The sequence below is a fragment of the Pseudomonas sp. C8002 genome (genome assembly GCF_013385765.1).
Taxonomy (GTDB): domain Bacteria; phylum Pseudomonadota; class Gammaproteobacteria; order Pseudomonadales; family Pseudomonadaceae; genus Aquipseudomonas.
The window spans coordinates 1-57,671 of sequence record NZ_JACAPJ010000040.1 but is presented as its reverse complement, the minus strand read 5'-3'; the positions used below and the strand labels follow the sequence as shown (position 1 = coordinate 57,671).

The 57,671-nt window shown below is 62.0% G+C and carries 48 protein-coding genes and 1 pseudogene (1 of these 49 running past the window's edge); 29 read left to right on the top strand and 20 right to left on the bottom strand.

Annotated elements, in window-relative coordinates; translation table 11 throughout:
• The 3 genes in view from HX814_RS29865 to HX814_RS29855 are tightly spaced (at most 2 nt apart) and all read left to right on the top strand, a layout consistent with a single transcriptional unit that may run on beyond the window.
• On the top strand, positions 1–1,305 hold the 3' portion of the coding sequence (locus HX814_RS29865) for a TonB-dependent receptor (RefSeq protein ID WP_177009914.1). 936 nt of this gene lie to the left of the window's left edge; the window shows 1,305 of its 2,241 coding nt (coding positions 937–2,241); its start codon lies off the left edge, out of view; its stop codon occupies positions 1,303–1,305.
• Between the two features lie 2 nt (positions 1,306–1,307).
• The gene (locus tag HX814_RS29860; RefSeq protein ID WP_177009913.1) at positions 1,308–2,639 is read left to right on the top strand and encodes an LLM class flavin-dependent oxidoreductase; all 1,332 of its coding nucleotides are present in this window, start codon (positions 1,308–1,310) and stop codon (positions 2,637–2,639) included.
• Positions 2,636–3,589 carry a sulfonate ABC transporter substrate-binding protein gene (locus HX814_RS29855; protein ID WP_102605828.1) on the top strand — a complete coding sequence of 318 codons (954 nt, stop codon included), beginning with the start codon at positions 2,636–2,638 and terminating at the stop codon, positions 3,587–3,589. The genes HX814_RS29860 and HX814_RS29855 overlap by 4 nt, the downstream gene beginning before the upstream one ends.
• Here HX814_RS29855 and HX814_RS29850 read toward each other — a convergent pair.
• Positions 3,559–5,949 carry a TonB-dependent receptor gene (locus HX814_RS29850; RefSeq protein ID WP_177009912.1) on the bottom strand — a complete coding sequence of 797 codons (2,391 nt, stop codon included), beginning with the start codon at positions 5,947–5,949 and terminating at the stop codon, positions 3,559–3,561. The two genes, HX814_RS29855 and HX814_RS29850, sit on opposite strands and share 31 nt — an antisense overlap.
• Positions 5,950–6,037: 88 nt before the next feature.
• Positions 6,038–6,460: a homoprotocatechuate degradation operon regulator HpaR gene (hpaR, locus tag HX814_RS29845; RefSeq protein ID WP_008437189.1), complete on the bottom strand. Its 423-nt coding sequence runs from the start codon at positions 6,458–6,460 to the stop codon at positions 6,038–6,040.
• A gap of 212 nt (positions 6,461–6,672) precedes the next feature.
• On the opposite strand from hpaR (HX814_RS29845), the gene HX814_RS29840 reads away from it, so the two are divergent.
• Complete coding sequence (locus HX814_RS29840; protein WP_177009911.1) at positions 6,673–7,929, top strand: OprD family porin; 1,257 nt, start codon at positions 6,673–6,675, stop codon at positions 7,927–7,929.
• A gap of 11 nt (positions 7,930–7,940) precedes the next feature.
• On the opposite strand, the gene hpaA is transcribed toward HX814_RS29840, so the two are convergent.
• Entirely contained in the window at positions 7,941–8,843 is a 903-nt protein-coding gene (hpaA, locus tag HX814_RS29835; RefSeq protein ID WP_177009910.1) for a 4-hydroxyphenylacetate catabolism regulatory protein HpaA, read from the bottom strand.
• A gap of 143 nt (positions 8,844–8,986) precedes the next feature.
• On the opposite strand from hpaA, the gene HX814_RS29830 reads away from it, so the two are divergent.
• The 8 genes from HX814_RS29830 to hpaI all read left to right on the top strand — a co-directional run bounded on the left by HX814_RS29830 (position 8,987) and on the right by hpaI (position 16,415).
• Positions 8,987–9,652: a fumarylacetoacetate hydrolase family protein gene (locus HX814_RS29830; RefSeq protein WP_003209889.1), complete on the top strand. Its 666-nt coding sequence runs from the start codon at positions 8,987–8,989 to the stop codon at positions 9,650–9,652.
• Positions 9,649–10,419, top strand: coding sequence for a fumarylacetoacetate hydrolase family protein (locus HX814_RS29825; RefSeq protein ID WP_003209888.1), 771 nt, complete (start codon positions 9,649–9,651; stop codon positions 10,417–10,419). The genes HX814_RS29830 and HX814_RS29825 overlap by 4 nt, the downstream gene beginning before the upstream one ends.
• A gap of 5 nt (positions 10,420–10,424) precedes the next feature.
• The gene (gene hpaE, locus HX814_RS29820; RefSeq protein WP_087694946.1) at positions 10,425–11,885 is read left to right on the top strand and encodes a 5-carboxymethyl-2-hydroxymuconate semialdehyde dehydrogenase; all 1,461 of its coding nucleotides are present in this window, start codon (positions 10,425–10,427) and stop codon (positions 11,883–11,885) included.
• Positions 11,886–12,033: 148 nt separating this feature from the next.
• The gene (gene hpaD, locus HX814_RS29815) at positions 12,034–12,891 is read left to right on the top strand and encodes a 3,4-dihydroxyphenylacetate 2,3-dioxygenase (RefSeq protein ID WP_003209884.1); all 858 of its coding nucleotides are present in this window, start codon (positions 12,034–12,036) and stop codon (positions 12,889–12,891) included.
• Between the two features lie 142 nt (positions 12,892–13,033).
• Entirely contained in the window at positions 13,034–13,426 is a 393-nt protein-coding gene (locus HX814_RS29810) for a 5-carboxymethyl-2-hydroxymuconate Delta-isomerase (protein ID WP_087694947.1), read from the top strand.
• Positions 13,427–13,477: 51 nt separating this feature from the next.
• Positions 13,478–14,782, top strand: a complete 1,305-nt coding sequence (locus tag HX814_RS29805) for an MFS transporter (RefSeq protein WP_008437183.1) — start codon at positions 13,478–13,480, stop codon at positions 14,780–14,782.
• Between the two features lie 10 nt (positions 14,783–14,792).
• Positions 14,793–15,596, top strand: a complete 804-nt coding sequence (hpaH, locus tag HX814_RS29800; protein ID WP_177009909.1) for a 2-oxo-hept-4-ene-1,7-dioate hydratase — start codon at positions 14,793–14,795, stop codon at positions 15,594–15,596.
• 18 nt (positions 15,597–15,614) lie between these two features.
• Entirely contained in the window at positions 15,615–16,415 is an 801-nt protein-coding gene (gene hpaI, locus HX814_RS29795) for a 4-hydroxy-2-oxoheptanedioate aldolase (RefSeq protein WP_177009908.1), read from the top strand.
• 132 nt (positions 16,416–16,547) lie between these two features.
• Here hpaI and hpaR (HX814_RS29790) read toward each other — a convergent pair whose 3' ends face one another.
• Positions 16,548–16,970: a homoprotocatechuate degradation operon regulator HpaR gene (hpaR, locus tag HX814_RS29790; protein WP_003209875.1), complete on the bottom strand. Its 423-nt coding sequence runs from the start codon at positions 16,968–16,970 to the stop codon at positions 16,548–16,550.
• A gap of 195 nt (positions 16,971–17,165) precedes the next feature.
• Here hpaR (HX814_RS29790) and HX814_RS29785 point away from each other — a divergent pair, with 195 nt between their 5' ends.
• The 9 genes from HX814_RS29785 to HX814_RS29745 all read left to right on the top strand — a co-directional run bounded on the left by HX814_RS29785 (position 17,166) and on the right by HX814_RS29745 (position 27,980).
• Positions 17,166–18,464 (top strand): FAD-binding oxidoreductase, encoded by a 1,299-nt coding sequence (locus HX814_RS29785; protein ID WP_008437180.1) that lies wholly within the window; start codon positions 17,166–17,168, stop codon positions 18,462–18,464.
• A gap of 154 nt (positions 18,465–18,618) precedes the next feature.
• On the top strand, positions 18,619–18,984 hold the full coding sequence (locus HX814_RS29780) for a cupin domain-containing protein (RefSeq protein WP_003209872.1): 366 nt from the start codon (positions 18,619–18,621) through the stop codon (positions 18,982–18,984).
• Positions 18,985–19,036: 52 nt separating this feature from the next.
• On the top strand, positions 19,037–19,696 hold the full coding sequence (locus HX814_RS29775; protein WP_177009907.1) for a LuxR C-terminal-related transcriptional regulator: 660 nt from the start codon (positions 19,037–19,039) through the stop codon (positions 19,694–19,696).
• An 86-nt stretch (positions 19,697–19,782) separates the two neighbouring features.
• The gene (locus HX814_RS29770) at positions 19,783–20,604 is read left to right on the top strand and encodes a molybdenum cofactor biosynthesis F family protein (RefSeq protein ID WP_177009906.1); all 822 of its coding nucleotides are present in this window, start codon (positions 19,783–19,785) and stop codon (positions 20,602–20,604) included.
• Positions 20,597–21,397: an SDR family NAD(P)-dependent oxidoreductase gene (locus tag HX814_RS29765; protein WP_003209867.1), complete on the top strand. Its 801-nt coding sequence runs from the start codon at positions 20,597–20,599 to the stop codon at positions 21,395–21,397. The genes HX814_RS29770 and HX814_RS29765 overlap by 8 nt, the downstream gene beginning before the upstream one ends.
• Positions 21,390–22,151, top strand: coding sequence for an SDR family oxidoreductase (locus tag HX814_RS29760; RefSeq protein WP_177009905.1), 762 nt, complete (start codon positions 21,390–21,392; stop codon positions 22,149–22,151). Before HX814_RS29765 ends, HX814_RS29760 begins: the two co-directional genes overlap by 8 nt.
• 174 nt (positions 22,152–22,325) lie before the next feature.
• Entirely contained in the window at positions 22,326–27,056 is a 4,731-nt protein-coding gene (locus tag HX814_RS29755) for an RHS repeat-associated core domain-containing protein (protein ID WP_177009923.1), read from the top strand.
• The gene (locus HX814_RS29750; RefSeq protein ID WP_102606198.1) at positions 27,053–27,433 is read left to right on the top strand and encodes a hypothetical protein; all 381 of its coding nucleotides are present in this window, start codon (positions 27,053–27,055) and stop codon (positions 27,431–27,433) included. The genes HX814_RS29755 and HX814_RS29750 overlap by 4 nt, the downstream gene beginning before the upstream one ends.
• Positions 27,434–27,566: 133 nt before the next feature.
• Positions 27,567–27,980: a hypothetical protein gene (locus HX814_RS29745; protein WP_177009904.1), complete on the top strand. Its 414-nt coding sequence runs from the start codon at positions 27,567–27,569 to the stop codon at positions 27,978–27,980.
• Positions 27,981–28,145: 165 nt separating this feature from the next.
• Here HX814_RS29745 and feaR read toward each other — a convergent pair whose 3' ends face one another.
• The 3 genes from feaR to HX814_RS29730 all read right to left on the bottom strand — a co-directional run bounded on the left by feaR (position 28,146) and on the right by HX814_RS29730 (position 31,281).
• On the bottom strand, positions 28,146–29,099 hold the full coding sequence (gene feaR, locus HX814_RS29740) for a transcriptional regulator FeaR (protein ID WP_177009903.1): 954 nt from the start codon (positions 29,097–29,099) through the stop codon (positions 28,146–28,148).
• Between the two features lie 117 nt (positions 29,100–29,216).
• Positions 29,217–29,801, bottom strand: coding sequence for a DUF3156 family protein (locus HX814_RS29735; protein ID WP_003219899.1), 585 nt, complete (start codon positions 29,799–29,801; stop codon positions 29,217–29,219).
• Positions 29,782–31,281: an APC family permease gene (locus tag HX814_RS29730; protein WP_102606196.1), complete on the bottom strand. Its 1,500-nt coding sequence runs from the start codon at positions 31,279–31,281 to the stop codon at positions 29,782–29,784. Before HX814_RS29730 ends, HX814_RS29735 begins: the two co-directional genes overlap by 20 nt.
• A gap of 216 nt (positions 31,282–31,497) precedes the next feature.
• Here HX814_RS29730 and HX814_RS29725 point away from each other — a divergent pair, with 216 nt between their 5' ends.
• A complete protein-coding gene (locus HX814_RS29725) occupies positions 31,498–32,826 on the top strand; it encodes a hypothetical protein (RefSeq protein WP_177009902.1) in 1,329 nt (442 codons plus the stop codon).
• A 173-nt stretch (positions 32,827–32,999) separates the two neighbouring features.
• On the opposite strand, the pseudogene HX814_RS29720 reads toward HX814_RS29725, so the two are convergent.
• Both HX814_RS29720 and HX814_RS29715 read right to left on the bottom strand, forming a co-directional pair.
• Positions 33,000–33,476, bottom strand: a pseudogene (locus HX814_RS29720) (flavin reductase family protein); the annotation flags it as partial.
• Between the two features lie 59 nt (positions 33,477–33,535).
• Complete coding sequence (locus HX814_RS29715) at positions 33,536–34,705, bottom strand: p-hydroxyphenylacetate 3-hydroxylase oxygenase component (RefSeq protein ID WP_177009901.1); 1,170 nt, start codon at positions 34,703–34,705, stop codon at positions 33,536–33,538.
• 228 nt (positions 34,706–34,933) lie between these two features.
• Between HX814_RS29715 and HX814_RS29710 the strand changes: the two genes are divergently transcribed.
• Complete coding sequence (locus HX814_RS29710; protein ID WP_177009900.1) at positions 34,934–36,421, top strand: aldehyde dehydrogenase family protein; 1,488 nt, start codon at positions 34,934–34,936, stop codon at positions 36,419–36,421.
• Between the two features lie 244 nt (positions 36,422–36,665).
• On the opposite strand, the gene HX814_RS29705 is transcribed toward HX814_RS29710, so the two are convergent.
• Positions 36,666–37,001, bottom strand: coding sequence for a DUF6124 family protein (locus HX814_RS29705; RefSeq protein ID WP_003219885.1), 336 nt, complete (start codon positions 36,999–37,001; stop codon positions 36,666–36,668).
• Between the two features lie 606 nt (positions 37,002–37,607).
• On the opposite strand from HX814_RS29705, the gene HX814_RS29700 reads away from it, so the two are divergent.
• From HX814_RS29700 to HX814_RS29690, 3 genes are read left to right on the top strand one after another with little or no spacing between them, the layout of a single operon-like run.
• A complete protein-coding gene (locus HX814_RS29700; RefSeq protein ID WP_177009899.1) occupies positions 37,608–38,144 on the top strand; it encodes a DUF3833 domain-containing protein in 537 nt (178 codons plus the stop codon).
• Between the two features lie 17 nt (positions 38,145–38,161).
• Positions 38,162–38,467 carry a DUF6482 family protein gene (locus tag HX814_RS29695; protein WP_134326164.1) on the top strand — a complete coding sequence of 102 codons (306 nt, stop codon included), beginning with the start codon at positions 38,162–38,164 and terminating at the stop codon, positions 38,465–38,467.
• A complete protein-coding gene (locus HX814_RS29690; protein WP_177009898.1) occupies positions 38,464–40,005 on the top strand; it encodes a cryptochrome/photolyase family protein in 1,542 nt (513 codons plus the stop codon). Before HX814_RS29695 ends, HX814_RS29690 begins: the two co-directional genes overlap by 4 nt.
• Here the strand turns inward: HX814_RS29690 and HX814_RS29685 are convergent.
• Positions 39,997–41,277 (bottom strand): MFS transporter, encoded by a 1,281-nt coding sequence (locus HX814_RS29685; protein WP_173406087.1) that lies wholly within the window; start codon positions 41,275–41,277, stop codon positions 39,997–39,999. The genes HX814_RS29690 and HX814_RS29685 overlap by 9 nt on opposite strands.
• Positions 41,278–41,410: 133 nt before the next feature.
• Here HX814_RS29685 and HX814_RS29680 point away from each other — a divergent pair, with 133 nt between their 5' ends.
• Positions 41,411–41,875: a hypothetical protein gene (locus HX814_RS29680; protein WP_008431185.1), complete on the top strand. Its 465-nt coding sequence runs from the start codon at positions 41,411–41,413 to the stop codon at positions 41,873–41,875.
• A 158-nt stretch (positions 41,876–42,033) separates the two neighbouring features.
• Here the strand turns inward: HX814_RS29680 and HX814_RS29675 are convergent, their stop codons facing one another.
• Complete coding sequence (locus tag HX814_RS29675; protein WP_003219873.1) at positions 42,034–44,139, bottom strand: TonB-dependent receptor domain-containing protein; 2,106 nt, start codon at positions 44,137–44,139, stop codon at positions 42,034–42,036.
• Positions 44,140–44,578: 439 nt separating this feature from the next.
• Here HX814_RS29675 and HX814_RS29670 point away from each other — a divergent pair, with 439 nt between their 5' ends.
• Both HX814_RS29670 and HX814_RS29665 read left to right on the top strand, forming a co-directional pair.
• Positions 44,579–45,766, top strand: a complete 1,188-nt coding sequence (locus HX814_RS29670; protein WP_003219870.1) for an acyl-CoA dehydrogenase family protein — start codon at positions 44,579–44,581, stop codon at positions 45,764–45,766.
• A 22-nt stretch (positions 45,767–45,788) separates the two neighbouring features.
• On the top strand, positions 45,789–46,877 hold the full coding sequence (locus HX814_RS29665) for a sigma-54-dependent Fis family transcriptional regulator (RefSeq protein ID WP_003219869.1): 1,089 nt from the start codon (positions 45,789–45,791) through the stop codon (positions 46,875–46,877).
• 34 nt (positions 46,878–46,911) lie between these two features.
• Here the strand turns inward: HX814_RS29665 and HX814_RS29660 are convergent, their stop codons facing one another.
• The 8 genes from HX814_RS29660 to HX814_RS29625 form a co-directional block, all read right to left on the bottom strand.
• A complete protein-coding gene (locus tag HX814_RS29660; protein WP_177009897.1) occupies positions 46,912–48,717 on the bottom strand; it encodes an ABC transporter ATP-binding protein in 1,806 nt (601 codons plus the stop codon).
• A 324-nt stretch (positions 48,718–49,041) separates the two neighbouring features.
• Positions 49,042–49,554: a GNAT family N-acetyltransferase gene (locus HX814_RS29655; RefSeq protein WP_134326161.1), complete on the bottom strand. Its 513-nt coding sequence runs from the start codon at positions 49,552–49,554 to the stop codon at positions 49,042–49,044.
• Positions 49,551–50,993 (bottom strand): MFS transporter, encoded by a 1,443-nt coding sequence (locus HX814_RS29650; RefSeq protein ID WP_087694965.1) that lies wholly within the window; start codon positions 50,991–50,993, stop codon positions 49,551–49,553. Before HX814_RS29650 ends, HX814_RS29655 begins: the two co-directional genes overlap by 4 nt.
• Positions 50,990–52,198: an acyl-CoA dehydrogenase family protein gene (locus HX814_RS29645; protein ID WP_177009896.1), complete on the bottom strand. Its 1,209-nt coding sequence runs from the start codon at positions 52,196–52,198 to the stop codon at positions 50,990–50,992. The genes HX814_RS29650 and HX814_RS29645 overlap by 4 nt, the downstream gene beginning before the upstream one ends.
• Before the next feature lie 20 nt (positions 52,199–52,218).
• On the bottom strand, positions 52,219–53,934 hold the full coding sequence (locus HX814_RS29640; protein WP_177009895.1) for an ABC transporter ATP-binding protein: 1,716 nt from the start codon (positions 53,932–53,934) through the stop codon (positions 52,219–52,221).
• Positions 53,931–54,794 carry an ABC transporter permease gene (locus HX814_RS29635; protein WP_087694968.1) on the bottom strand — a complete coding sequence of 288 codons (864 nt, stop codon included), beginning with the start codon at positions 54,792–54,794 and terminating at the stop codon, positions 53,931–53,933. Before HX814_RS29635 ends, HX814_RS29640 begins: the two co-directional genes overlap by 4 nt.
• Positions 54,791–55,771, bottom strand: a complete 981-nt coding sequence (locus HX814_RS29630) for an ABC transporter permease (RefSeq protein WP_177009894.1) — start codon at positions 55,769–55,771, stop codon at positions 54,791–54,793. The genes HX814_RS29635 and HX814_RS29630 overlap by 4 nt, the downstream gene beginning before the upstream one ends.
• The gene (locus tag HX814_RS29625) at positions 55,768–57,429 is read right to left on the bottom strand and encodes an ABC transporter substrate-binding protein (RefSeq protein WP_023659005.1); all 1,662 of its coding nucleotides are present in this window, start codon (positions 57,427–57,429) and stop codon (positions 55,768–55,770) included. Before HX814_RS29625 ends, HX814_RS29630 begins: the two co-directional genes overlap by 4 nt.
• Positions 57,430–57,671 lie beyond the last annotated feature (242 nt).

Sequence of the window (57,671 nt, the reverse complement as noted above, 5' to 3'; positions counted from 1 at the left end):
AACAAAGGCCTGTCTGCCCAACTGGACTGGAACCTCGGCGACTACACCCTGACCTCGATCACTGCCTGGCGCGGCTGGGACAACACCCAGTACCAGGACGGCGACCGCCTGGGCACCGTGACCGCCGCTTTCCCCGGCACCGCCGACAAAGGCCAACTGGCGTTCGACCAATACTCCCAGGAGCTGCGCCTGGCCTCGCCCAAAGGCGAATTCCTCGAATACGTCGGCGGCCTGTTCTACATGCACGGCAAGGATCAGGAAACCTACCAGCGCACCCTGACCACCACCACGCGCACCGACCGCGGCATCGCCGACTACGGCACCACCAGCGACAGCTACGCGGTGTTCGGCGAGACCACGCTGAATTTCACCTCGGCCTTTCGTGGCATCGCCGGCCTGCGCTACACCCACGACGACCTGGAATACGATCACCGCCGTGTCTCCACCTCGGCCACCACTGTCAGCGGCATTCAACCGGCCACCAGCAGTTCCGGCTCGGTGGACGAAGACGGCTGGTCCGGCCGGCTGGGGGTGCAATACGACCTGAGCGACACCGTCACCAGCTACCTGACCTACTCGCGCGGCTACAAGGGCCCGGCCTACAACGTGTTCTTCAACATGCAGCCACGGGACACCGACGCGCTGAAACCGGAAACCTCCAACACCTGGGAAGTCGGGATCAAGGCCACCAGCTGGAACAATCGCCTGACCACCAACCTGGCGATCTTCCACAGCGACTACGACAACTACCAGGCGAACTTCTTCGACACCGTCGCCGGGCAAGTGGTGACGCGCTTGATCAACGCCGGCAGCGTCAGCACCGAAGGCGTCGAACTCGACTACGCGTTGCAGGCCACTCAACAACTGAAGCTCTCCGGCGCGCTGGCCTACACCCGGGCCCGCATCGATGAGTTCGCCTGCCCGCCTGGCGCGGCGGCGTCCTGCAACGTCAACGGCAAGCCGCTGCCCTTCAGCCCGGACTGGAAAAGCTACGTGCGCGCCGACTACAGCATCCCACTGGATAACGGCCTGGATATCGAACTGGGTACCGACTACAGCTGGCAGAGCGAAGTGCAGTACGACATCAGCCAGAACGTCGACACCAAGCAAGGCGCCTACGGCATCTGGAACGCCAGCGTCGCCCTGGCCGACTACAGCAACGGCTGGCGCGTGGCCCTGCTGGCGAAGAACCTCACCGACAAGTCCTATTCACCGCTGCTGGCCAGTGGCGGCAGCTACATCTACCGCGCCGTACCCCGTGACGATGAACGTTACTTCGGCGTGCAACTGCGCAAGGATTTTTGAGCATGCCCCGTGAACTGAAACTCGGCGCTTTCCTGATGGCCACCGGGCACCACGTCGCCGCATGGCGCCATCCCGATGTGCCGGCCAATGCCGGGCTGGATTTCGCCCACTACAAACGCCTGGCGCAAATTGCCGAAGCGGCGAAATTCGACGCGCTGTTCGTGGCCGACAGCATTGCCGCCGCCACCGGCGAAATTTCCAGCCGCATGGCGCGCTCGGATCACTTCGAGCCACTGACGCTGCTGTCGGCATTGAGCGTGGTGACCGAACACATCGGCCTGATCGCCACGGCCACCACCAGCTACAACGAGCCGTACCATGTGGCGCGCAAGTTCGCCTCACTGGATCATCTGTCCGGCGGGCGCGCCGGCTGGAACCTGGTGACCTCGGACAACGCCGCCGAAGCACAGAATTTTGGCCGCGACGAGCACCTCGGCCACGGCGAACGCTACAGCCGTGCCCGGGAGTTTCACCAGGTGGTGACGGGGCTGTGGGACAGCTGGGAAGACGATGCCTTTGTGCGCGACAAGGCGAGTGGCAGTTACTACGACCCGGCGAAACTACATGTACTCGGGCATGTCGGCGAACACTTTCGTGTGAAGGGCCCGCTGAACGTGGCGCGCTCGCCCCAGGGCCAGCCGGTGATTGTCCAGGCGGGTTCGTCCGAGGCAGGCCGCGAATTGGCGGCACAAACTGCCGAAGTGGTGTTCACCGCCCAGACATCATTGGCCAATGCCCAGGCGTTCTATGCCGACCTCAAGGGGCGCCTGGCTCGATATGGGCGGGAACCGGATGCGCTGAAGATCATGCCGGGGGTGTTTGTGGTGGTCGGGCAGACAGAAACTGAAGCCCGGGACAAATTCGAGGCCTTCCAGCAGTTGGTCGAACCGCAGGTTGGCGTCGCGTTACTGGGGCGCATGCTGGGTAACTTCGACTTGTCCGGCTACCCGCTGGACGGCCCGCTGCCGGACCTGCCATTGACCGACAGCGGCCAGCGCAGTCGCCAGCAACTGCTGACCGAACTGGCGGGCCGCGAACAGCTGAGCCTGGCGCAACTGGGCCGGCGCATCGCCGGTGGCCGCGGGCACTACAGCCTGATCGGCACACCCGCGCAGATCGCCGATGAACTGCAGCACTGGTTCGAGAATGGCGCCGCCGATGGCGTCAATGTGCTGGTGCCGCACCTGCCGGGCGGGCTGGAAGATTTCGCCCAATGGGTGGTGCCGGAACTGCAACGGCGTGGCCTGTTCCGCACCGAATACGCCGGCACCACCCTGCGTGAAAACCTTGGATTGGCGCGACCGGCCAATCGCTTTGCGGAGAAACCGGCATGAGAATTCCTGCACTGTTGTTTGCGCTGTTTGCCCTGACTCAAACCGCAATGGCCGCCGAGCCGGCCACCCTGAGGATCGGCTACCAGAAAGGCTCGATCGCCCTGGTACTCGCCAAGGAACATGGCCTGCTGGAAAAACGCTTCGACCAGACCAAGGTGCAATGGATCGAATTCCCCGCTGGCCCGCAGATGCTCGAAGCCTTGAACGTGGGCGCGCTGGACGTGGCGTCCACCGGTGATATCCCGCCATTGTTCGCCCAGGCGGCGGGCGCCGACCTCGTCTACATCGGCGCTGAACCGCCCAAGCCGACGGCAGAAACCATCCTGGTGCAGGCCGACAGCCCACTGCACGGCATCGCCGACCTCAAGGGCAAGAAAGTCGCCTTCCAGAAAGGCTCCAGCTCCCACAACCTGATCCTGCGGGCCTTGAACAAAGCCGGCCTGAGCTACAAGGATATCCAGCCGGTTTACCTGCCACCGGCCGATGCCCGCGCCGCCTTCGAGCAAGGCAGTGTCGACGCCTGGGCAATCTGGGAGCCCTACTCGTCACTCGCCCTGAGCCAAAGCCCGAGCCGCGTCCTGGCCAACGGCGAAGGCTTGAACCTGTCTGGGCCGATCTATACCGCGCGCCGTGCATACGCCGAGGCCAATGGTCCGTTCATCCACGCCCTGCTCGATGAACTGAGCGCCGCCGAAGCCCTGACCCGCAGCCAGCGCGAAGACAGCCTGCAGGTGCTGACCCGTTTCATGGGTTTGCCGGCCGGGGTGATTGCACGTTACGTCGACAACCGGCCGCCATCGCCGATCCTGCCGATTGATAAGCACATCATTGGGGCGCAGCAAGAGACGGCGGACCTGTTTTACCAGAACCGCCTGCTGCCCAAGCCCATCGATGTACAGAAGGCTATATGGCAGGCTCCTCAGAAGTCGACGGTGGCCGACAGCAAGTAAGTGCGCGGCGTCGACAAGGTCAACCCCGGCTCGCTGTCATCCGAGGCACCGGCCGAACTCCAGTAGCGCCGGTTGGCCACGTTCTCGACATTGGCCCGCAGGGTGATGTGCTTGTCGTCGACCTTGAAGGCGTAGCGTGCGCCGACATCAAGCCGCGTCCAGGCGTCGATTTCCTTGACGTTGGACTGGTCCAGGTACTGCGAGCTGGAATAGATCCCGCGGCTGGTCAGGGTCAGGCCTTCAACAGTCGGCACGTCCCACTCCGCGCCCAGGTTGACGTTGTACTTGGGCGTGGCCGGCGCGCGGTTGCCGTCGTAGGTGCCGTTGGTGGTGTGGGTCAGTTCGCTGTCGATGTACATCACCCCGCCCAGCAGGCGGAAACCCTTGAGCGGCTCGCCGAACACGCTGAGTTCCACACCATCGTTCTGGCGCTTGCCATTGGGGCCGAAGACCAGCGTGGTGGCGTTGGTCTCGTAGGCCGGCTGCTTGATCCTGAATACAGCGGCCGTCACCGCGAACGCACCGGCGTCGTACTTGGCGCCGACTTCGACCTGACGGCTGATGAACGGTGGGAAGATTTCGTCATCGTTGACCGACGCCGACGGCGCGACCTTGCCCTGGCTCAGGCCTTCCATGTAGTTGGCGTACAACGAGAGCTTGTCGGTGGCCTTGAACAGGATGCCGCCGGACGGTGAAATTTTTTCCTCGTCGTAGGCGGTGTCGCCTTTGACGTCATCGGTCCAGTCGTCGACCTTGACCCGCTGCCAGCGCGCACCGAGGGTCAGCAGCAACCGGTCGTCGAAAAAACCCAGGGTGTCGGACAACGCCACACCGCTGAAACGGTTTTCGGTGTAGACCTTCGAGTCAAATCGCGTTGGCCGGCCAGGCGCCGGGGTTTCCACAGGGTTGTAGATATTGCTTGAACCCTGCGCATATCGCGCGCCGCCGTTTTCGAAGTCCATGTAGAAGTAGCTGGCCGCCAGGTTGACCTCATGGCTCACCGGGCCGGTATGGAACCAGTTGCGCACGCCCGCCGTGGCGGTGCGCACGTTTTCATCGCGGGTGAAGTCGCGGGGCTGCACGCTGAAATCACCGGCGTTGTTGGCCACCGACACTGCATGGCGCAGGAAGTCATGGTTGCTTTTGCGCGCACCGACGCCGCCGTAGAGCATTACGTTGTCGCTGAGATCAAACTCGCCGTTGACCGTGCCGAAGGTGTCGTTGGTGCTTGCCTTGCTCCAGGGCTGCGCGTAGTTGTGGCGTACGTCGTTGGCACTCGGCACCCTGGCGTTGGGCCCGACTTGCACACGTTCCTGGGGGGCGTCGGTGTCGCGCTCGGTACGACCGATGTCGGTGGAGAGTCGCAGGCGTTCACCGCGAAAATCCAGGCCCAGCACGGCCATTTCGCGGTCGACACTCTGGTGATCCCAGGCGGTGTCGCCGGACTGTTTCACGCCGTTGAAACGCAGGCCGAACTGGTTGTCTTCACCAAAACGCCGGCCGATATCCACGGCTCCGCCCGCCTGGCTGTCGGAGGCCCAACTGCCGGTGAGCGAGGTGATGGGTGTGTCGGTGGCACGCTTGGGCACCACGTTGATCCCGCCGCCCACGCTGCCCCGTGGCGAGATGCCGTTGATCAACTGGCTGGGGCCTTTGATGATGTCGACGCGCTCGGCCATTTCCATGTCGATGGTGTAGGTCGGCAATACGCCATAGAGGCCGTTGTAGGCGACATCACTGTTGAACAGGCTGAAGCCGCGAATGGTGAATTGCTCATAGCGCCCGCCGGCCGGGTTGGTGGCGCGCACCGAGGGGTCGCTGGCAATCAGGTCGCCAAGGGTACGCGCCTGTTGGTTCTTGACCGCCGCGCTGGTGTAGGTGGTCATGCTGAACGGAGTATCCATGAAGTCCTTCGAGCCCAGCAGGCCCTGGGAGCCACGGCGCGCCACCTGGCCACCGGCGAAAGACTCGCTGTCGGCATCGCCGGTGGTGCCGAGAATCGAGGTGGGCGCCAGTTGCAGGCTGCCGCCTTCGGGAACCGGGGTCAGCCTATAGGCCTGCTCGCCCATGGGCTGCAGTTGCAGGCCGGAGCCCTGGAGCAGGCGCGCGAAACCTTCTTCGACGCCGTATTCGCCGGACAACCCGCTGCTGTTGCGGCCGCTGACCAGCGCCGGGTCCACCGAGAGGTTGACCCCGGCCAGCCCGGCGAAACGGGTCAGCGCGGCGCTCAGGCTGCCGGCCGGCACCTGGTAGCTGCGCCGGGACGCACCGTCTTCGGCATAGCTGATGGGAACGAACAACGGGCTGGCACTCAGGCTCAGCATGAGGCTGAGGTTCAGCAACGGGCGTATTGCGGGCATTGGAAGAAGCTCTCGATTTTGTTCACTTACCTGGAATGACCAGTCACGTGAAAAAAAGGGACAGGCTTCAGCCACTATTTTTTGATTATTACGGTTTGATGCCTTTGAGCTTCTGGAGCAGCTCCATCAATTGCTCCAGGGATTCCTCGCCGAACTGCTCCTGAATCTTCAGGTAATTGCTTTCCATCCCGGCGCTCATGTCGACGAAACACTGCTGGCCCTGTTCGGTCAGGGCGACGAACACCCGGCGCTGGTCTTCGGCGGATTTGCGCCGGCGCACGATGCCGTCACGCTCCAGCCGCCCCAGTACGCCGGTCATGCTCGGCTTGAGGATGCAGGCGAGGTGCGCCAGTTGGTGGCTTTCGAGTTCGCCTTGCTGGCGCAGGATGCGGATCACCCGCCACTGCTGTTCGGTCAGGTCATGTTCATTGAGCAACGGCCGGAAGAACGCCATGGTCGCTTCGCGGGCCTGGAGCAAGGTGAGCGTAAGGGACGGTCTGGGGGTGGGCATGGTTCACGCGCAATAGAGGTCGAAGCGACGAAGCTTAGAGTCGGTGTCCCGCGTGCGCAACCCGACGCACGCAGCAAGTCGTTAATTTCGAAACGAATTCATAAAAACCTGTTAATCCAGCTATTCAGCTTAAAGATAACATGTTAACAATATGCCCGCCCCTGCCCTGGTGGCGGGCTCTACCAACAAAAACAACAAAAGGAACGCCCCTCATGCATTCGTGCCTCTTTCGCACGGCGGCAAGCGCTGGCCTGTGCGCCGCGTTTAGCCCTCTGGTCGCCCACGCCGACTTCATCCAGGACAGCAAGGCCAGCCTGGACCTGCGCAATTTCTACATGAACCGCGACTTTCGCCAGGCCAACGCGCCGCAGAACAAGGCAGACGAATGGGCGCAAGGTTTTGTGCTGCGCCTGGAGTCGGGCTATACCGAAGGCGTGGTCGGGTTTGGCGTGGACGCCCTGGGTGAAATGGGCCTGAAGCTCGACTCCAGCCGCGACCGCCGGGGCACCGGGCTGTTGCCGTCTGGCGCCAGCGGCGAGCCGGCCGACAGCTACAGCGAACTCGGCCTGACCGCCAAATTGCGCGTGTCGAAAACCGTGCTCAAGCTCGGCACCCTGCAACCGCTGTTGCCGGTGGCCGCCTATAACGACACGCGGCTGTTGCCGTCGACCTACAACGGTGGACTGGTGACCTCCCAGGACATCGACGGCCTGACCCTGAACGTCGGCCGCCTGGAAAAACAGAACCTGCGGGACTCCTCCAACAACGAGTCCATGAGCTACGGCGGCGTCAACAGCAGCCACCTGGACCTTGCCGGCGGCACCTACGCGATCAACCCGCACCTGGCCGCGACCTATTACTACGCGCAGATGCAGGACATCTACCGCCAGAATTTCATCGGCCTGGTGCATGACCTGCCGCTGGCCCAAGGCGTGAACCTGCGCACCGACCTGCGCTACTTCGACACCCGCGAGCAAGGCAGCGCCCTGCTGCGCAGCGCTTCGCGGGTCGACGGCGGGCGGATCGACAACCGCTTTTTCAACGGCATGTTCAGTTTGTCGGTGGGCGCACACAAATTCGGCCTGGGCTTTCAGAGCCTTTCCGGTGACGGCGACTTTGCCTTCCCGGGGCAAGACCCGTACTCGGTCAACCTGGTGACCATCAATATCTTCACCAAGGCCAACACCGACGCGTGGCAGGCGCGCTACGACTACAACTTCGCCGCCCTCGGCCTGCCGGGCCTGACCTTCATGACCCGCTACGTCGACGGCAGCCATGCGCAAACCGCCACGGTGCGCAACGGCCGCGAATGGGAGCGCGACACCGACCTGGTCTACACCGTGCAGAGCGGCCCACTGAAGAACGTCAACGTGCGCCTGCGCAATGCGACCCTGCGCTCAAGCAACGGCCTGACCAGCGACATCGACGAAAGCCGGGTGATCATCGGCTACACCGTAGCCCTGTGGTAACGCCGGGCGCCTCAACGCAACCCCGATTGACGCTGGCGGTATTCCCCCGGCGTCATCTGCGCGTAGCGCTGGAAGAACCGGCTGAAATACGCCGGGTCCTTGAACCCCAACTGGTAGCAGATTTCATTCGCCGAACTGCCGGTGAACAGCAGCAGGCGCCGGGCCTCCTGCATCAGCCGCTCCAGAATCAGGCGCTTGGACGGCAGGTCGGCGATGCGTCGGCACACCTCGTTGAGCCGCGCTTCAGTGACGCCGATACCGTCGGCGTAGCGCGACAGCGGCCAGTGTTGCAGGTAGTGGTCTTCGATCAGTTCGTTGAAGCGGTGAAAGATCCGCAGGTCTTCGTGACGTGCAGGGCGGGCTTCCAGGGAATTGGCGCAGAGCCGCAGCAGGCTGATCATGATCAGCCGCGTCAGGCTGTCCAGGGCCGAACCGCGTCCGCTGGCCTGGGCGTTGATCTCGCTGCACAGCTCATCAAGCAGGAATTCCAGGCGGCGCACCTCGGGCTGAAACTCCGGTGCCAGCCGCGCCAACGCCACGCAGGCCGCCGGCAATTGTGCGCCGGGGGCCAGGCTGGGGTCGGCGTCAATCAAGGCCCACACCAGTTGCTGGCGCACGGTCAGCACATGGCCGTCGGCGTCGGCTTCGGTGACGAAGGAATGCGCCACCGTCGGCGGCGTGAGGAAAAACATCGGCCCGGATTCGAGGTACTGCTGGTCGTCCAGGTAGACCCGCACCGCGCCGGTCTTGACGTAATGCACCTGGAAAAACCGGTCATGGCGATGCACCGGCATGTTGCGGCCAAAAAATCCCGCCAGGTTGCCGAGCCGGTCGTAGTGCACCTCGGCATCGCTGTAACGCTGGTCGTAGACCTGCCCGATGTTGATGTTGGGGATCGGCTGACGATCGCTCATCACTGCATTCTCTTTGTTGTTTTGACTGCCCTGAAATATTGCCACGCTTGACGATAGTTAACATCTTAATTATAACGTTAACAGGTTAACGAATTTCCCACGGTGCAGGTCCGAATCTGCCCCGCCACTGCCAGGAGAAAAGCATGAGCCGTGCCCTGCATGATGTTGCGAACGGCACCCTGTTCGGCGTTGCGCTGAACTACCAGGGGTTGCTGAACCAACGTCTCGCCGAATTCGAACAAGCGCCTTACCAGAAACCACCGGTGAAGCCGGTGCTGTTCATCAAGACGCCCAATACCCGCAACGGCCACGACGGCGTGGTGCTGCACCCGCAAGGTGAACGCCTGCAACCGGGCCCGGCACTCGGGGTGGTGATTGGCAAGAGCGCCAGCCGGGTCAGCGTCGAAAATGCCCTGGAGCATGTGGCGGGCTACACCATCGTCAATGAGTTCAGCCTGCCGGAAGACAGCTACTACCGCCCGGCGGTGAAAGCCAAGTGCCGGGACGGTTTCTGCGCATTGGGCCCGGAACTGGTGGCCCGCGACCAGGTCGCCAATCCGCATCAATTGAGCGTGAAGCTGTTCGTCAACGGTGAACTGCGCCAGCAAAACTCCACCGTCAACTTCGTGCGCAGCCTGCCGCAGTTGATCGCCGAGATCAGCGAGTTCATGACCCTGCACGAAGGCGATGTGCTGATCACCGGCACCCCCGAAGGCCGGGTGGATGTGCAACCCGGCGACACGGTTGAAGTCGAGATCAGCGGCCTGGGCCGCCTGGTCAACCACATCAAGGCAGAGGAGCTGTCATGAAACACGCCCGTATTCGCTTTGAAGGTGAAGCCCACCAGGTGCTGGTAGAAGCTGAAAACGCCGTGCGCCTGGCCGACGGTCGCCTGCTGGCTGAAGACCAGGTCGAATGGCTGCCACCGGCCACCGGCAGCATGTTTGCCCTCGGCCTGAACTACGCCGACCACGCCGCCGAACTGGCCTTCAAGCCACCGACTGAACCGCTGGCGTTCATCAAGTCCCCCGGCACCTACACCGGCCACAACCAGGTGACCTGGCGCCCGGACAACGTCGCCTACATGCACTACGAGTGCGAACTGGTGGCAGTCATCGGCAAGCCTGCGCGCAACGTCAAGCGCGAGAACGCCCTGGAGTATCTGGCCGGCTACACGGTGTGCAACGACTACGCGATCCGCGACTACCTGGAAAACTACTACCGCCCCAACCTGCGGGTGAAAAACCGCGACGCCACCACGCCCGTGGGCCCATGGATCGTGGATGTCGCCGACGTGCCGGACCCGAGCAACCTGAAGCTGCGCACCTGGATCAACGGTGAACTGCGCCAGGAAGGCAGTACGAAAGACATGATTTTCGACATCCCGTATTTGATCGAGTACCTGTCCAGCTTCATGACCCTGCAGCCCGGCGACATGATCGCCACCGGCACCCCGGAAGGCCTGGCGGATGTGGTGCCGGGGGATGAAGTGGTCGTGGAAGTGGAAGGCGTAGGCCGCCTGGTCAATCGAATTGTCAGCGAGGCGGACTTTTTCGCCGCCCGTAAAGAGGCTTGAGCAATATGATCAAACACTGGATCAACGGCCGTGAGGTCGAGAGCAAAGACACCTTCATCAACTACAACCCGGCCACCGGCGAAGCCATCGGTGAAGTGGCCAGCGGCGGTGCCGAGGAAGTGGCGCAGGCCGTTGCAGCAGCCAAGGAAGCCTTTCCGAAGTGGGCAGGCACACCGGCCAAGGAACGTGCCCGCTTGATGCGCAAGCTCGGTGAGCTGATCGAACAGAACGTGCCGCACCTGGCCGAACTGGAAACCCTCGACACCGGCCTGCCGATCCACCAGACCAGGAACGTGCTGATTCCCCGGGCGTCCCACAACTTCGATTTCTTCGCCGAAGTCTGCACCCGCATGGACGGCCACAGCTACCCGGTGGACGACCAGATGCTCAACTACACCCTTTACCAGCCGGTGGGTGTGTGCGCGTTGGTGTCGCCATGGAACGTGCCGTTCATGACCGCCACCTGGAAGACTGCGCCGTGCCTGGCGCTGGGCAATACTGCGGTGCTGAAAATGTCCGAGCTGTCGCCGCTGACGGCCAATGAACTGGGGCGCCTGGCGGTCGAAGCCGGGATTCCCAAAGGCGTGCTGAACGTAATCCAGGGCTACGGCGCCACCGCCGGTGATGCGCTGGTGCGCCACCCGGACGTGCGGGCGATTTCCTTCACCGGCGGTACCGCCACCGGCAAGAAAATCATGCAGACCGCCGGGCTGAAAAAGTACTCCATGGAACTGGGTGGCAAGTCGCCGGTGCTGATCTTTGAAGACGCCGACCTGGACCGCGCCCTCGACGCGGCACTGTTCACCATCTTCTCGCTCAACGGTGAACGCTGCACCGCCGGCAGCCGGATCTTCATTCAGGAGAGCGTGTACCCGCAGTTCGTCGCCGAATTTGCCGCCCGCGCCAAACGCCTGATCGTCGGCGACCCACAGGACTCGAAGACCCAGGTCGGCTCGATGATCACCCAGGCCCACTACGACAAGGTCACCGGCTACATCAGGATTGGCCTCGAAGAAGGCGCCACCCTGCTGGCCGGCGGCCTGGAACGCCCGGCCAACCTGCCGGCGCACTTGAGCCGTGGGCAGTTTATCCAGCCGACGGTGTTTGCCGATGTGAACAACAACATGCGCATCGCCCAGGAAGAAATCTTTGGCCCGGTGGTGTGCCTGATCCCGTTCAAGGACGAAGCCGAGGCGCTGCAACTGGCCAACGATACCGAGTACGGCCTGGCGTCCTATATCTGGACCCAGGACATCGGCAAGGCGCATCGTCTGGCCTACGGCATCGAAGCCGGCATGGTGTTCATCAACAGCCAGAACGTGCGGGACTTGCGCCAGCCGTTTGGTGGGGTAAAAGGTTCCGGCACCGGCCGTGAAGGCGGCCAGTACAGCTTCGAAGTGTTTGCCGAGATCAAGAACGTGTGCATTTCCATGGGCAGTCATCACATCCCGCGCTGGGGTGTGTAACCCGGATATAACAACGCTACCTGTAGGAGCGAGCTTGCTCGCGAAGAACCCGCAGGCGCCGCGGGCTAACAGAAGTGCTGCGTTATCGTTGACGTTTTTCGCGAGCAAGCTCGCTCCTACAAAAGAATAAATACTCAGGAGAATGATCATGGGCGAAGTGGTTCTGGCAGCGAAGATCTGCCACGTTCCCTCGATGTACCTGTCGGAACTGCCCGGCAAGCACCACGGTTGCCGCGAAGCAGCCATCGCCGGGCACAAGGAAATCGGGCGGCGCGCCCGTGAACTGGGGGCCGACACCGCGGTGGTGTTCGACGTGCACTGGCTGGTCAACAGCGGCTATCACGTCAATTGCGGCGAGCATTTCAAGGGCACCTACACCAGCAACGAGCTGCCGCACTTCATCAAGAACATGGAGTACGAGTACCCGGGCTGCCCCGAGCTGGGCGAGTTGATCGCCGCCGAGGCCAACCTGGCCGGCGTGCGCACCATGGCCCACAACATCCCGAGCCTGGAGCTGGAATACGGCACCCTGGTGCCGATGCGCTACATGCACATGGGCGTTCCGGACGCGCAGAAGTTCGACGTGATCTCCATCGCCGCATGGTGCGCCTGGCACCGCCTGGAAGACAGCTTCGCGTTTGGCGCCGCCGTGCGCCGAGCCATCGAGAAAAGCGACCGCAAAGTCCTGGTGCTGGCCTCGGGCTCCCTCTCCCACCGCTTCTCGGACGACCGCGAAGCCGAAGCCAATATCCACAACTGGACCCGTGAATTCGACAAACAGATGGACCTACACGTGGTGGAGATGTGGAAGCAAGGCCGCTTCAAGGAGTTCTGCGCGATGCTGCCGGACTACGCCGAGCACTGCTTCGGCGAAGGCAAGATGCACGACACCGCGATGCTCCTGGGACTGCTGGGCGGGCCGGACTACAACCAGCCGGCCGAGATCATCACCCAGCCGTTCGGCAGTTCGGGCACCGGGCAGATCAATGCCATTTTCCCTTTATGAGCCTTGGTGAAGATCACCTGTAGGCGCTGGCTTGCCTGCGATGCAGGCACCTCGGTGTATCTGTCGCACCGAGTTGATGCCATCGCAGGCAAGCCAGCTCCTACAAGGAATTCGCTGCACCTCACCCCAAGAGGAGATACACATGCCGCACTTCATCGCCGAATACACCGACAACATCGAGCAGCAGGCCAACCTGCCGGCCCTGTTCGAGCAGGTTCACGCCGTGCTGGGGGACAGCGGCGTGTTTCCCCTGGGGGGCATCCGCAGTCGCGGAGTGCGCCTGGACACCTGGCGCATGGCCGACGGCAAGCATGACTACGCCTTCGTCCACATGACCCTCAAGGTCGGCCACGGGCGCGACCTGGAAACCCGCAAGGCGGTGGCCGAAGCCCTGTTCAAGGTCATCACCGAACACTTCGCCGAGCTGCAATCCCAGCGGCTGCTGGCGTTGTCGTTCGAGATGATCGAGCTGCACCCCGAGCTGAATTTCAAGCAGAACAACGTGCACGCATTCCTGAAAAACCAGGCGGGCTGAGCACAGCCCACCTTTCCGCCCATGGCCACTCAAACAAAAAAGAACAACATCATGAGCACAGCCAATACCGCCGACAGCACCACCCTGATCGAACATCAGCGCACCCACAGCATCGTCACCTGGCGACTGATGCCGTTGCTGCTGATCTGCTACCTGTTTGCCCACCTGGACCGCATCAACATCGGCTTCGCCAAGATGCAGATGAGCACCGACCTGCACTTCAGCGACACGGTGTATGGCCTCGGTGCCGGCCTGTTTTTCATCGCCTACGCGCTGTTCGGCGTACCCAGCAACATGGCCCTGGACCGGGTCGGCCCACGGCGCTGGATCGCCTGCCTGATGGTGGTGTGGGGCGTGCTCTCCACCAGCATGCTGTGGATCGAAAGCTCCACGGGCTTCTACGTGCTGCGCTTTCTGCTGGGGGTGGCCGAAGCCGGCTTCTTCCCGGGGATCCTGGTGTTCCTCAACCGCTGGTACCCGGCCCGCCGCCGGGCGCAAGTCACCGCCCTGTTTGCGATTGCCGTGCCCATGGCCGGTGTGATTGGTGGCCCGTTGTCCGGTGCGATCCTGGAGAACTTCCATGATTTCGGCGGGCTGCGGGGCTGGCAGTGGATGTTCCTGATCGAAGGCGCCCCGGTGGTGCTGCTCGGCCTGGTCGTCCTGAAATACCTGCCCGACAGCTTCGAAACCGTGAAGTGGCTGGAGCCCGCGCAAAAGCAACAACTGCGCGAGCAACTGAGCACTGAAGAACAGCGCAAATCCATCACCTCCTTCGGCGGCATCCTGCGTGACCCGCAGGTGTGGCTGCTGGTGGCGGTGTACTTCGCGGTGATGCTGGCGGTGAACACCCTGGCGTTCTGGATGCCCACCCTGATCCACGGCGCCGGCATCGGCCGCGACAGCCAGGTCGGCTTGCTGAGCGCCGTACCGTATCTGGCCGGGTGCTTCTTCATGATCGGCTGCGGGCGCTCGTCCGACCGCAACCGCGAACGCCGCTGGCACCTGTGCGTGCCGTTGCTGATGTCGGCCATCGGTATTGCGGTGGCCGGGCTCTCGCCCACCAACCCGACCCTGGTGCTGGGCGGCCTGATCCTCGCCGGCATGGGCGCCAGCGCTGCGCTGCCGATGTTCTGGCAATTGCCGCCGGCGTTCCTGTCCAACAGCACCCAGGCGGCCGGCATCGCGCTGATCAGCTCGTTCGGCAGCATCGCTTCGTTCCTCGCGCCCTACCTGATCGGCTGGATGCGCGACACCACCCAAAGCGCGAGCCTGGCCCTGTACGTGCTGGCGCTGCTTATCGCCCTCGGCGGCCTGCTGGTGCTGCGCACCCATGCGGCCATCGTCAATCCCCAGTAGAGATTTTGTCATGCTTGATCAAGCCCTTATTCAGCAAGCCGCCGCCCGCCTCGACCAGGCCGAGCGTTCCCGTGAACAGGTGCGCCAGTTTTCCCTGGAGCACCCGAACATCACGATTGAAGACGCCTACGCCATCCAGCGCGCCTGGGTGGCCCGGAAAATCAAGGACGGGCGCAAGCTGGTCGGGCACAAGATCGGCCTGACATCGCGGGCGATGCAGGTGTCGTCGAACATCACCGAGCCGGATTACGGCGCCCTGCTCGATGACATGTTCTTCGACGAAGGCACCGACATCCCCTTCGAGCGCTTCATCGTGCCGAGGGTGGAAGTGGAACTGGCGTTCATCCTCGGCAAGCCGCTCAAGGGCCCGAACTGCACGATTTTCGATGTGCTCGATGCCACGGAATGGGTGATCCCGGCGCTGGAAATCATCGACGCCCGCATCCAGCAGATCGACCCCCACACCAACGCCACCCGCAAGGTGTTCGACACCATTTCCGACAACGCCGCCAATGCCGGCGTGGTGATGGGCGGCCGCGCCGTGCGCCCCACCGAGATTGACCTGCGCAAGGTGCCGGCGGTGCTATACCGCAACGGGGTGATCGAAGAGTCCGGGGTGTCGGCTGCGGTACTTAACCATCCGGCCAAGGGCGTGGCCTGGCTGGCGAACAAACTGGCGCCGTACGACGTCACCCTGCAACCCGGCCAGATCATACTCGGCGGCTCCTTCACCCGCCCGGTGACGGCGAATCCGGGTGACACCTTCCATGTCGACTACGACATGCTGGGTTCCATCTCCTGCCGCTTTGTCTGAATACTGGAGGACTGTTTCATGGACATGCCCATCAACCGTTTCAAGCAGCGCCTGCAACGTGGCGAGACCCAGATCGGCCTGTGGCTCGGTTTGGCGGACGCTTATTGCGCCGAACTGGCGGCGAATGCCGGGTTCGACTGGCTGCTGATCGACGGCGAGCACGCGCCCAATGACCTGCGCGGCATGCTCGGCCAACTGCAGGCTGTCGCGCCTTATGACAGCCAACCGGTGGTTCGCCCGGTGATCGGCGATACGGCGTTGATCAAGCAGGTGCTGGATATCGGCGTGCAGACGCTGTTGGTGCCGATGGTGGAGACGGCTGACCAGGCACGGCAGCTGGTGCGGGCGATGCGTTATCCACCGGGTGGTGTACGGGGCGTGGGCAGCGCGCTGGCGCGGGCGTCGCGCTGGAACAGTATTCCCGGTTACCTGGATGAGGCCGATGCGCAGATGTGCCTGCTGGTGCAGATCGAGAACCGTGAAGGCCTGGACAACCTCGATGCGATTGCGGCGGTTGACGGAGTGGACGGGGTGTTTATCGGCCCGGCGGACCTGAGCGCGGCCATGGGGCACCGGGGGAATCCCGGGCACCCCGAGGTGCAGGCGGCGATTGAGGACGCCATCGTACGGATTCAAAAAGCCGGCAAGGCGGCGGGGATCTTGAGTGCGGATGAGAAACTGGCGCGGCGGTATATCGAGCTGGGGGCGGCGTTTGTGGCGGTGGGGGTGGATACGACCGTGTTGATGCGCGGGTTGCAGGGGTTGGCGGCGAAATTCAAAGACACCGCAACACCGGCCATTACCGGCGGCGTGTACTGACGCTCTGAAACCACAAAGATCCAAAATGTGGGAGCGGGCTTGCTCGCGAAAGCGGTGTATCAGTGCCAGGTTTGTTGGCTGACCCACCGCATTCGCGAGCAAGCCCGCTCCCACATTTGGATCGGCGGTGTGTCAGCGCTTGATGGTTTTCAACTCATCCAGCAACCCCAACAACACCTGCAACTTCTCCTCCCCGAACTGCTCCTGCAACCGCTGGTAATTCTCCTCCATGCACTGGCTCATCGACTCGAAACTGGCCTTGCCCTTCTCCGCCAGCGTCACCAGCACCCGCCGCTGATCCTGCTCGGCCTTGCGCCGGTGCACCATCCCCGCCGCCTCCATGCGCACCAGCACGCCGGTCATGCTCGGCTTGAGAATGCACGCCAGTTCCGCCAGTTGGTAAATCTCCAGCTCATCATGCTGGCTGAGAATTCGAATAACCCGCCATTGCTGCTCGGTCAGCCCATGCTCATTCAGCGAGGGCCGGAAAAAACTCATGGCCGCTTCACGGGCCTGAAGCAAGGTCAAGGTCAGGGATTGTCTGGGTTTCAACATAGGCTCAGGGTCACGATAGATTTAGTTAATGTTTTAACGAAACTCTAACACTCTCCTCCCCACCTCACGCTATAACTTGTGAAGCCGGCGAAGGCTCTGGCGCGCAGGATCAAAACCGGCGGCACACAGAATCAAGACATCCAGCGCGCCAACGGCCTTAATACACTCATTAGCTCTTCACTGTCAGGCAGCGCAATGATCAATATCGAAACGCCGACCTATTACACGGCGACCAAGAAATACAACCTCAGCTTCCCCACCCTGGAGCAGGACGTGGAAGCCGACGTGGTGATCATCGGTGGCGGCTTTTCCGGGATCAACACCGCCCTGGAGCTCGCCGAAAAAGGCATCACCAACATCGTCGTGCTGGAAGCGCGTTACCTGGGTTTTGGCGGTACCGGGCGTAACGGTGGGCAGATCATGGCCGGCATCGGCCACGACCTGGAAAAGATCAAGAAGGACGTGGGTGAAGACGGCCTGCGCCAGATCTTCGAGATCAGCGACCTGGGCGCCGACATCATCAAGAACCGCATCGCCAAGTACGACATCGATGCCGACTTCTGCCACGGCTATGGCTACATGGGCTTCAACGCCCGCCAGGAAAAGACCCTGCGCGCCTGGGAGAAAGACTTCAAATCCATCAACACCCAACACGAGATCCGCTTTCTTGGCGGCTCCGACGTCAGGCAGATCATCGGCTCCGACGCCTACAGCAGCGCCCTGCTGCACATGGGCGGCGGGCATGTGCACTCGTTGAACCTGCTGCTGGGCGAAGCCAAGGCCCTGGCCGGCCACGGCGTGCGGATTTTCGAGAACAGCCCGGCGCTGGAAGTCAGTTATGGCGAACGCATCACCGTGCGCACCGGGCGCGGTTCGGTCAAGGCCAGCAAGCTGCTGTGGGCCTGCGACAGTTTCCTCAACAAGCTGGAGCCGGAACTGCACCGCTCGACCATCAACACCTACGCGTTCCAGATGATGACCGAGCCGTTGCCAGAAGAGCTGATCAACCGTATCAGCCCGATTCGCGGGGCCTACAGCGACATTCGCCCGGTGATCGACTACTACCGCGTCACCAACGAAAACCGCCTGCTGTTCGGCGCCGCCACGCCTTTGGTGGAGCACATTCCCGGCGATTTGAAAGCCTGGAACCGCAACCTGATGCTGAAGATTTTCCCGTACCTCAAGGACGTGAAGATCGACCTGGCCTGGGGCGGCCCGATGGCCTGCAGCCCGAACCTGTTCCCGCAGGTCGGCACCTTGCCCGGGCGCAGCAACGCGTTCTACGTGCAGGGCTATTCGGGCTTCGGCGTGACCCCAAGCCACATCATCTGCAAGGTGCTGGCCGAAGGCATGAGCGAAGGCTCGGCGCGGTATGACCTGGTCAGCTCGATCCATCGCCCGACCATCATCGGCAAGGACGCGATCCGCCCGCTGCTGCTTACCGCCGGCAAATCCTGGCATCAGCTCTCCGGTTACTGGAACGGCCGCCGCTAAATCCCACGCCTGACACCTGTAGGAGCGAGCTTGCTCGCGAAAAACCCAAGGGCGCCGCGTTAATCCAGGACGCCAACGTCATCGTTGACGACCTTCGCGAGCAAGCTCGCTCCTACAGTTGGTCACTAATTTTTTCTCATCAGGAGCAACTGCCATGACCCTCGTTACCCTCAAGAAAGACATCCAGCTATCCGAACTCGACGCCTGGGGCACCGTCGCCGACCTCGGCTCGACCATCCTCGAAGGCGAAGTCCGGGCCTTCGGCAAAATGACTTTCGGTGCCCCCACCGACCCGGTCAGCAGCGCCTATTTCGGCACCACCCAGGGCAAGTTCCGCATGGTCTACCCGTTTGCCGAACAGGCCACCGTGGTCACCGGCGAAGTGGTGCTCACCGACGAGTCCACCGGCCAGAGCACCCGCTACAAGGCCGGTGACAGCTGGTTCGTGACCAAGGGCACCCCGGTGCTGTGGGAAGTGGTCAGCGAAAGTTTCGTCAAACACTATTTCGCCGTGGTGTGATAGCCCCGGCTGCCGGCACCCGTCGGCAGCCTTTTGGCGCAGGTGCCCACCCATGCACGCTCTCCCCGCCCACGAAGTCGCCGGCCAGTGCCTGCAGGCTTTCACCCGCTTGATTCCGGTCAGCCAGGCCGCGTTCTATTGCGTCGACCGCCAGCTGCAAGCCCGGGATTTCCAGTTGCACGGCATGAGCGGCGAAATGCACCGCGACTACCTCGACAACTACCGCCAATTCGACCCGTTGCAACCGCGCAACTGCCTGTCCAGTGGCCTGGCGGTGGTAACGCTGGACGTTGCCATGGCCCGCCAGCCGGCGCGGGATACCCGGCGCTATGGGGATTTTCTGCGGCGCTATGGCGTGGTCGATGTGGTGGAGATTTTCGCCCAGCGCGCCGGCCAGCCCCAGGCGGCGATTTCGCTGTTGCGCACCGCCGACCAGGGCGCTTTCACCGGCGAGCAACTGGCCCAACTGAACGCCCTGCAAACCTTGCTGCAACTGGCGGTGGCCAACATGCAGCCCACTGAAGATGCATTGGCCGGTCTCACACCCAAGGAGCGCCAGATCGCCCTGCTGTTGCGCCAGGGCGCCAGCAATAAACAGCTGGCCCAGGAGCTGGATGTCGGCCTGCCCACCATCAAGACCCACCTGATCAACCTGTTTCGCAAGGCCGGCGTCAGCAGTCGCACAGAACTGGTGGGAAGTCTTTTCCTGTAGTTCGCCTCAACCATCCGGTTGATACCCGCGCCTGCTCCCGGGCGCGATGATTCGTGGTGTTCACCCACCCAACCGGAGCTTCGCAAATGACCACCCCTTCTGACTGGATCACCGTGGGCGCCCTGGCCGACGGCTTCGCCCCAGAGGCATTTATCCTGCCGAACCTGGCCGACCTGAGCGGCAAGGCCTTCACCCTGCACTTCGCCAATGGCTGGCAGATCGAGCACCGTTTCGAGCGCGACAGCCTCTCCTGGGTTGCAGCCGACGGTCACTCCAGCGGCAGCGCCATCTACCGTGCGACCTCGGTGCGCCCCGGCCTGTACCTGGTGGATTTCATCAAGCGCGAAGGCACGCAGGCCTGGTCAGTCAGCCTGGTGCTCGACACCGCCAGCGCTTCGTTCACCGCTGTGCTCGGGCGCATGCCCACCCAGGAACAAACCCGCGAAGGCCTCTACAGCCGCGCCCTGGCCGGTAAGCCGCTGACGTCGGTGGAAGTGGAGTTCCTCCACGGCAGCCTCGACCGCCCGTGGCAAGCCGGCCAATGCCCCCACGCGCCCACCACCGACCTGATCGGCCTGCGCAACCAGTACCGCTACAGCCCGAGCGAGGTCTACGAGCACATCTACCTCAACCACCAGTTCTACGCCTGGCAATGCCTCAAGGGTGTCGAGCAGGGCCTGTGCGACACCGACCGCTGCGATTACTACAAGATCGCCGACCAGCTCTACCTGTTCGTCTGGCGCGAAAAAATCATCCCCACCCTCGGCCTGGTGCTGATCGACCTGCAGCAACACCGCAGCGACGGCAAGATCTTTGGCTATGCCGACGCCTCCTTCGATGAGCTATCGAACTTTCCCATCAGTTCCTACTGCCAGGTGCTCAATCGCACGGAGCATCCTGATGACTGAGCCGCGCACGATTGTGATCACCGGGGCCGGCACGGGCATCGGTGCTGCGTGCGCCCGGCTGTATGCTGCCGAGGGTGCGCAGTTGATACTGATCGGCCGTCGTCGCGAACCGCTGGAGCAGGTCGCGCGGGAAACCGGGGGGTTGGTGTTGGTGGGTGATGCGGCCTGCCCGCAGACCTGGGAGGGTTTTATTGCGCAGATTCGCCAGCACTATGGGCGGATCGACGTGCTGCTGGCCTGTGCGGGCGGCCATGGCGTGGGCAGCGCCACCGACACCAGCCCGCAGACCTGGGAAGCGGCGCTGCGCAGCAACCTCGACAGCGCCTTCTACAGTGCGCGGGCGTGTTTGCCGCTGCTGCTGGAAAGCGCCGGCAACATCGTGTTGATGGGCTCGATTGCCTCCCTGGCCGCAGGGCCTGAAGTATGCGGCTACACCACGGCCAAGCATGCCTTGCTCGGGCTCAATCGCTCGCTGGCGCGGGATTACGGCCCGCGCGGGGTGCGGGTGAACGCGGTGTGCCCCGGCTGGGTGCGCACGCCGATGGCGGATGAGGAGATGCAGCCGTTGATGGACTTTTATGGCGAGACGCTGCAGCACGCCTATGACCGGGTGTGCGCCGATGTGCCGTTGCGCCGGCCGGCCAGCGCTGAAGAAATCGCCAGGGTGTGCCGCTTCCTGGCCTCCAGTGACGCGTCGATCATTACGGGTGCGACGCTGGTGGCGGACGGGGGCTCAAGCATCGTCGATGTGCCGACGCTGGCCTATGCGCGTATGGAGCAGCGTCATGAATGAAGACCTGGATTTCACTGGTCGCAACGTATTGGTAACGGGTGGCGCCCAGGGTATTGGTCGGGCCATCGTCGAAGCGTTTGCCCTGCGGGGCGCGCGGGTGATGATCGCCGACCTGCAACTGGCAGAGGCGCTCGCGCTGGAGCTGTGCGGGCGCGGCTGCCAGGTGGAAGCGGTGACGGTGGATCTGGCGGATGCGGCTGCGGTTTTCGAGCTGATTGCGGGGGTGGAACACGACTGGGGGCGGCTGGATATTCTGGTGCATAACGCCGGGTATTTTCCGCTGACGCCCTTTGCCGAGATCACTCCGGCGATGCTCGGCCGTACCTTGGCGGTCAACCTCTCGGCGTTGTTCTGGCTGACCCAGGCGGCGCTGCCGATGTTCCGCCGTCAGGGTCGGGGCTGCGTGCTGGTTACGTCGTCTGTCACGGGGCCGCGGGTTGCGTTTCCGGGGTTGAGTCACTATGCGGCGTCGAAGGCCGGGGTCAACGGGTTCATTCGCAATGCGGCGCTGGAAATGGCCGGTTTGAATGTGCGAGTCAACGGTGTGGAGCCCGGCATGATCGCAACCCCGGCCATGGGTAACCTGGGGGATGACCAGGTAAATGCACAGATCGCCAGCCAGGTACCGCTGGGACGGCTGGGCGCACCGTCGGATATTGCCGGGGCAATGCTGTTCCTGGCATCGGACCTGGCGGGCTATATCACTGGGCAGACGCTGGTGGTGGAGGGCGGCTCGACCTTGCCGGAGGTTTAACGAAACGTCCTACCGAACTGCCGGATAACCTCTACTCCCCTGCCCTGAGAACCTCTGCAAAGTCCCTCGCCTGATCACACAGCGCGAGGGAACGCCGATGTTTTTTTCGATTAATGCCCTGCCCGATGGGGCTGCCTCTTGAATCCCGCCATAGGCTTTCTGGTCGTGGCGGCGATGGACCCGAAGACGCGCGACGTCGATGGGGTTCTCAACGACTTCACACATTGCCTGAACACCTACGACGCGTGGGCCGAGAGCTTCTGGAGCTTTTCGGCGCTGGATGTCGAGCAGGTGTTCAAGGTGGGGGATGAAGTTGCGCTGGTTGCTCCCATCACCCGTTCTCTTTATCCCAGCAGCACCGTCGCGACCTGCAAAGCCAACGCGTCGTTGACCCTGGTGCATATGTTCCAGAGCACGCGGTTCGTGCCCATCGGTAATACGCCGGTGATGCTGCAGGAAGTCGCGCAAGACGGTGGTCCCCTCGGCGATCCCATCCATAAGACCATCGGCCCCAGCGGCATTCTCGAAGTCACCGAGTGCACGGTCGACCGGCAGTATCGAGTCAGCTTTTATCCCAACGTTTCCAGGGATCACGTCAAGGCACTGTATGCCTCCTATCAGTCCGAGATCAGCTCGCTGGAAGGCAACTTGCGCGGTCAGTGGACGAGCACGTTCAAGCCGATATGGGAGAGCTATGCCAAGGCGGGTTATGGCGAGCGCTACACCTCGCTGCAACTGGCTTATGCGCGGGGCTTTGAAAACGTGCTTTACGGCCTCTGGGACGGTATTGCGCAGCTGTACCAGTGGTTGGCAGACATCAAGCCCAACAGCGAAAAGCTCCTGCAGTACCTCTCACAAGCCGAGCTTGGAGCGCTGCTGCAGCTCAGTAATGAGGCAATTGCCAAGGGATTGTCGATTCTCAGCGACGAGCCACTGCTGTTCATCTACCTGTCCGCGATGGTCAGTTGGATGCGCATGCTGCCGCCGCATTACATGTTTGAGTTGCTCGGGGAAATCACCACCGAGGTGTTGCTCAACCTGCTGTTGCTGTGGGCTACCGGCGGTATGGGTGTGGCGGTACGGCTGGGCGCGCAGGTGCTGGGCAAGGTCAAGTCCGAGCGGGCACGGGAGTGGTTGGAACAGATTGCCAAGCTGGGCGGTACGGCCCCGCTGGATAGGCATGCGGAGGTGCTTAAGCCGTTATCGCTTCAGAGTCAGGCAGTACCGGTGAAGGCTGCGGCGGTGCCGTTGAAGGCTGGCGTGGATGAGATTTCCAACCCGGCACCGATGGTGCGGGAGCCGAAGACGGCGCGCACGGCGTTGGTGAAGCAAGAACATGTGGATGATGCCCCGGCTTCGGCGAAAAACCCCAATGGGGATGCTTCGGTCTGTTCGGCGAATACCTGTACCAATGGCTGTCCGGTTTCGATGGTTACTGGTGAGGAACTGCTGACCCTCACAGACGGCTCGTTGGAGGGTGTCCTGCCATTTGCCTGGACGCGGTTGTATCGCAGCAGTGCCGTGGAAGTGGATTGCGGGTTGGGGTTTGGCTGGAGTCATGCGCTGGCGCAGCGCTTGGTGGTGAGTGGCGAATCGGTGGTGTGGACCGATCACGAAAACCGCAGCACCACCTTTCCCCTGCCCTCTGCTGCACGGCCGGCCATCACCAATAGCCTGGCGGAAGCGGCGATTTATCTGGGTGCTTTGCCGGATGAATGGGTGCTGGCTCAGGCGTCGTTTTTCTACCACTTCCGTGACGGTGTGCTGACGGCGATCAGCGATGCTTACGACAACCGGCTGCGCATTGCCCGCGATTATTCCGGGCGGATTCAGCGGATCGATAACCATGTTGGCCAGGGATTGCTGCTGCGTTATGAGCGCGGCCATATCGTTGCCGTCGACTATCAGGTGCACCGGGAACTCGGCTGGGTCACCGAACAGAACGTTGTTTCCTACAGGTATGACGACGCTTGGCGATTGATTGAAGCGACCAACGCTGTCGGCGAAAGCGAGCGTTATCGGTACGACGATCAGCAGGTGATCCTGGAGCGCGAGCTGGCCGGTGGGGCGAGTTTCTTCTGGGAGTGGGAACGGTCTGGCAAGGCAGCGCGATGTGTCCGGCACTGGGCCAGCTTTTCGCAGATGGACACGCGGTATGTGTGGGACGACAACGGCACGGTCACCGTGCACAACGCCGATGGCAGCCAGGAAGTCTACGTCCACGACCAGCGCGCACGGCTGGTGCAGCGGATCGATCCGGACGGCGCGCAGCACTTCAAATCCTACGACGAAAAAGGCCGGCTGACGGTCGAGCAGAATCCACTGGGAGCGGTGACGGCCTATCAGTACGACGAAGCCGGTCGGTTGATTGCGCTGTTTCCCGGGGACGATACGCCGACGTCCTACGAGCATGACAACGGGTTCGTACGGGTTGTGCGCCGTGGTGACGCGGTGTGGAAATACCAGCGTAACGATCAAGGCGATATCACTCGCAAGACTGATCCGGACGGCAATTACACCGAATACACGTACACCCCACACGGAAAGCTTACGGGTGTTTGGTATCCGGACAACAGCAGCCAACGCTTTATCTGGAACGAACGCGGCCAGCTCATTGAGGAAAAACTGGCGAATGGCGGTGTGCGGCGTTATCGCTATGACGAGCTGGGGCGGCAGGTTGCTTGCGAGGATGAGCATGGTGCACTGACCCAGTATCAGTGGGACGCCGTGGGTCGTTTGCTGAAGGTGATTCAGCCTGAAGGTGCCACACGCGAATTCAGCTACAACCCGTACGGAAAAATCACTGCTGCGCGCGACGAGTTGGGCCGCGTCACCCGCTACGAATACGCCGATGGTTTGCACCTGATCAGCCGTCGGATTAATCCGGACGGCACGCAGCTTAAATACCGTTATGACAATGTTCGGTTGTTACTCACCGAGATCGAAAATGAGGTTGGGGAAACCTACCGGCTTGAGTACCACGCCAACGGCCTGATACAGCAGGAAATCGGGTTTGATGGGCGCCGCACCGCCTATGCCTACGACCTCGCCGGGCATCTGCTGGAAAAGACCGAATACGGCGATGACGGCAGTCAGTTGGTTACCGGTTATGCGCGCGATGCTGCCGGTCGCCTGGTAAGAAAAACCCTGCCCGACCGCAGCATTGTCGATTACACCTACGACCGTCTCGGCAACCTTCTCAGCGTCGACGACGGTCATTGGCCGCTGCATTACGAATACGACCTGCAAAACCGCCTCACCGCCGAACACCAGGGCTGGGGCACGTTGCGCTACCGCTACGACGAATGCGGGCAACTCAACTACCTGCGGCTGCCAGACAACAACCGCCTCGCCTTCCACCACGACAAAGGTGGCGACCTCGCCACCGTCGAACTGAATGGCAGCCTGCTCACCTCGCACCTGTTCAAATCCGGCCGCGAACACCAACGCCAGCAGGGCCAACTCCTCAGCCACTACCACTATGACGACCAGGGCCGCCTGCACGCCCACGCCATCACCCAACAGGAACAACGCTACCAGCGCCGCCAATACAACTACGACAAACGCGGCAACCTGACCCGCATCCTCGACACCCGCAAAGGCCAGCACGACTACCACTACGACCCACTCGACCGCCTGACCCGCGCCAACCACTCGCACGACCTGCAGGAACGCTTCGTCCACGACCCGGCGGGCAACCTGCTGATGCAAGACCGCGTAGGGCCCAGCGTCGTCAAAGGCAATCGCCTGTTGATGCAAGGTGACCGCCATTACGACTACGACGCTTTCGGCAACCTCCTGCGGGAACGCCGGGGTCGGGCGCAGCAGTTAGTTACCGAATACAGTTACGACTGTCAGCATCGCCTGATCAGCGTCACCCAACCGGACGGAATACAGGCCAGCTACCGCTACGATCCATTTGGTCGGCGTATCGCCAAAACGATAAAAAGCCAAACCACCGAGTTCTTCTGGCAAGGCGACACTCTGATTGCCGAACACAGTGCTGATCACCACCAAAGCTATATCTACGAACCCAACAGCTTTCGCCCATTAGCGCTGCTGAAAGGCTACGGCCCGGAAGACGCAAAACCCTTCCACTACCAACTCGACCACCTGGGCACCCCACAAGAACTCACCGCGCCGGACGGCGAAATTGTCTGGTCAGCGCACTACCGCGCCTACGGCCAAATCGCGAAGCTGGACGTCAACACCGTTACCAACCCGCTGCGCTTCCAGGGCCAGTACTTCGACCCGGAAAGCGGGCTGCACTACAACCGACATCGCTACTACAATCCGGATATTGGCCGCTACCTGACGCCCGATCCCGTGAAGCTCGCGGGTGGGCTGAACGGATATCAATACGTGCCCAACCCGACGGGGTGGGTGGATCCGTTAGGCTTGAGTACCTGTCCGGGTGGGGATGGATGCAAGCCTGAAACCAAAGCTGAAGATCCATCAGGAATATCTAAGGTTGATGAGGGTACGCCCTCAACTCCCGCGCCAGAAAAAAAGCAGGAATATCTGTATCGAGGTGATTTGAGACATCCAGATGAAATTTTCAGAGACGGGTTTGAAAGTAGAGGAGAGAGCACAAATCTCTATTTACACTCTTTGAATAACGCCAGCCCTCCTAGCAATTTCGTGCCTACTTCCACATCAAGGAAAAGAGCACTGGTCTTTGCCTCGGGACATGGATTTGATGAGGGATTCCTTTATACCCTCAAAAAGATTCCTGGGAGGGATGTCAATAAGGAACTAGGCGACCGCTCCAAATACAAATATGAATTAGAAATCGCCATTCCCAAACGTATCGACACTAAAGATATTTTGGGTGCTTCACCGGTAAACGATGACGGCACTTACAAAGGATACACACTACTAAATCCGAACAGAGGTTACCCATGAAATCACGTGAAATCACCATAATCAGAGATAACGTTCGTGAAAGTGCAACAGTTGAATACGACGGGGGGAAGCCGACCCTTACTCTATCATTAAACAACGGGGTCAGAAAATCCTACAGCGCCATAGATCTATACGAAAGCTTCGGTCTGGCAAGAATGGACTTCAAGGATATAAAGTTCTTGTGTAAGGGCGCAAAAATTAACGTACACACATCTGGAATGTCATCACACATGTCAAATGGATTGGTAGCTTACGAACTCACCATGGGCAAACCTGAAGGCGAGCTAGTTCACATTTTTTCTCCCGAAGAAAACGACTTAACCAATGACATACAAGAACAGCATGATTTTTGCGAGCGCTGGGCAACTTCATGTTAGTCGCAAAATAAAGCGGCGCTGGTCAAGGTTGCGGGGAGTTCACACGCAGATTCGGTCTGATCAAACTCTGAAAGCTCAGGACTGGTCTATTTTTTCAATACGACATCATGGATCCCAATTAGAAATCGTCATAATGAAAACCCAAAAAATCTGCGCACTAATAGAAAATAAAAAAGTCGAAATCTCCGTAAGATATGATGCAGCCAAATGCCTGATGAAACTCTCAGAATCTGAAACCCCACAGAGAATCTATGGTGGAAGAGATCTCTATGTCTGCCTTGCAAAAATCAGAGCCGATCACCCCCGCATCGCATTTCTTTGCAAGGGCGCGAGATTAAACGTGATGCCTTCAAGGATGGCATCCCAAATGAGTGCAGGGCTTGTCGCTTATCAAATGACGATGGGCAAACCCGCCCTCCCAGAGGATATAGTTCACATTTTTGATTACGAAGAGGAAAACCTCACAAATGACCCACAAGAGCAAATTACTTTTTTTAAAACCTGGCTTGCATCGTTAAGCGCTGAAAGATACGAAGATTTCAACTAAGCGATTAGTACATTCTCACCTTTCGAATAACGGAAGAACAGCCAGTTGGAATGTTCAGCATATTCGGAACATTCCAGCATGTAGGGTGCCTAAAAAATCGACATCGCAGGCAAGCCAGCTCCCACAGTTGAGCTGTGTACGACAATGAAATGCCTGCCAACCCCCCTATCCCACCTGCTGCAACCGCCCAGCCCGAAAATCCTTCGGCGACACTTCAAACTGCTTCTTGAACGAGCGACTAAAGTGCGCCGAATCCGTAAACCCCCACTTATACGCAATCGACGTAATCGACTCACTGCGCAAAAACGGGTTGGTCAGATCATCCGCACTGCGCTTCAACCGCGCCCGCTGGATATACCGGCACACGCTGTCATCCTGTTCCTCAAACAACCGGTACAAATGCCGCACCGAGATATTCAACCGACTCGCCAACCCCACCGGGCTAAGCCCTGGCTGGGTCAATGACTCATCAATCACCTTCTGCACATAGCTGCGCAGATTGCTGCCCTGCAACCCGCCACAATCATCGCGCTCATCGTCTTCCTGCTCAAACGCCGACCCCAGCAGCGAGACAAACGCCGACTGCAACGCCTGCCCCTCCCCGACCGCGCCTTCGCCGTTCAGTGCGTCTTTGCACAGTTGGTCCATCAACACATGCAACATGCGCCCGCAGGCTTTGCTCGAGGAGATTTTGCCGAAGGTCTTGGGCTGGTTGCTGAACTGTTTGCACACCTCTGCCCGGGACAAGGACAGGGACGCGTGTTCGATGAGCCCGAACGGGGTGATGTCGATGGAGCCCACCGAGTCCATCAATAACAGTTCGCCGGGGGCAAGCTGGAAGCTCTGGCCGTTTTGGGTGATCTGGCAGTAGCCGCTGCGCTGGCTGACGAGGAAGCAGTGTTGGTCGTCATCGTGATCGGCGCGGGCCTTGGGGCGCTTGATCAGGCCGGCGTTGGTGCGCAGGCTGGCCAGGGGCAAACCGCCGCGGGAAAAGGTGCTGATGCTGCCGATGAACAGCGAGCGGTTGAAGGCCAGTTCTGTGTCGAAGTGACCGCAAACCGCGCGCAGATCCCGGGTCCAGAGGTCCAGCCCGTCTTGCCCAATCTGTTGCATGCTCATGGTTGTTTCCACCTTGGCTTTTTGTTTTTGTCGGGCAATAGTTAACATGTTATCTATATGCGCGCAACAAGTACGTGTCTGCCAAGGTGGTTGCACTATTGATGCCAAATCCGGTGGTCAGTGGGCCTGCAAGGCGCGCTGGAAACCGTTCAAGGCGTCCAGCAGCCAGGCGCGTTGCACACTGCTCAAGGCGATGTAGCGACGGAACGCCGGCATGCGGTTGACCACCTCGCTGCCGCCCATATGCTCAAGCCGCACACACCACTGGTGATCCACCAGGTCGATGCGCAGGCGCTTGAAGTCCAGCGGCATCAAGGCGCGATGCAAGGCGCTGCCCTCCTGCAATTGCGTGTGCAAAATGCCTGAAACCTCCTTGTCTCCCGACCGCTGTCGACAGCGGATTCCGGTGCGTCGAACGGCCCCGGTGTGGTGCAGTTCGAAGCTCGCCGTGCCCTGCTGCGAGGCAGGGATGCGCAGTACGAATTCGGTCATCACCAGGTGCATCAACAGCTGCGACTCGGTGCGTTCGACGATCTCCAGTTGCAGCCCGAGATTGTCCAGGGAAACCCGGGCCGTCGTCGGTCCACACACCTCATAACCGGCCAGGCCGAGGTTACGCCGCAGGTGTTCCAGCGTAACGCCGGGTCGATACCCGGCAGGCGCGCGCCGGGCGCTGAACAGCTCAGACAGTTTTTGCAGCATGGCTGATATACCCGTTGTGCGGCTGACCCGGCTCATGGGCGAACTCCTTGGCCAACACCTCTTCCACCGAGGCGGGCCTGAATGGATTGACCTTCTGCACAACCAGCGTCCAGAACAGCGCGTACGCCGCCGTGCACCCGAGCATCACGCCAAAGGGAATGTAGATGTCGGCGGGGTTCATGCCCGGCGGGGTGATAAACCACATGCCCAGCAGGATGCCGATGCTCGACAGAATCTGCGGCAGCGGAAAGAACGGCGAACGGTAGGCGCGAGGCAGATCCGGACGGCGAATCCGCAGGATCACCACCGATAGCGTCACCAGCAGATAAGCAAAGCTCCAGGCACACACGGCCGCCAGCACCAGGTGCATGATGTTGTCGGTGTTGCCGCCCAAGTACAGCGCGTGCAGGCACGGAATCAGCATCGCCACCAGGATGCACAGCAACGGTGTCTTGAAGCGCGGGTGCAGGTAGGTGAAGACCTTGGGCAACGCGCCGTCGACCGCCATGCCGTACAGGATCCGTGGCACACCGGCCATCAAGGTGTTGATGGTCGCAGCACCGGCAAACAGGAAGCCGATGCCCAGCCACATCGGGCCGATGCTGCCCATCACCTGCTCGGCGAATTTCGGGATGGCCATCGGCGTATCCAGCAGGTGCACGCCGCCCGCCGCGTCGATCAATACGTTTTCCACCTGGCGTTTCATGGCCGCGCCATAGATGAACATGCACGTGGCCACCCCCAGCAGCCCCAGCACCATCGCCTTGGGCATCACCTTGGCCGAGTTGCGCAGGTCCGGCGCCAGCGGCGTGACGAATTCGCAGCCGACGAACATGAACATCGCCATGCCCACCAGCGACAGGATGGTGATCAGGTCGGTGCCCACCAGGGATTCACCGAACCAGCCGTCCAGCTGCACCGCTGGGGCTGCGATCAGGCCCAGCACGCCAAACACCATCAAGGTGGTCCACATGCCGAAAGTGAGGATGATCTCGGCCCGGCCGAACGCGCTGACGCCAAACGCATTGAGCACCCCGAACACAATCACGAAGCCCACTCCCAGCAACCACGAACCGCCGGCGGATTCCGCCAGGGTGTTGAGGTGCTCGAAATTCACCAGCGCCATCACGCCGGAGAGGATGGTTTCGGCGGTGCCGGCAAACACATGCACGATCAGGTACGCCGACAAGGTGCCGGTGATCGCAAAGAACCGGCCCATGCCGCAATTGATGTAGTCGTAGACCGAGCCGGTGGTGGGCAGGATCGAGGCGGCTTCGGCGAAGGTGGTCGCCTGGGCCAGCATCATCACCACCGCGATCAACATCGCCACCGCAAAGGCGCTGCCGCCGATGCCAAACCCCATGGTCGCGGTGAGGATCACCGGGCTGGCCATGATCAAGCCAATGGTGCTCGCCAGCGCGGTTGGAAAGCCCACCGTGCCGCGTTTCAAATGTTCGGTGAGCCGGTCGTTGATCGACATGGTGCAGATCCTCAAGAAGCGGATTTTTAGAAGTATTGGCACTCTGCGCCCGCCCTGGCTGATCGTCTTGCTCCTGGCTGCCGCCGGTTTTGTTGCTGCCTGCCACTGCTGCGCCACTGGCGGCCTGGGACAATTTCCTGGCACGCAGGGGAAAGACTTGGCCCGGTGGCGCTCGCCCTAATGCTCCCTCAATTCACCTTGTTGGGGACTATAACAATGCAGCACACACAACAAACCCGTCACCTGTACAGGGCCATCAGCCTGGGCGTCGCGCTGATGATCATCGACTCATCGGCCCAGGCGTTCGAGCTGTATGCCGATGACGACACTCAGGTCACCGGCAACTTCCTGGCGGTGTACGGGATGTTCAACAGCCGCAAGAACTACGACGGCACCACCGGCGGTTCCACCTGGCGCGAAGGTTTTATCAAGTATGGCTTGAGCGTCGACCAGCGCTTCGGCGCCCTGGGCAGCGTGTATGGCACGGCCAACCTGGTCAGCTCGGGCACCTGGGGTGATGGCGATGCGTCGGGCGTGACCACCGGCAGCGAGCGCACCACCAAGTTCGACGAAGCCTTCGCCGGCTGGCGCTCGGGGGAACTGTTTCCGGCACTGGGCAAGGAGGGTGTGGACCTGTCGTTCGGCCGCCAGGTCATCATGCTCGGCGACGGTTTCATCATCAACGATGACGGCCCGAACTTCGGCAAGGGCGTGGATGACGGCAAGTTCAACCGGGGCGGCGCCTACTACATCGCCGCCCGGCATGCCTTCGATCAAACCGCAGTGCTACGCCTGGGTGGCAAGCACGGCGTGCATGGCAGCGTAATGTGGATCAAGTCCGACAACCGCGCCCAGGCCAACACTGAAATGGCTGCCGGCACCCTGGACTACACCGCCGCGCCCGGCACCCTGGGGTTGACCTATATCCACGGCATCAGCGTCGACGACCGTTATGCCAATGACCTGCAAAAACAGCGCGCCGGGATGAACATCTACAGCCTGCGGGGCGCCGGTAATGCCGGGATCGAGAACGCGCACTTTTCCTTTGAATACGCCTGGCAGGACAAGGACGCCGGCCCGGAAAAGGCCTGGCACACCGAAGGCGGTTATACCTTCGCCGCGCTGCCGTGGTCGCCGGACCTGACCTACCGCTACAGCCGCTATTCGAAAAACTGGGATGCGATGTTTTCGGGCTTCAACCGTGGCTACGGCACCTGGGTGCAGGGCGAAGTGGCCGGCAATTATTCGGGGCCGTTCAATACCAACACCGAGGTGCAGCATGTGGCGTTGAAGGTCAAGCCGCTGGACAGCGTCACCCTGGGCGCGCTGTTCTTCGACTACAAGACGTTGAGCAAGGGCGGCATGCTCAACCTCGATGGGCGCGAACTGGACCTGTACGCGGAGTGGGCGGTGAACGAACACCTGATCGTCACGCCACTGCTGGGTTTGTACAAGCCCAACAAGGATGAGAGCAACGGCGGCAACCAGGTGGGTGGCAATGGCACCAATCTCTATAGCCAGGTCACCGTGGCCGTGCCGTTCTAACACAGATGCAATGAGCTACCGAGATCACATGTGGGAGCGGGCTTGCTCGCGAAAGCGGTGTGTCAGTCGCCAGATGTATTGGCTGACACTCCGCATTCGCGAGCAAGCCCGCTCCCACATTGAACCTGCTTCAGCCTTCGATAGAGGTGTTCGCCCTACGGTTGCCGCTCCTCGATCCGCGCATACGCCCCCTGGTGATAAAGCAACGGCGCACGACCAAAATCATCGAAAGCCACCACCTTGCCAATCATGATCCAGTGATCGCCACCATCCACCTGCTGGTACTTCTCGCAGTGAAACCGCGCCGAGCAATCAGCGAAGACCGGCGAACCGCCCTCTCCGGGCTCGAATTCGATTTCGGCAAAGCGATCGTCCCTGGGCCGGGCGAAGTTGTTCGACAGGTGGATCTGGTCGGCCGCCAGCACGTTGACCGCAAAATGGCTGGCCTGCTCGAACACCTCGTGGCTGTTGGAGCGCTTGTCGATGCTCCACAGCACCAGCGGCGGGTCCAGGGACACCGAGTTGAAGCTGTTGGCGGTGACACCCACTTTGCGCCCGCTGGCATCAGCGGCGGTGACCACCGTGACACCGGTGGCAAAGTTGCCCAGGGCCCGGCGAAAGGCCCGTGGGTCGAAACTGTTATCAGACATGCAAGACTCCCGGACTGCATCAACGCGCAGTCCTGATGGTTGTGATGGCCGGGGCGGCGTCAAATCATGCTCGGATCAGGCTCGAGCCCCATCAGCTCACGCCCCAGGATCTGCGCGCACACGTCGTAATCGGTGTACGCATGGGCGCCGGTCATATGGGAATCGCGGAACAGACGCTGCATCTCGTTGTGCTCGAACCACGCATTGCCACCGGCGGCCTCGAACAAGCGGTCCACCGCCTGGATGCACATCTTGGTGGCGTACGCCTGGTTGGTACGCCAGAACGCCAGGGTCTCGCGGCTCGGGTAACGGTGCTGTTCGCTGTGTTCGGCGTGTTCCTGCCAGGTCTTTTCCAGGAACGCCCGGGCGGCGGCCACCTGGTGTGTCGACTCGGCCAGGCGCATCAACGCCGGAGTCGCCGCCCCCACTGCCGCGCCGGTGTAGGCACGTACGCGGGTCCTGGTTTTTTCGCGGAATACTTCGAGCATGCGCTCGGCCACGCCCAGGCTCACGGTGGAGAAACCGCTGGCGAAATACGGGCGGTACGGCGAGTAGAAAATCTTGCTGTCGGGGTACAGACCGAAGCCGGCGGACTTGCCTTCCATCATGTCCTTGGCTTTCTGGATGCGGTGTTCTGGCACCCGCACGTTGTCGATGATCAGGGTCTTGGTGCCGCTGCCTTTCATGCCGGCGGCGAACCAGTCATCGCGAATCTGATAGTCGCTGCGCGGCAGTACCGCGAAGCAATAGTCCTGGGTGCCCTCGGCGTTTTTACGGCGGAAACCGACAATCGCCCACTCGGCATGATCGCAACCGCTGCTCCAGCCCATTTCACCGCTGAACAGCACACCGCCCTCAACTTCTTCAGTGCGGCCAAACGGCGCGATGCTGCTGCTGGCGGTGGCATTCGGGTTATCGCCCCAGACTTCCTGCTGCAACTTGGCGGGAAACAACGCCAGTTGATGGCTGTGGGTGCACAACAGGCTCATGGCCCAGGCGGTGCTGGCACAGGCGCCGGCCAGCAACGCGATGCAGTCGGCAAACTGCGGCAGGGAGATCTCCATGCCGCCGAAGGGTCTGGGTTGAAAGGCACGGTGCATGCCGATGCTCTTGAGCAGCGCAATGTTCTCGTCGGGAACCTTGCGGTCCTGCTCGGCCTGGAAGGCGTTGGCAGCGATGGTCGGCAGAATCGCCTTGAGATCTTCGAGGAGCGGGTTTGGCTTTTTCATGGACGGCCCTGCTTATTATTGGATGTCCGGCTGGCGTTCAAACTCAACGAACGGCGCTGGATGTGGGGCCAGTATGGAGCGGGCGACACCCCCGGAAAATGCACCTTCCACAGCCAAGATTGCACTTTCCACAGGCCTGGCAGCCACAGACATATCGCCCGGCAGGCACAGACAAGCCTGGCCCGGCGGCGCTGGTTACCCTCGGGCTTTTGCGAGCAGGAAAATCCCATGAGCGATATTGCGCTGCTGCCTGAAGTCCAGGCCTTCCTCCGTCGAAGCCATGCCTTGTTTATCGACGGCGGGTACGTCCAAAGCCATTCCGGCCAGGCTCTGGAAGTGATCAACCCGGCCACCGGCGAGGTGATCGCCCAGGTTGCCGATGCGGACCTGGCCGATATCGACACAGCGGTGGAATCGTCCCGGCGTGGCTTCCGGCAATGGTCCCAGGTCGCCTCTGCCATTCGCGGCAATGTGCTGCTGAAACTCGCCGACCTGCTGGAGCAACACCGCGAAGCACTGGCGCAGATCGAAACCTGCCAGTCGGGCAAGATCATCCAGATTTCCCGGGCCTTCGAGGTCGATCAGGCGGCGCACTTCCTGCGTTACTACGCCGGCTGGGCCACCAAGATCAGCGGCCAGACCCTTACCCCGTCACTGCCCTCCTTCGCCGGCGAACGCTACACCGCGTTTACCCTGCGCGAACCGGTGGGCGTGGTGGTGGGCATCGTGCCGTGGAATTTCTCGACCATGATCGCCATCTGGAAACTCGCCTCGGCGCTGGTGACCGGCTGCAGTATCATCATCAAGCCCAGCGAGTTCACCCCGCTGACCATCCTGCGCATCGCCGAACTGGCCATCGACGCCGGCCTGCCGGCGGGCGTGCTGAACGTGTTGACCGGTGGCGGCCACGTGGGCAAAGGCCTGGTGGAGCACCCGGGCACCGACAAGGTCTCGTTTACCGGCTCGGTGCCCACCGGCATCGCCGTGGGCCGCAGTGCCATGGGCGCCGGGTTGACCCGGGCGACCCTGGAACTGGGCGGCAAAAACTCCGCCGGGTTCCTGCGGGATGTGGACCTCGACAAAGCGGTCAACGGCATCATCGAAGCCGGCTTCCTGCACTCCGGGCAAATCTGCGCGGCCGCCGAACGCTTCTTCGCCCACCGCTCGCAGATCGAGCCGATCATGGACAAACTGGCGCAACGCCTGGGCCGGTTGAACATCGGCTCGCCGCTGGACGAGCGCACCGAATTCGGCCCGGTGACCAACCGCCAGCACCAACAGAAACTCGAATGGTTTTTCGCCAAGGCCCGGGCCGAGAACAATACGATTGTCCACGGCGGCAAGCTGATCGACGGACCGGGGTGCTATGTGGAGCCCACCGTGATTCTCGCCAACACGATCCACGACACCCTGCTCAACGAAGAGACCTTCGGCCCGATCGCCACGTTTTTCCCCTACGACACCGAGGATGAGCTGCTGGAACTGATGAACAATACGCCTTACGGCCTGAGCGCCAGCCTCTGGACCAATGATCTGAGCAAGGCCCTGCGCATGGTGCCGGCGATCAACGCGGGGACGGTGTGGGTGAACATGCACACGATGCTCGACCCGGCGGTGCCGTTTGGCGGCAACAAGTCTTCGGGGGTGGGACGGGAGTTTGGCGGGGCGTTCATCGAGGATTACACCGAGCTCAAGTCGGTGATGATTCGCTACTGATAAACCGGGCGACCGATCGTTCCCACGCTCCGCGTGGGAATGCATACCGTGACGCTCCGCGTCACCACTGCGCAAGGCTTCCATTGTGCATTGCCAGCGGGACGCGGAGCGTCCGAGGCGGCATTCCCACGCAGAGCGTGGGAACGATCAGCGTGGGAGTGATCGCGAGCCTGCTGACAAACCCGCTCTCCTGACCAACCGCTCCCACACTGGATTTATGTTGCCAGTTGGATTTCGGATGTGATCAGGCCACCGGACACTCCCGGTTCAGCGCCTCATCCACCAACAACTGCGCCATCTCCACCAATTGCACCACTGCCAACACTTGCTTGCGGCTGGCCCCATCAAGATGCTCGGCACAGTCATAGGCGCTGACAGCCGCCGATTCAAGAATCTCGCTGGCATTACACAAGGCGACTTCGGTGCTGAGGCCGGCACGTACGGAGAATAGTTTGTTGGAGGACGGAGGCGAAGCGGCAGGTTCTGAATTGAGGTCGTAGTGCTTGAATGCGCGCTGGGCAGCATCGTGGAATTTCTGGTCGCTCAAGTAATGCGGCGGGTTGGGCGAGACCTTTTTCATGGTGAAGCTCCTCTATGAGTAAGCACCTCCACGCTCGCTACCACACGATTAAGGAGGCGACTGTACACGGGGTGGTAGACCGGTCATAGAAACCCGGCAGGCCGAAGCCTCCCATGCACAGCCGCCACAAAGCAGCCCGCACAAAAAAACGCCCTTGAGCGTTTTGGGATCTATGAAATAGCCGGGCTACCACACCCGTTCGCTGAATTGGCAGCGACCCGCGAAGGTTAGCGGCGAGAAGGTCTGGAAGCAACCTGAAATCTATGTGGGAACGGTCTGCGTAGGAACGGGCGATACCGCTGCCGGCGTATGCCCATTGTTGATCGTTCCCACGCTCTGCGTGGGAATGCATACCGTGACGCTCCGCGTCACCATGGCGCGAGGCGTCAATGCGGCGGTGCCAGCGGGACGCGGAGCGTCCGAGGCGGCATTCCCACGCAGAGCGTGGGAACGATCATCTGCACCTGGTCCCCTGAGGCTGCATATACCCGCCATAAATGGGCAGGCCGGTAGCCGGTAACATCCTGGTAATGCGCTAAATACCTGTACAATTTTATTATTTTGTACAAGTATCAGCAGTATCAAGCCCTCTCGGGGAGAACCGCAATGACCCGTCTATTGGTTTCGCTGGCCCTGGTGTTGGGCCTGAGCAGTTGTGGCAGCGTGGATGTAAAACACTATGCCGACCAGCAACCGCAACTGGACCTGGTGAGCTTCTTCAGCAAGCCCGTCAAGGCCTGGGGCATCTTCGAGAAACGCTCGGGTGAAGTGGCCAAGCGTTTCGAGGTGAATATCGCCAGCCGCCGCGAGGGTGAAAACCTGATTCTCGATGAGCGCTTTCTATACAGCGATGGTACTCGCCAGCAACGTGTCTGGACCCTCACCCCGGACGGCCCCACCCACTGGCGCGGACGGGCCGGTGATGTGGTGGGCGAGGCCAGGGGCGAAGTGGCGGGCAACGCACTGCGCTGGCGCTACGTCCTGAACCTGCCGGTTGATGGATCCGTCTACGAAGTGAGCCTCGACGATTGGATGTACCTGATGGACGAAGACACGTTGATCAACCGCTCCAGCATGTCCAAGTTGGGTGTGGAAGTCGGCCAGGTGACGTTGTTCTTCCGTCGCCAGTCTTCACAACCCTGACCGGTAAGGAGTGAACCATGAACCTGCAAGCCCTGACCAAACTGGCCACCCAAGGCGCTGTACGCGAAATGGAACTGCTGTCGCTGGAAGGTGGTTTCTATCTGGCGCGCGTAACGCTGGACCACGGCCAGTTCACGCTGCTGGACGAGTCGGCGAAGCCCATGCACTTTCGCTCCGTCAATCACCTGCGTGACGTGTTGCAGGCAGTCCCTGCGTTTCCCTGCACCCTCGTGCATCAGTGCGTGCATGACGAAATGTGCGGCCGGCGAGAAGGCGCTATCGAGCCACTGCGAACGCCATTTTCCCTGGAAGCGCCGTGGTGACCAAGGCAGTTCGAAACCTGTGCCTGGTGCTGGGCGACCAGTTGTCGTTTGACCTGGCCTCATTGGATGGGCTGGACAGCCAGCGCGATGCGGTCTTGATGGTCGAGGTCATGGAGGAAGCCAGCCATGTGCCCCACCATCCGCAAAAAATCGTCCTGGTCTTCAGCGCCATGCGCCATTTTGCCCAGGCGTTGCAGCAGCGTGGCGTGCGGGTGCAGTACGTCACCCTGGACGATCCGCAAAACACCGGCTCGGTGCCCGGCGAGTTAAGGCGCTGGCAATCGCTGATGCAACCCCGGGAAATACACCTGACCGAATGCGGTGACTGGCGTCTGGAGCAATCCCTGAAGGACTGCGGTTTGCCGATCCAGTGGCATGCCGACCACCGATTCCTGTGCAGCCGTGACGCGTTCGCCGCTTGGGCCAGCGGTAAAAAACAGCTGCGCATGGAGTTCTTCTACCGGGAGATGCGCCGCAAGAGTGGGCTCTTGCTCAACGGTGACGGTACGCCGGTGGGCGGCGCCTGGAACTTTGATGCGGACAACCGCAAGGCATTGCCCAAGGGCACCAAGGCGCCCTACCCGGCGCGCTTCAGCTCGGACTCGATCACCCAGGACGTGCTGGCGCTGGTAGGTAAACACTTCAGCAGCCACTACGGTTCCCTCGACACCTTCGATTACCCCGTGACCCACGCCGACGCGCAGGCCCTCTGGAACTACTTTCTGGACTATGGCCTGGCGGGTTTCGGCGACTACCAGGACGCCATGGCCAGCGACGAGCCGTTCCTGTTTCACGCCCGTATCAGCGCAGCGCTGAACATCGGCCTGCTGGACCTGCGCCAGCTGTGCAGCGATGTGGAGGCGGCCTATTGGTCGGGCAGCATCGGGCTGAACGCTGGCGAAGGGTTTATCCGCCAACTGATTGGCTGGCGTGAGTACGTACGCGGCGTGTACTGGCTGAAGATGCCCGACTATGCCGCCGGCAATGCATTCGGCAACAGCCGCCCGCTGCCGGAGTTCTACTGGACGGGCGAGACGCAAATGAACTGCATGCGCCAGGCGATCGGCCAAAGCCTGAAACATGCCTATGCCCATCACATCCAGCGGCTGATGGTCACCGGCAATTTCGCCCTGCTGGCCGGCATCGTGCCCAGCCAGATATGCGAGTGGTACCTGGCGATCTACATGGACGCGTTCGACTGGGTCGAGCTGCCCAACACCCTGGGCATGGTGATGCATGCCGATGGCGGTTACCTGGGTTCCAAGCCTTATTGCGCGAGCGGCCAATATATAAAGCGCATGTCGGACTACTGCCGAGGCTGTGCCTACAAAGTCACGGAAAGTACCGCTGACAATGCCTGCCCGTTCAATGCGCTTTATTGGCACTTCCTGATGCGCCACGGCGACCTGCTGCGGGGCAATCAGCGCATGGCCATGCTCTATAAAAATCTCGACCGGATGCCTGAATCCAAGCAGGACGCGCTGTGGGAACGGGGCCAGAGGCTGCTGGCGAAGCTGGATGCGGGCGAGTCACTTTGAGCGGGCGACTTGGTGTTTGCCGGCACGCTGACCGAGCAGCATCAATCCACCTCCCGTCAGCAGCAAGCCCGCCGCGATAACGATATAGCCGCCGTACACATCCACACCTTGCACGAGGTTGAGCGTCTGGGAACACACCAGGGTGCCGGTCAGCGAGGCAATGGCCAGCACCGGCGTCACGGTCGCGGAGACTCGGCCCATATAGCCTGCCGGCACGGCCTCTTGCAGCATAGGCCCCTGCACCATGGCAAACACCGAAAAGCACAGCCCGCAGCAGAACATCAGCCCCCAGGCCAGGTAAAACGGCGGATGCAACGCATAGCCCAGGTAGCTCAGCCCCAGGCACAACAGCGCCACGGTGAACGCGCGTCGAATGCTCAAGACCTTCAACAGCGGCCGAACGAGAAAGGCCGCCACCAGCCCGCCGACGGGGAATGCGGCGAGTACCAGGCCATATTCACGCGGGCTCAGGCCCAACGTTTTGAAGGCATACAACGACAGGACGACGTTGTTGATACCGAGGGAAAAGCCATATAACGCCACGCCGGTCAGCAGGGTTCGAATCGACGGGTGCCCCCAGGAAAACCGCAGGCCGGCCAAGAGTCCACGCCAGAATGAGGCGCGCTCTGCGGGCAATGCAGCCCCCAAATCTCGGGTGGCCAGGATACATAGCGCTGAACAGCTGAACGCCAGCACATTGATCAGCAACGCCCAGATCGGCCCCACCCACACAAACAGCGCCGGGCCCACGGAGGCGGAAAGCACCGAAATGCCCGTGAGGGAAAACATCGTCTTGGCCGACGCTTCCACCCGCCGCTCAGCGGGAATGATCACTTGCATGACCGCCTGCCGGGACGGGTTGAAGAACTGCGCGGCGCTGCTGTTCATCACCAGCAACAGCAGCACGCCGGCGAACACTTGCATCTGATCGAGGCCGGACAGCGAATAGATCAGGATAAAGATCAGGAAGTTGATCACCCGGATAGCGTCTGCGCTGATCATCACGTAGAGCGGGGTCAGGCGGTCGACCCAGGCACCCGCCAATGGCGCCACCAGCACCCGCGGGATCGCCGAGGCCGCCACCGCCAGGCCCACGGCACTGGGTAGAAAGGCGCTGTCACGGAACAGATCGGTCACCAGCCAGACGATGATCGTGCTCTCCAGCACATACTCGCCGAAGGACGAGAGCGCCTGGCCCAGCCATAAAAGTGAAAAATTGCGGCTGATGAAAAAACCGGCAAACCGGCTTTGCCCTTGATTCGTCCTGAACACCATCCCTTCCCTGTGCGAAACGCTGTGAAATTTTCCGGCCGCTGCGAATTGTTGTGAAGCCGGTGATAAATGGCCAATTGCCCATGCTAACGTCGGCTTCGATGTCATCCAATTCATTGAGGGAGCAGCGCCGATGTCTACTACCGTAACACCCGCCGGTGGCGGACCGACCACTCAAAAAGCCTCGACGTCGGTATTCGACGACAAGTTGAATATTTCCAAGTCGAGCAAGGTGATCGCCGATTACATGCGCCAGTCGGGCAAGTCGGCCATTACCAAGCAAGAGCTTTCACAGTTGGCCAGCAATGCCTCGGGCAAGGTGCCCGCCGATGTGAGCGCTGCGGCCCAGTACATGGAGCGCCATCCCGACGTGTTCACCGCGATCGAAACCCATGATGTGGCCGGTGCCGATAACTTTTCCGGGGTGTGGAACTTCGACTGGGCAGCCAACGGTGGGCTCAACGGCACGGCGACCGATGCCATCGCCAAGATGCAGGACACCTTTGATTTCGCGATCGCCAAGTCGGCGCAGATCACCGAGATCAGCACCGGCAAAAAGGCCGAGCTGGACTCGACCAAACAGCGGCCGCAGAACTAAATTTCCAGCTGCTACAAAAATCCAGTGTGGGAGCTGGCTTGCCTGCGATGCAGGCACCTCGGTGCTTCAGGTACACCGAGGTGATGCCATCGCAGCCTCGCTAAAGCTCGACAGCTCCCACAAGGATTTCCTTTGTTTGTTAGAGCGCCGGCCTGCGGTCAGAAGTGAAACGCCACCCCCGTGGTCACGTTGAACGCATCCCCCACATAGAAGTTGGCCGAGTCCTGGCCCTTGGCGTCGTACGCGGTGTTGGTGGCCGTGGCATAGCGCTTGTTGGTCAGGTTGCGTGCATCGACGAACACTTCCCACTTCTTGCTCGGGGCCTCGTAGCCCACCTTGGCCCCCCACAACGTATACGACGGCGCACTCAGGGAGTTGGCAAAGTCGACGTAATAACTGGACGCCGCCCGGGCGTTGAGCTGCGCGTAGAAACCGCTGCCTTGGCGATATTCCAGCTCGGCCTGGTAGACCTGGCGCGGCAGGCCCGGCAGCTGGTTGTCGCCGAACACCGCATCGTTGCGGTAGTGGAAGTCGTTGAAGGTATAGGCCTGGCGCAGGGTCACGGTGTCGCCATTGCCGCCGTCCCACAGTTGCGCATTCAAGCCGGCTTCGATGCCCTGGTGAATGGTCGCGCTGCCGTTGGAGGTAGCCACCAATTGGTCCTGGGTGGCCGTCGCCTGGCGTACCACTACCGACAGCAGTTCTTTCTGCACCCACGAGCGGTAGACCGTCAGGCTGCCGTCAAAAATACCGTGGCCGCCGCGAATACCGAACTCCACGGTGTTGGCTTTTTGCGGCCGCACATCACGGATGTACGGCGTGCCGGTGCTGCCCAGCTGCCAGGTGACCGGTGGATCCACCGAGCGGCTGACGTTGCCGAACACTTCGAATTCCGGAGTCAACTGATAGCGCAGGCCAATGCGCGGGGCGACGTCGGTCTCGTCGTATTCAACGCCACTGGGGAACGCGCTGGTATTGGTGGCGGTGCTGTATTCGATCTGCGCCTTGCGCTTGATATCAATCAATGACAACCCGGTGGACAGCCACGTGCGGTCATTCAGTTGCAGTTCGTTGCCGAGGGAAAACACCGTGTCCCGCGAGCCGGTGTAGTTGGTCTTCTGCTGGGTGATGCCGGTGGCCTTGCTGTGGGATTTCACATCGGCCAGGTACGCCAGCGTATTGCTGAAGGTCACGCTGCTGTCGCTGCGCAGGCCGAAGAAGGTGTCGGCGGTGCGCAGGTAGCGCAAGGTCAGGTTGACGTCCTGGGAGCGCCATTCCTGTGGTGTTGGCGAATAGCGCCAGCCGTTGTCCAGCGGGTAATCGTTGTAGCCCAGGCCGACTTCGAGCTTGGCATTGTCGTCGAAGGTGTAGGTGGTGGTGCTGCCCAGCAGGGTCGAGCCGTCCTTCTTGCGCCCGATGGGCACGAGGTTGCTCGTGGGGTCATGCTTGAGCTGGTATTTGGTCAGGGTGTTGCCCTGGCTGAGGGTTTCTTCCTTGTAGCGAATGTAGAAGCGCGTCTCCAGTTGCGGGCTGAACACGTGGCCGAAGTTGGCAACGATCCCCTGCCCCTTGTTCGGTGTGTTGTCCTGGTAACCGTCACGCTCGTTGTGCTGGATGCTGACGTAATAGTCATTGTCGCCGTCCACGCCGCCGGTGCTCAGTTGCTCCTTGCGATAGCCGAAGCTGCCGGCTTCGAAACGCGCGTAGTTGCCCGGATCGGTGCGGCCGGTCTTGCTCACGAAGTTGATCGCGCCGCCCAGGGACAAGGCCGAATAACGGAAGGCGTTGGCGCCGTAGAGCACCTCGGTGTGGTCCACGGAAGCCATGTCCAGCATGTCTTCCTGGGTGCCGCCCGGGCCGGTCAACGGCAGGCCGTCATAGAGGAATTTGATCCCCAGCACATAGCCTTGATAGAAGGTGTTGAGGCCCGAACCGCGGATCGAAATCTTGTTCGCGCCCGAGCCGCTGGTGGCCTGGGCGAATACGCCCGGCTGCAACGCCAGCACGTCCTCGGCGTTCGCCGCGCGGCCCTGTTCGATCTTGCGGTTGTCGATCACTGCGGTTTTGCCGGGCACCTTGGACAGTTGCTTCTCGGCCTTTTGCGCTTCGGTGGCTTCGGCACCGGTGACCACTACCGTGGCCAGGGTCGGGTCCGCCTGGGCGGCAAAGGCCGCGCCGTGTATCAACATCAACAGCACGCCAAGGCTGGACGCGGTGGCCAGTGACTCAAAACGACGAGCGCGAGGTTCAAACAGTTGCCGCATGAATTAAATACTCCTGGGGTCTCGAATTAGTTGGAGCATCTATTCGTATAGTCGCGCTCTGTTTCCAACTTTGCAGGGTTCATGCCACTTCCAAGCCTCAATAAACACTGGCCGGCCACTCTTATTAATCGCCACAAGTGCAACACTTTGCTGGTGAAATGTTCGATTCCGGACAATACAAAAACCACCCACAAACACTTATATGCTCAAGCAATAAAAGCATAACGAAAGCCCCGCCCTGCGGGCACAGGACGCAACTGTGCAAATCCCAACAGCCCTCCAACAAAAGTTGCGTATTCGACACTGTCCGCGCCTGCATCCCCGTAAGAAGTCGCAAGTTATCGGCTTATTGTTACTTGGTATGGGTCTTGCTCTATCCATTGCCTGTTGAAACAAATCAGCTCGAGCATTCTCGACTTAAGCAACGAGGTATTCACGCGTGACGGTCAACTTACTCTGCACCCGCAGGACGCCACTGGAGATTGCCCGTGACCTGGCGACCGAGTTCGCGCGCACCGCCGTCGACCGCGACGCCAGCGGCGGTACGCCCAAGGCCGAACGCGACAAACTGCGCAGCAGCGGCCTGTTGTCCCTGAGCATCCCCGGGCAATTCGGCGGGCTGGACGCCAACTGGTCGGAAACCTTCGAGGTGGTGCGCGAATTCGCCCGGGTCGACAGCTCCATCGCCCACGTATTCGGCTTTCATCACCTGATGCTCGCCACCGTCCGGTTATTCGCCACGCCCGCACAATGGCAAACCTGGTTCAGCCTGACGGCCAGCAACAACTGGTTCTGGGGCAACACCCTGAACCCCCTGGACACCCGCACGGTGGTCAAGCGCCACACGGGCTGGCGGGAATTCTCGGGACAGAAGAACTTCTGCTCCGGGGCCAACGACTCGGAAATGCTGATCGCCTCGGCCATCGATGAAAGCGCCGGCGGCAAGTTGCTGATCGCGGCGATTCCCAGCGCCCGCAGCGGGATCATCCTGCACAACGACTGGAACAACATGGGCCAGCGCCAGACCGACAGCGGCAGCGTGACCTTCAAGCGCGTGCGCGTGGAAGAGTCCGACCTGTTGCTGGACCCGGGCCCCCTGAGTACTCCGTTCGCCTGCCTGCGGCCGTTGATTGCGCAACTGCACTTCGCGAATATCTTCCTCGGCATCGCCGAAGGCGCGTTCGAAGAAGCGCGCCAATACACCCTGGAAGAAGCCCGCCCGTGGTTCCGTTCCAGCGCCAGCCACAGCACCCAGGACCCTTACATCCTCAGCCACTACGGCGATTTCTGGGTGGCGCTGCAAAGCACCCGCCTGCTGGTGGAGCGCGCAGGCCAGGTGCTGGACGCGGCATGGGCCAAGGGCTCGGCCCTGACCAGCGAGGAACGCGGCGAAACGGCGATTGCCATCGCCACCGCCAAAGTCGCCGCCAGCCGCAATGGCCTGGAGTTGTGTAGCAAGGTCTTCGAGGTCACCGGCGCACGGGCGACCAACGCCTCGGTGGCCCTCGACAGGCACTGGCGCAACTTGCGCACCCAGAGCCTGCATGACCCGCTGGACTACAAACTTCATGAACTGGGCGAGTGGGCACTGAACGGTACCGCGCCCATCCCGACGTTTTATTCCTGATCTTTTATTCAAAGGGATAACCATGCAACTGCTGACCCTACCGCCCTCGCCCGCCCTTGCCACCTCCATCCGCGCCACCGCGCAGGTGTTTGAAGACCCCAGGTCCAAGGCCTTGCTCAAGCATGTGCAACAAGTCGCGCCGAGCGAAGCCAGCGTGCTGATCATCGGTGAAACCGGCACCGGCAAAGAGTTGGTCGCACGGCATATCCACAACCTCAGTGGCCGCAAGGAGCAGCCATTCGTGGCGGTGAATTGCGGTGCGTTCTCCGAATCACTGGTGGAAGCCGAGCTGTTCGGCCACGAGAAAGGCGCGTTCACCGGTGCCCTCGGTGCCAAGGCCGGCTGGTTTGAAGAAGCCAACGGCGGCACGCTGTTCCTCGATGAAATCGGCGACCTGCCCATGTCGATCCAGGTCAAGCTGCTGCGGGTATTGCAGGAGCGTGAAGTAGTGCGCCTGGGTTCGCGCAAAAGCATTCCGATCAATGTGCGGGTACTGGCGGCGACCAACGTGCAGCTGGAAAAAGCCATCAACGCCGGGCATTTCCGCGAGGACCTGTTCTACCGCCTGAACGTGGTCAACCTGGAACTCAGCCCGCTGCGGGATCGCCCCGGCGATATCCTGCCGCTGGTGCAGTACTTCATCGACACCTACACCCGCCGCCTCGGCTATGGCGAGATCATCTTGAGCAAGGAAGCCGAGCAACGCCTGGCCACCTACAGTTGGCCGGGGAATATCCGCGAGCTGGAAAACGTCATCCACCACACCCTGCTGATCTGCCGCGACGGCGTGATCCAGGCCGATGACCTGCGCATGTCCAACCTGCGTATCGAACGCCAGGAAGACAGCACCACCGCCCATGACCTGCTCGACCAGGCCTTCCAGCGGCTGTTCGAGGAGCAGATAGAAAACCTCCACGAACAGGTGGAACGCAGCCTGCTCACCGCCGCCTACCGGCTGTGCCAGCACAACCAGGTGCACACCGCAGAGTTGCTGGGGCTGAGCCGCAACGTGACCCGCACGTTGCTGATCAACCTCGGTGAGCTGAAGGTCAACAAGCGCCGCCCGCTGGCCGGTGCCAAGGATGACCGGGTGCTGCACCTCTCGATCTGACCTGACTGCGCGGCGTACCCGGTACGCCGCTTGGTCACACCACCGCTTCATCCAGCGCATCGCTGAACTGGCGACTCCACAACCGCGCATATTGCCCGCCCTGGCGCAGCAACTGTTCGTGGCTGCCGTCCTCGATCACCCGGCCATTGTCGAACACCAGGATCCGGTCCAGGTGGGCCACGGTGGACAGCCGATGCGCGACCACCAGCACGGTCTTGTCTTCCATGATTTCGTCGAGCTTGTCCTGGATAAAGCGCTCGGTGATCGAGTCCAGGCTGGAAGTCGCTTCGTCCATCACCAGGATCGGCGCGTTTTTCAGCAACACCCGGGCAATCGCAATGCGCTGGCGCTGGCCGCCGGACAATTTGACCCCACGCTCGCCCACCAGCGATTCGTAGCCGTGTTCCATGCTGTCGATAAATTCACTGGCGCCGGCGCGGTGGATCGCCTCGGCGACCTCGTCCATCGAGGCATCCAGGCGGCCGTAGTGGATATTTTCGCGAATGCTGCGGTGGAACAGGCCGGGCTCCTGGGGAATCAGGCCGATCTGCTGGTGCAGCGAATGCTGGGTCACCTCGCGCACGTCCTTGCCGTCCACCAGCACCTGGCCTTGCTGCACGTCGTAGAGACGCAGGAGCAAGCTCAGCAGGGTCGACTTGCCGGAGCCCGAAGCACCCACCAGGCCGACTTTCTGGCCGGCGGGGATGACGATATTCAGGTGTTCGAAAATCGAACGGTCACCGCCATAGCTGAAGCCGACATCGCGAAACTCGATATCGCCGCGCTTGACCATCAGCGCCTTGGCGCCGGGTTGGTCGATGACTTCATGGGGGCGGATCAGGGTGCGCACACCGTTGGCGATATTGCCGGTGGCTTCGAAGAATTCGAGAAAGCGTCGCGACAGGTTGCCCACGTCACTGATGATCAACAGCGACAAGCTGGTGGACATCACAAACGCCGCAATATCGATGCGGTGACTGCGCCACAAGTACAGGGCGAGCAGCAACAGGCCCAGCTTGAGCACCACGCCACAGCTGGTCTGGAACCAGCGGATGCGCTCCATATAGCCGAGGGAGCGATAAGCCGCCGTCACCTCCTTGTCGAGGAAGGTGCCCAGGTAACTGTGCTCGAAGGCATGCCGCGCAAACAGGCGGATATTGGCCAGGTTGGACACGGCGTCCACCACTTTGCCGGTACTGGTGCTGCGCGCTGCCGAATACTGCTGGGCCAGCGGATGACTGCGCCGTGCGAGCAGGTAACAGATGGCGATGAACACCACCGACCAGCCGGCCATGAACAGCGCCAGCAGCGGCGAAGCGGTCCATAGCAAGGCCGTGGCCAGGCTCAGCGTCACCAGCAGCGGGATCAGGTCGAACAGCAGGATGCTCAGGGTCTGGTTCACCCCAAGGGTCACCTCAGACACCCGGTGCGCCAGGGCGCCGGCGAATTCGTTGCTGATAAAGCGATGGGAATGCTGTTGCAGGTAGGCGAACACCACATGGGTCACCGTACGCCGCTGCAACGGCAACACGTGGATATGGCAGCCCGCCGCCGCGCGGGTAAATAACACCTCGCACACAAGCAGTATGGCGAACAGCGTCAACGGCCAGCGCAGCACCTCGAACGCACGCTCCGCCTCCAGCCCATTGCTGACGGTGCGGGTGATTTGCCCAAGGCCCCAGGGAATCAGGATCGAACACACCACGGCAGCAATCTGCAACAGCAGGATCGCCAGGTACCACCCTTTGAAATGCCCGATGAAATGCCGCACAAACGCCGCCGGGGTCGATGGCAAGTGCTGGACATTCCAGGTGCGAAACAATGAAAAAGACGAGCTCATGGCCAATGACATTCCTGAATGACGCCTGTGGCCGCGCAGCTTTCAGGCAAAAATGGTGAGTGTGATCGTTCCCACGCTCTGCGTGGGAATGCATCCGGTGACGCTCTGCGTCACGATTTTAAGAGCGGACGCAGAGCGTCCAGAGCGGCATTCCCACGCAGAGCGTGGGAACGATCTCAATAGGCAGCAACTGTGCCCCATGAAACAGACAAACATTCCCCTGTGGCGAGGGAGCTTGCTCCCGCTGGAGTGCGAAGCGCTCCCAGGATTTTGGGGCCGCTGCGCAGCCCAGCGGGAGCAAGCTCCCTCGCCACAGGTTCAGCGTCACTTTTGGGATTGGTAGCGAAGTTCCTCCAACTCACGACCGCCCCGAGCAAGGGTGCGGCTTGATTCGGGCTGCGCTATCCATCCTGCATTTTGGTAAAAGCGCACTGCCCGCCGGTTTTCAGCCAGCACCCACAACGTCGCCGTCTCCAGGCCCAGGCTCGCGAGATGCTCCAGCCCCCTGAGCCACAGCGCCCTGCCCACCCCCGTTCCCCAATGCTCGGCCAGCACATACACCGCCTGCACTTCACCGGTTACGCCTGGATCAGCATCCTCATCACGACTCGAGCTGACAACAATCCAGCCCACCACACGCCCCTCGACCTGCGCGACAAACACAGCTTCGCTCCCCTGCTCAATCGACTGCCGCCAAAAGGCTTCACGCCGAGGCTGCGTCGCCTCCAGCGAAGCCAGGTAATCCGCCGGCATCAGTTCACGATAAGCCTGCTGCCAACTGCGAATATGCACCCAGGCAATGTCACCTGCGTCCTCGATACGTGCTGCACGAATCATCCAATTCCCTCTGCGCGTTTTGCATAAATCGCCGAGCCCGCCTGGGGCGACAGCCTGCGATAAACCAGCCCCGACAAGGCACACAGCAATCCGGCACCCGCCATGATCCAGGCGATATCACTCTGCTCGACCGTGGCATGCCCGCGCACGGCCATGATCAAACCGAGCAGCCCCGCCGCGATGCCCACCGATAAACTCAACGTCAACTGAATGGTCATCGCCGACAGGCTGCTGGCGCGGCTGGATTGTTCCGGTGGCACGTCGGCATAGGTCAACGCCCCCAGGGTGCTGAATTGCAGCGAGCGAATGATCCCGCTGCCAAATAACACCAGTATTACAATCCAGTAAGGCGTTGATACCTCGAACAGGCTGCACGCCAGGATGGTTGCACCGGTGAGCACCGCATTGCCGATCAAGGTGCGCCGGAAACCGAAGCGGCTGACAATCCGCACTGCCAGCATTTTCATCAGCAACGCCCCCACGCCACCGGCCACGCTCAGCAGCCCCGCCTGCAACGGGTTAAGCCCGAAACACAGCTGGAACAGCAACACCAGCAAAAACGGCTGTGACGCGCTACCGATGCGCATCAGGTTGCCGCCCCAGAAGCTCACCGCGAAGGTCGGGATTTTCAACAATGAAAAATCGATCAACGGGTACGCCGTCCGCCGTGCATGCAGGACATACAGCCAGGCACTCAACAGCCCGCCGCCAATCAGCAGCAACGCCCACTGGCGCGGCAACAGGCCGTGGCCCAGCACCTCGAAACCGAACACCAGCCCGCCCAATGCCACACCGCTGAGCAACAGGCCGGGAACGTCCAATGGCTGGCCGGGTGTCCCGGAATAGTCCGGGATATAGCGCAGCACCAGGATCACCCCAAGCACGCCGATCGGCAGGTTGATCAGGAAGATCCAGTGCCACGACAGCACCGTCACCAACAGCCCGCCCAACGGTGGGCCCAGCAGCGGCCCCACCAGCGCCGCCACCGTCAGGTACGACATGGCACGCAGCAGGTTTTCCCGCGCCGACCAGCGCAGCAGGATCACCTGCCCCACCGGCACCATCATTGCCCCCGCAGCGCCCTGGGCCAAACGCGCCAGGGACAGTTGCAACAACGAGCCCGAGCAGGCACAGGCCACCGACGCGAGGGTGAAGAGCACGATGGCGCTGATAAACACCCGACGCGGCCCGAACCGGTCGGCCGCCCAGCCGCTGACCGGCACGAACAGCGCCACCGCCAGCAGGTACAGCGACACCACCAGGTTCATGCGCACGCTGGGCTCGCCGAAATCCTGGGCCATCTGCGGCAGCGCCGTGAGCACCGCCGTGGCGTCGATCAATTCCATGAACAGCGCACAGCCGATGATCATCGGCACCCGGCGCGCGTGCCCGGTGCCCACCTCGCCCAAGGGGTGTGAAAGGTCGAGGGCTTTGTTCAAAACAGCCCCGATGTCGGAGGCGGCGTGCCCTTGAGTTGCCAGGCACCCACGGCTGCGGCTTTCCAGTGCCGAGGATTGTGGTTGGCCACGGTGCGCGCGTTGCGCCAGTGCCGGTCCAGGTTATGCGCGCGGCCGGTGGTGGAAGCGCCACCCACGTCGAACACCAGCTCGGCGGCCTTGAGCGCCGACTCCGCCGCGATGTATTGCGCCTGGGCCACGTCCACTGCCGCCTGGTCGACGGCCACCGCATCAAGATCCGCAGCCCAGGCGCGGTCAATGGAGTCCGCCGCGTGCAACACCACCGCTTCGGCGGTAAAGGCCCGGGCCGAGACGTCGCCCACGCTCAGTTCCACGTACGGGTCATCCACCGAGCGCGTGGCGCTGCTGTGCTTGATCGGCCGCGCATGCTCCTTGGCAAAGGTCACCGCATCATTCAGCGCATTACGCGCAATACCGGCCTGCACCGCCGCGAGGAACACTTGCAGGAACGGCGTGACAATCGTGCGCTTGCCTTCCTCGACGGTGCGGGTGCGGATCTCGCTGGCCAACACCTGCACATCATGCAGATGGGTGGTGCCACTGGCGGTCAGGCGCTGGCCCATGGCGTCGAAATCATCCAGCAACTCCAGGCCCTGGCGGTCGCGGGGCAGGATGAACGACACGGGCTGGTCATTCTCGTCCAGGGCCACGGCGCTGACCCAATCGGCATACAACGAACCGGTGCTGTAGTACTTGCTGCCGGAAGCGCGAAAGTGCTCGCCGTCAACCACGATGCGCGCGCTGATGGAACCGTTGGCGCCACCGACTTCCCAACCGGCATTGCCGATCACGGCGCCTTGCAGGTAGCGCCCGAACCAGCGCTCGCGCTCCTCCTCCGCCCCCTCGGCGCGGGACGCCAGCAGGCCTTCGACAAACCCGAAACCGGGGCGCAGCGCCTGGGCCACGTTGGAGTCGGCCGAGGCGATGCGAATCAGCAAGGCAATCACGTCCTTGACCGAACCACCGGCGCCGCCAAACCGCTTGGGAATCCGCACGGTAAACAACCCGGCCTGGGCGATCTGCGCCACGGCCTCATACGGCAGTTGGCGGTCACGCTCACGTTGCGCAGCGCCGGCGGCAATCTGCGGCAGGATGCGGTCGGCGCGGGCGTTCAGTTCGGCCACCGTTACAACCGGCGGCGTAGGTACAGCAGACAACTTGCTCATGGCACTTCCTTGATTCAGGTCTAGATGGCGATTTTCCACAGGCGCGATTCATCAAACAGCCAACCGGGGTTTTCCGGCTCCAGGGCCGGCACCACCAACTGCGTGCCACTGCCGGGCAGGCGTGGCACCGCGCCCAGCAGGCGCCGGGTGTATTCGTGCTGGGGCGATTCAAACAACGTCTCGACGCTGGCGCTTTCCACCACCTGGCCGTGGCGCATCACCAACACTTCGTCGCTGACGTGGCGAATCACCCCGAGGTCGTGGGAGATAAACAGGTAGGCCAGGCCCAGCGAGGCTTGCAGGTCGGCCAGCAGATCCAGGACCTGGGCCTGCACCGACACGTCCAGCGCCGACACCGGCTCGTCGCAGATAATCACTTTGGGGTTGCTGGCAATCGCCCGGGCAATCGCCACGCGCTGGCGCTGCCCGCCCGACAGTTGCAACGGTCGGCGCGCGGCCAATTGCGGCGCCAGGCGTACCTGGTCGAGCAACTGTGTCACGCGGGCCGCCTGTTGCTCGGCGTCGATACCGGCAACGTCCAGCGCATCACTGAGGATCTGCCCCACCGTCCAGCGCGGGTCGAACGAACTCAGCGGGTCCTGATAGATCACGCTGATATCCCGGCGATGCACACGGCGGGTCTTTTCCTCGACCCGCTCGGTACCTGCCGCGGCCCATGGCTGGTCGAGAAAACGCACCTCACCGGCATCCGGTTGCAGCAAGCCGAGGGCGATGCGTGCCACGGTGGTTTTGCCGGAGCCGGATTCACCGACGATGCCCAGGGTGCGACCGGCGCGCAGCTCGAAGCTGACGTTATCCACCACCTGGCGCGACTGTTGATCGGGGCCGACATACCGCTTGCCCAGCCCGGAGGCCTTGAGCAACACCGGCGAATCCGCGCCCGGCCGTGGTTGCGCCACAGCGTTGCTGCGCTCCGGCGACAGGCGTGTGCCACGGGCATGTTCGGCGGGCACCGCATCCAGCAGCGAGCGGGTGTAGGCGTGGCGCGGGTTGAGCAGCACCTGATCCATCGGCCCCTGCTCCACCACTTCGCCGTGGCGCAGCACCAGCACCTCATCCGCCAATTGCGCGACCACTGCCAGGTCATGGCTGATGATCAGCAGCGAATCGCCACGGGCCTTGATCTGCTGCAATACCTGCAGGATCTGCGCCTGCACCGTGGCATCCAGCGCCGTGGTCGGTTCATCGGCAATCACCAGGCCGGGGTTCAATGCCAGTGCGCTGGCAATCAGCGCACGCTGGCGCAGGCCGCCGGAGAGTTGATCGGGGCGCTGGCGCGCACGCAGTTGCGGTTCGGGTACGCCCACCAGTTCCAGCAGTTCAATGACGCGTTCGCCACGGCTGCGACGGTCGCCCCAGCGATGGGTCTCCAGCACTTCGAGAATTTCCTTGCCCACCGGCCGCAACGGGTCGAGGGACACCAGTGCATCCTGCAACACGAAGCCGATGCCATTGCCACGCAAACGACGCCAGCCGCGTTCCGACAGGCTGAGCAAATCCACACCGTCATAGCTCAAGGTGCGCGCCGTAACCTTCGCGCCCGCACCCGCCAGGCCGATCAGGCTGCGGGCGGTGACGCTTTTACCGGAGCCGGATTCGCCCACCAGCGCCAGGGTCTTGCCAGGCTCCAGGGTGAAAGACAGATTGCGCACCACCGACTGCCCGGCAAACTCGATGGACAGCCCTTCAACGATCAAGCGTTTCTGGTCGCTCATGAAAGACGGCCCTCCAGGCGTTGTTGCAGGTAACGGCCAGTGACCGTGGTCGACAGCGTGGTCAATACGATGAACAGCCCGGGGAAGAACGTCAGCCACCAGGCGTTGGCGATGAAGTCGCGGCCCATGGACAACATGGTCCCCCACTCCGGTGCCGGCGGACGGGCGCCCAGGCCGAGAAAACTCAGGGCCGAGGCCCAGACAATCGCCTGGCCCACGCCCATGGTCAGGGTCACGATCAATGGGCGCATGGCGTTCGGCAGCAACTGGCGCAGGATGATGCGCAGCGGCGGATGCCCGAGGGCCCGGGCGGCTTCGATATAGCCCGCGTTGCGCACCGCCAGCACCTGGCCACGGACCATCCGCGCATAACCCGGTGCACTGCCCAGCCCGGTGGCGACGATCAGCGGGCCGATGCCGCTGCCGAAAATCGCCACGAACAACAGCGCCAGGATCAGGCTCGGAAACGCAAACAGCACTTCCAGCAACCAACCCACGCCGCGGTCCACCCGCGCGCCGCCCAGCCCGCCCAACAGGCCAAGCACAATGGCGATGGTCATCGCAATCGCCGTGGCTGCCAGGCCGATGAACAACGACTGGCGGGTGCCATGGATCACCCGCGAAAAAATATCCCGCCCCGACTGATCGGTGCCGAACCAGTGGCTCAGGCTCGGCGAATGAAACGCATCGCGGGGCACGATGGCCAGCGGGTCGCTGTAGGCGAACAACTGCGGCACCAGCGCCGCGACGATCACCAGCAACAGAAAGGTAATCGCCAACAGCGGGCCGAGGCGCAGCGTGCGAGTGGTGCGCTGAATCCGCAGTGCGGGCAGCGGTGTTTCCAGGGTCAGGCCACTCATGCTGGAAGTTCCTGTTGGCGAGGGTCGACCCATAGGTACAACAGGTCGATCAGGATATTGGCGAGCACGTAGCCGGCGGCGACCACCAGGCTGATGCCGATGGTCAGCGGCAGGTCCTGGGCCTGCACCGCCTGGTACAACTGGCGGCCGAGGCCCTTGCGGGAAAAAATCACTTCGATCACCACGGCACCGCTGATCAGCGCGCCGATGGCCCAGCCCGACAGCGAGATGCCCGGCAACACGGCGTGGCGCAACGCGTGTTTGAAGCGCACGTTGAAGTCACTCAGGCCACGGGTGCGGGCGGTCAGGATGAAGGGTTGGTCGAGGGTCAAATCCAGGGATTCGCGGGTGACCTGGGCGATAAACCCGGCCAGCGGAATCGCCAGGGCGAACGACGGCAACACCAGGGTGCGCCAGCCATCACTGCCTGCCGGCGGGAACAGCCGCAGGCCGAACGCAAACACCGCCAGCAGCAGAATCCCCAGCCAGAAGTGCGGCAACGCGGCGGCCAGGGTTTCCGCGAGCGAGGCCAGGCTGGCCACCCAGCGGCGGCGCCCGGCGGTCAGCACCGTCAGCGCCAGCACCAGGACCCAGGCCAGGGCGAGGGACGTCAGGGTCAGCTCCAGGGTCGGCCAGGATTGCTCGGCGAGCACTCGGGTCACCGGCAGGTGCTGGGAATAGGAAACCCCCAGGTCACCCTGCACCAGTCGCCCGAGGTACAACGCGTATTGCACCGCCAATGGTTTGTCGAGGCCGTACTCGCGGGTGGCTTCGGCGATGGTCTCGGGGGTGGGGTTGCCGCTCGGGCCGCCGAGGATCGCCTGCACCGGATCGCCGGGCATCAGGCGCAAGGCAAAGAACGTCAGCGTGGCCACCGCCCAGAGCACCAGCACGCCGCCGGCAAGGCGCCACAGCGCGCGTTTGCCGAGCCGGGCCAGGCGCTCGCGCCGTGGGTTGGCAAGTGATGTGTCGCTCATTTGTTCACCCATGCGTCATAGAGATAAGTCACCGCCAGCGACGGCTCCAGCCGCACGCCCTGGGTGGTCTTGTAGATACCCAGCCGCGTGCTTTGCGGGTAGGTGGTCAATTGCAGGTACTGGCTGGAAGCGATTTTCTGCGCCTGGTAATACAGCGCCCGGCGCTGCTCGCTGTCCTGGGTGGTGAGGGCTTGCCGGATCAGCGTGTCGAACGCCGGATCACTGAAGCCTGCGGTGTTCTGGTGGTAACCACCGACACCCGCCGGGCTGATGAACTCACTGCCGAAGATGATCCGCAGCACGTCGGCGGTGTTGGTGTTCCAGTAGCCGAGGCGAATGTCGTAGTCCCAGTCGGCCTGGCGTTTGGTGGCCTGCACGTCACTCATCTGGTCGACGATCAGCTCGAAGCCGACCTGCCGGGTGGTGGCCTGCACCTGTTCCCACAAGGTGTATTCCGACGGTGGCGTGCGGTTGCCCATCACCACGTGAACTTGCAGGCGCTTGCCGTCCTTGGTGCGGTAGCCCTCGCTGTCGCGCTGGGTCCAGCCGGACTGGTCGAGTAACTGAGCAGCCCGGGCCGGGTCGTAATCCTGGGCGTGCTGGAACTCCGGGCTGTAAAAGCGCGTGGCAGGGCTCAGCGGCCCGCCGGCGCGGGGGAATTCGTTGAAGTACACGCTCTTCAACGCGCCCTCGATGTCGGAGCTGCGCACGAAGGCTTCGCGCACTCGCACGTCATCGAACGGCGCACGGGTAATGTTCAGCGTGCCGTTGGTGGGGTTGCCGGGGCGTTGGGCGATCACCAGGGTCAGGTCCGGGTTGCGTCGAGCGGCCTCGTGGGATTCGGGCGGCAACGCTTCGATCACGTCGACCTCGCCAGCCTGCAACGAGGCGAAGCGCACGGAAGGTTCCTGGATGAACTTCCAGACGATCCGGTCGAGCCAGGCCGGGCCCTGGTGCTTGGCGGTGGGTGGCGCCCAGTTGTAGTCGGGGTTGCGCACCAGCTCGACCTGGCTTTGCCGGTCCCAGCGCACGACCTTGAACGGGCCGCTGCCGACCGGGCTTTCGCAGTTCACATCGCGCGAGCGCAGCAATGCCGTGGGGGACTCGATGCCGAGGAAGCCTTGGGCGAGGACTTCAAGAAAGGCCGCGTACGGCGTGGCCAGGTGCACCACTGCGGTGTATTCGTCGAGCACGTCGGTGCTGCGGTATTGGCGGATGTAGCCGCCTGCGGTGCTGGACTGGGTCTTGGGGTTGGCCATGTGGTCGAGGTTGGCCTTGACCGCCGCGGCGTTGAACGGGGTGCCGTCGGTGAAGTGCACGTCGTTGCGCAGGTGGAAGGTGTAGGTCAGGCCGTCGGGGGAGACTTCCCAGGTCTTGGCGAGCCAGGGGCCGATGCGGCCGTCGGCGTCCATCGAGACCAGGGAGTCGAGGTACTGCTGGGCGACGAACACCTGGGGCATGTCGCCGGCCACGTGGGGGTCGAGGCAGGTGGGTTCGCGGTCGGTGGCGTAGACCAGGGTGCCGCCCTTTACCGGCTGGTCACTGCGGGTGACGGTTGAGCTGCCTTGGCCACAGCCCAGGAGCAGGCCGCAGAGTGTGGCGGTGCCGATAAGGAGCAACGGGCTGGATCGTCGCGGGTAAGGGGCGGGTTCTTGCATGATGGGTCAGGCCTAAAGTCCGGGAACTGGGTCATTGCACAAGGCATGCCGGGTTTTTGGGCCTGTAAACAGGGGGGATTGGAGGGTTGGGGGATTGCTGAAAACGACAATGTGTGTGGGAAGTGTTGGTCAGGCAACAGCTCGGCCTTGGGGGGCGTGAGGTTTGAGTACATCCGTTGCTGCGGTAACGGCCGCTATTGGTTCCGCTCTTACAGCGGCTCACTTTTGAACAGCGCAAAAGT

Excerpts from the sequence above, each read along its gene's own strand:
- feaR (WP_177009903.1), bottom strand. The coding sequence starts at position 29,099 with ATGAGCATGCAACAGATTGGGCAAGACGGGCTGGACCTCTGGACCCGG.
- HX814_RS29680 (WP_008431185.1), top strand. The coding sequence starts at position 41,411 with ATGTCTACTACCGTAACACCCGCCGGTGGCGGACCGACCACTCAAAAA.
- HX814_RS29750 (WP_102606198.1), top strand. The coding sequence starts at position 27,053 with ATGAAATCACGTGAAATCACCATAATCAGAGATAACGTTCGTGAAAGT.
- hpaE (WP_087694946.1), top strand. The coding sequence starts at position 10,425 with ATGATCAAACACTGGATCAACGGCCGTGAGGTCGAGAGCAAAGACACC.
- HX814_RS29765 (WP_003209867.1), top strand. The coding sequence starts at position 20,597 with ATGACTGAGCCGCGCACGATTGTGATCACCGGGGCCGGCACGGGCATC.
- HX814_RS29705 (WP_003219885.1), bottom strand. The coding sequence starts at position 37,001 with ATGAAAAAGGTCTCGCCCAACCCGCCGCATTACTTGAGCGACCAGAAA.
- HX814_RS29730 (WP_102606196.1), bottom strand. The coding sequence starts at position 31,281 with ATGTCGATCAACGACCGGCTCACCGAACATTTGAAACGCGGCACGGTG.
- HX814_RS29760 (WP_177009905.1), top strand. The coding sequence starts at position 21,390 with ATGAATGAAGACCTGGATTTCACTGGTCGCAACGTATTGGTAACGGGT.
- HX814_RS29630 (WP_177009894.1), bottom strand. The coding sequence starts at position 55,771 with ATGAGCGACACATCACTTGCCAACCCACGGCGCGAGCGCCTGGCCCGG.
- HX814_RS29755 (WP_177009923.1), top strand. The coding sequence starts at position 22,326 with ATGGACCCGAAGACGCGCGACGTCGATGGGGTTCTCAACGACTTCACA.
- HX814_RS29640 (WP_177009895.1), bottom strand. The coding sequence starts at position 53,934 with ATGAGCGACCAGAAACGCTTGATCGTTGAAGGGCTGTCCATCGAGTTT.
- HX814_RS29625 (WP_023659005.1), bottom strand. The coding sequence starts at position 57,429 with ATGCAAGAACCCGCCCCTTACCCGCGACGATCCAGCCCGTTGCTCCTT.
- HX814_RS29855 (WP_102605828.1), top strand. The coding sequence starts at position 2,636 with ATGAGAATTCCTGCACTGTTGTTTGCGCTGTTTGCCCTGACTCAAACC.
- HX814_RS29665 (WP_003219869.1), top strand. The coding sequence starts at position 45,789 with ATGCAACTGCTGACCCTACCGCCCTCGCCCGCCCTTGCCACCTCCATC.
- HX814_RS29825 (WP_003209888.1), top strand. The coding sequence starts at position 9,649 with ATGAAACACGCCCGTATTCGCTTTGAAGGTGAAGCCCACCAGGTGCTG.
- HX814_RS29850 (WP_177009912.1), bottom strand. The coding sequence starts at position 5,949 with ATGCCCGCAATACGCCCGTTGCTGAACCTCAGCCTCATGCTGAGCCTG.
- HX814_RS29775 (WP_177009907.1), top strand. The coding sequence starts at position 19,037 with ATGCACGCTCTCCCCGCCCACGAAGTCGCCGGCCAGTGCCTGCAGGCT.
- HX814_RS29785 (WP_008437180.1), top strand. The coding sequence starts at position 17,166 with ATGATCAATATCGAAACGCCGACCTATTACACGGCGACCAAGAAATAC.
- hpaA (WP_177009910.1), bottom strand. The coding sequence starts at position 8,843 with ATGAGCGATCGTCAGCCGATCCCCAACATCAACATCGGGCAGGTCTAC.
- HX814_RS29735 (WP_003219899.1), bottom strand. The coding sequence starts at position 29,801 with ATGCTGCAAAAACTGTCTGAGCTGTTCAGCGCCCGGCGCGCGCCTGCC.
- hpaH (WP_177009909.1), top strand. The coding sequence starts at position 14,793 with ATGCTTGATCAAGCCCTTATTCAGCAAGCCGCCGCCCGCCTCGACCAG.
- hpaI (WP_177009908.1), top strand. The coding sequence starts at position 15,615 with ATGGACATGCCCATCAACCGTTTCAAGCAGCGCCTGCAACGTGGCGAG.
- HX814_RS29725 (WP_177009902.1), top strand. The coding sequence starts at position 31,498 with ATGCAGCACACACAACAAACCCGTCACCTGTACAGGGCCATCAGCCTG.
- HX814_RS29830 (WP_003209889.1), top strand. The coding sequence starts at position 8,987 with ATGAGCCGTGCCCTGCATGATGTTGCGAACGGCACCCTGTTCGGCGTT.
- HX814_RS29745 (WP_177009904.1), top strand. The coding sequence starts at position 27,567 with ATGAAAACCCAAAAAATCTGCGCACTAATAGAAAATAAAAAAGTCGAA.
- HX814_RS29840 (WP_177009911.1), top strand. The coding sequence starts at position 6,673 with ATGCATTCGTGCCTCTTTCGCACGGCGGCAAGCGCTGGCCTGTGCGCC.
- HX814_RS29805 (WP_008437183.1), top strand. The coding sequence starts at position 13,478 with ATGAGCACAGCCAATACCGCCGACAGCACCACCCTGATCGAACATCAG.
- HX814_RS29780 (WP_003209872.1), top strand. The coding sequence starts at position 18,619 with ATGACCCTCGTTACCCTCAAGAAAGACATCCAGCTATCCGAACTCGAC.
- HX814_RS29675 (WP_003219873.1), bottom strand. The coding sequence starts at position 44,139 with ATGCGGCAACTGTTTGAACCTCGCGCTCGTCGTTTTGAGTCACTGGCC.
- HX814_RS29645 (WP_177009896.1), bottom strand. The coding sequence starts at position 52,198 with ATGAGCAAGTTGTCTGCTGTACCTACGCCGCCGGTTGTAACGGTGGCC.
- hpaR (WP_003209875.1), bottom strand. The coding sequence starts at position 16,970 with ATGTTGAAACCCAGACAATCCCTGACCTTGACCTTGCTTCAGGCCCGT.
- HX814_RS29660 (WP_177009897.1), bottom strand. The coding sequence starts at position 48,717 with ATGAGCTCGTCTTTTTCATTGTTTCGCACCTGGAATGTCCAGCACTTG.
- HX814_RS29700 (WP_177009899.1), top strand. The coding sequence starts at position 37,608 with ATGACCCGTCTATTGGTTTCGCTGGCCCTGGTGTTGGGCCTGAGCAGT.
- HX814_RS29635 (WP_087694968.1), bottom strand. The coding sequence starts at position 54,794 with ATGAGTGGCCTGACCCTGGAAACACCGCTGCCCGCACTGCGGATTCAG.
- hpaD (WP_003209884.1), top strand. The coding sequence starts at position 12,034 with ATGGGCGAAGTGGTTCTGGCAGCGAAGATCTGCCACGTTCCCTCGATG.
- HX814_RS29715 (WP_177009901.1), bottom strand. The coding sequence starts at position 34,705 with ATGAAAAAGCCAAACCCGCTCCTCGAAGATCTCAAGGCGATTCTGCCG.
- HX814_RS29710 (WP_177009900.1), top strand. The coding sequence starts at position 34,934 with ATGAGCGATATTGCGCTGCTGCCTGAAGTCCAGGCCTTCCTCCGTCGA.
- HX814_RS29695 (WP_134326164.1), top strand. The coding sequence starts at position 38,162 with ATGAACCTGCAAGCCCTGACCAAACTGGCCACCCAAGGCGCTGTACGC.
- HX814_RS29860 (WP_177009913.1), top strand. The coding sequence starts at position 1,308 with ATGCCCCGTGAACTGAAACTCGGCGCTTTCCTGATGGCCACCGGGCAC.
- HX814_RS29810 (WP_087694947.1), top strand. The coding sequence starts at position 13,034 with ATGCCGCACTTCATCGCCGAATACACCGACAACATCGAGCAGCAGGCC.
- HX814_RS29770 (WP_177009906.1), top strand. The coding sequence starts at position 19,783 with ATGACCACCCCTTCTGACTGGATCACCGTGGGCGCCCTGGCCGACGGC.
- hpaR (WP_008437189.1), bottom strand. The coding sequence starts at position 6,460 with ATGCCCACCCCCAGACCGTCCCTTACGCTCACCTTGCTCCAGGCCCGC.
- HX814_RS29655 (WP_134326161.1), bottom strand. The coding sequence starts at position 49,554 with ATGATTCGTGCAGCACGTATCGAGGACGCAGGTGACATTGCCTGGGTG.